Genomic DNA, 57,671 nt, shown 5'->3' with positions numbered 1-57,671 from the left:
AAGATCGGTCGAGCCAGAAATGGCTGAGCGCGGATCAATCAGGTCGGTTGGGTCCAATTGTTTGGTGCAGTTTTCACACTGATCGCCACGGGCACGGTCATAGCCACAGTTGGGGCAGGTGCCCTCGATATAGCGGTCTGGCAGAAACCGGCCATCCGCGTTGGAATAAACCTGTTTCTCGCTGACTTCACGGATCAGTCCAGCCGCATCCAGTTTGCCCGCAAAATGCTGGGTCAGTGCTTTGTTCTGATCGCTGGACGAGCGGCCAAAGTGATCAAAGCTCAGGCCAAAGCGCTTGGCGATGTCGGCCTGAACCCCATGCATTTCCGCACAATATTCGGCCACGGGTTTACCCGCTTTGGCCGCTGCCAGTTCCGCCGGGGTGCCGTGTTCATCGGTGGCGCATAGGAACATGACCTCATTCCCCCGGCCGCGCTGATAGCGCGCGTAAAGATCGGCGGGCAATTGCGAACCAATCAGATTGCCGAGATGTTTGATCCCGTTGATGTAGGGGATCGCCGAGGTGATGAGAATCCGAGCCATTTTGCGTGTCCACGTTTCTGTCTGCGCGCCCGTCTACCTTATGTCACCGGTTAGCAAAAGGGTGGGTTTCGCGCGGCTGTGCAGAAAACCGAACATCGGGCTGAAAAACCACCTTTCAAGAGATTGCAATTCCTGTCCGAATAGGGCGTCACAATACCCATAGGTTGAAACCTGGAATCACAACCTCTTGTAATTTCGTTATGACTACCCATTTAGAGTGTATACCAAAGTATACAAAAACGAGGGCATATTGCTGATGTTTGACTTTCTTCTCGACGGCGCATTTGCGCCTTTCACCATGGCGCTGGCGCTGCTGTTTGGCCTGTTGGGCCTTGAGCTGATCGCCTTGTTGCTGGGTGGAAGCTTGCTGGCGGGCGAGGGGGAAGTTGATCTGGACGTGGTAGATGCACCTGATCTGGATGTCGCGGATTTCGATCTGGACATCGATGCAGATATCGATCTGGGCGATTTCGAACTAGCCGAGATCGAGGCAGAGGCACCGGAGATGTCGACCGCTGGCCCGATGGCGTGGCTGGGTCTGGGCAAGGTGCCGTTCATGATCTGGCTGGTGGTTTTGCTGGCTGGGTTTGGCCTTTCGGGCATGGGCTTGCAACTTGCGCTGCGTGATCTGCTGGGCTTTGACCTGCCCGGTTGGATGGCCGCGATTCCGGCTGGTGCCTTTGGCCTGTGGTTTGCACGTGGCTTTGGCGCGGTCTTTGCGCGGCTCTTGCCCAAGACCGAGACCGAGGCGATGTCCGAGCGGATGCTGGCCCGCCGCCGCGGGGTGATTACGCAAGGCACTGCGTCCCGTGGCCGTCCTGCAGAAGTGCGTGTGATGGATCGGTTTGGCAATACGCATCATCTGCGCGCCGAGCCTTTGCAGGACAACGATGTGCTTGAACGCGGCACCGAAGTGCTGGTGCTGCGCGACCGACGGCGTGACCGGTTCGTTCTGGTCGGTTTGTCAGACTAACCAATTTAACCCCAACTTGGAGGATTTTGCATGGAAGGTACTTTCCTGATCATTTCGGTCGTCACGATTCTGGCCGTTCTACTGTTCATTGGCCTTGTACTGGGTCGTCTCTACAAACGCGCAACCCGCGAGATCAGTCTGGTGAAAACCGGAGCAGGTGGCAAAAAAGTCATCATGGATGGCGGTGTTGTCATCGTGCCGTTGCTGCACGAGGTCAGCCCGGTCAACATGAAAACCCTGCGCCTGGAGGTACAGCGCAGCGGTGAGGCCGCCCTGATCACCAAAGACCGGATGCGCGTAGATGTGGGCGTCGAGTTCTATGTCTCGGTCATGGCCACAGAAGAAGGCATCGCCCGCGCGGCTCAGACGCTGGGCGACCGGACCTTCGACGTCGAACAACTGCGTGAGATGATCGAAGGTAAACTGATCGATGGTTTGCGTGCTGTGGCCGCTCAGATGACCATGGACGGGCTGCACGAAAACCGCGCCGACTTTGTGCAAGAGGTGCAGAACGCCGTGTCCGAGGACCTGTTGAAGAACGGTCTGTCGCTGGAATCCGTCTCGCTGACCGCGCTGGACCAGACCCCGTTTGAGGCGCTGGATGAGAACAACGCCTTTAACGCCGTTGGAATGCGCAAGTTGGCCGAGGTAATCGCGGTGTCGAAAAAGGAACGCGCGCAGATTGATGCCGAGGCCGAGGTTGAGGTGCGCCGTGCCGCAATGGAAGCGGAACGTCAGAAGCTGCTGATCGAACAGGACGAGGCACAGGCCCGGATTGAGCAGACCCAGAAGGTCGAGACTCTGCGCGTGGCGCAAGAGGCCGAGATTGCTGCCCGGACCGAGGATTCGGTGCGTGAAACCGAGCGCGCTCGGATCGCACGCGAAGAAGCCATCCGCGCCGCCGAGATCGAACGCGAGCGCAAGATCCGCGACGCCGAGATCGCCAAAGAGCGTGAGATCGAAGTCGCCGAACAAGAGCGTCAGATCATTATTGCGCAGAAATCCGAAGAGGAAAGCCGCGCGCGTGCGTCAGCTGATCTGGCCCGTGCCGAAGCAACCAAGGCATCCGAGGCCGTTGCAACCGCCCGTGAGGTGGCCGAGGCCGAGCGTCAGAAGCAGATCGTTTTGATCGAAGCCACCCGTGAGGCCGAACGTCAGGCTACCGCGATCCGCCTGTCTGCACAGGCCGAGAAAGAGGCCGCAGCTGACCGCGCCGAAGCGCGCCGTGAGGAAGCGCAGGCCGAAGCAGATGCGTTGAACATTCGCGCCGAGGCCAAAAAGAACGACATGCTGGCCGAGGCGGAAGGTAAGCGTGCGATTGTCGAGGCCGACAACGCGCTGTCCGCGGCCCAGATCCGCATGAAGGTCGATATGGCGCGGATCGAGACGATGCCCTCGATCATCTCGGAAATGGTCAAGCCGGCTGAAAAGATCGACTCGATCAAGATCCACCAAGTGGGCGGTATCGGCAGCGCGACTGGCGGAGGCACGGCCGGTGGAGACAAGCCAGTGGTCAATCAGGCGCTCGACTCGATCATGGGCATGGCGGTGCAGATGCCCGCGCTCAAGAAGCTGGGTGATGAGCTGGGCCTGTCGATGGAAAACGGGGTCGCCGGTGTTGTGAACGGCGCGTTGGAAGCAACGCCCGATCCGGCTGATGCGGAGGTCATCGAGGACGACGCCGCTCCGACACAGCAGTAACACAGAATGGGCCGGGATTTTCCCGGCCCCTTTTATTTCTCTCTCGCGCGCTTCAGCAGACGCCCGATGGTGAAGGATGTGCGCGGGGCATAGACGTAATTCGTACGCGCCTCGGGTGTTGGGCGGGACCGCATCCGGGCCAAGCCAAACACGATCAGACCAAGATGACCCAAAGCCACAAAGGCAAACAGCGCGCCCGGGCCGAACTGCTGGATCAACGTCGATGAGATGTAGGGCGAAGCGATAGCGCCCAGCGCAAACCAGAACATCAGTGCAGCTGACAGTTCGACCCGTTCCTCGGTGGTGGCAAAGTCGTTGGCGTGGGCGGAAGAGACCGAAAAGATCGGAAATGTTGTCAGGCCAAAGAACCCAGCCGCCAACATGACACCAAGGGTTCCGGTTCCGCTCGCCCCCATGGTGATCGCACAGCTGAGCACCGCAGCCGCCGAAAGCCAAATCAGAACCCAGCGTCGATCATATTTGTCGGCGAGCCACCCGACCGGGTATTGCGCCAGCGCGCCGCCCAGAACAAATGCCGCCAGGAAAAAGGCGATTTGATCGACGCCCAATCCGACCTCTTGCCCGTAAACCGGACCGACCATGCGGAACGAGGCCGAGCTGAGCGCGGCAACAATCACACCTGCCACGGCAAGCGGCGAACTGCGCCAGGCCAGTTTGGGATGCAGGCGCGGGGCATCAGGGGTTTGGGGCTGGCTGGCTTTTGTCAGGGTCAGCGGCAACAAAGAGGCGCAGCACAGGATCGCCAGCAGGTTATAGGACACATAAGAGGCGGGTGGCAGCACGGCGATGATCAACTGCGCGCAAAGGGACGCGCCAAGATCGGCGATGCGATAACTGCCCATCACACGTCCGCGCGACGCGTTTGTGACCTTTGCATTCAGCCATGCCTCGATCACTGTATAGCATCCCGCCACGCAGGTGCCGGAGGCGATCCGAAGGAAGGCCCAGATGGTCGGGTTCTCGGTCAGCGTATGGCCCAGCAGGCCCATGGCGCCAAGTGCTGTGCAAACAGCAAAGGCACGGGAATGGCCGACGCTGCCCATCAGGCGCGGGGCCCACCAGCAACCGATGAAAAAGCCGATGAAATGCGCTGACCCCAACAGGCCGATCTGCTCTGTGGTGAAATCCAGCGTCAGCCCCGAGATCGCATCCAGCGGACCAACGCCGCCGGTCGAAAGCTGCAAGAGAATGACAGAAAGAAAGAGGGCGGCAAGGGAAATGATTAGGCGCATAACGGGCCCAGATTGATCCGATCGTCAGGTTATGCGCGCGACTATTCGACGCCTGAGCGTCGTTTTTTGTCTTTCTGTATCATTTGTCGCGAATGATCTGTGCGCGAATGTCGAGGCCAACAATGTCGTCCACCAGATCAGGATAGCCCGACGCACCATAGCTATGACGATCCAGTGCTCCTCGCAGGCGAATAGAGAGATTGTCCAGATCATCCGGTGCGCTTCCGGGGCGACGATAGAGCGCCGCATCCAGGGTCACAGGCATGGTAACACCACGCACGGTCAGGTCGCCGGTGATCTTTGCGCCCTCGGAGATCCGCCCGTTGGGCCCCAGCTGAATTTTGGTTGATCTAAAACGGATGGTGGGATGATTGCCCGCATTCAACACGCTTTCACCAAGCATCGGGGCGCGCGCAAAGGGCAGCTTGGTGCGGGCATCTGCGACGTTTAGAACGACATCCACCACGCTGTTTTGAAGGCGCTTGGTGTCCAGATGGATAAGAGCCGATTGTATGGGCATGGTGCCGGATTGCGCCACGCCAGACAGATCAAAGGTGAAGCCCACCGATGTTCCTTTGGGCGACAGCACATAGGGAATTAACGCGGTTTGCGCCAGGCCAACCACGGGCCAGGCGGCGAATGCTGCAATCAGACTGCGTCGGGTGAATGCCGTCATATCCATTCCTTCTGCCAAGTCGGTCCCTTTGGGCGCGTGGTCAAGGCCGTGTTTTGCCCCGGTCCGCACCGCCTTTGTAAGCGCAAAGGGCGTAATGTACGGTTAACACGCGATGGCGTGTTTCTATTCACCGATCATTCCGACCAGGTGGCAATTCTGCGATCAGGGAAGGGTAAGGCGCTGTGTGATTGCAGACCAATCACAAGTGATGTGATGCGGATTTTATCACTCGGTTGTGTCTTTGGTGTTGACTTTTTGCAAGGTCAACCCGGCGCGCGCCTCGGTCTGCGTGGCCTGCCAACTGACCGGCGGCAGGGCGCGGGCGCGGCGTCGGCTCAGGATCCAGCTTGGGGCTTTATCCTGATAGGTCGGGGCCATATGCCAGCGTGTCTCAACCCCTTGCGCGCCGCCCTCTTCGGGGGTCAGCACAAGCCCCAAAGGGGGGCGTGTCATTGTGCCCGCCTGTTCCGCGGCCAGATGCAGCCGCCGGATCGGGGTGAGGCCCGGCGCACCGGGTAGATCGGCGATGACCACGGGGGCGGCCCCACTGCGCAAGGCCTCTTCCATACACCACAGTAGATCCTCGGAGCGGGTGGGGCGGACCAGTAGAAACCGCGCAGGATCGGCAAAAGGCATCATCCCGATAGGGTTCAGGCGGCTGACCTCCCAGGCTGGGGATATCCACAGCACCGGCCCTTGCGCCTGACCAGCCAGCCATAGGGCAAAACTGCGCCTGGCCGGGCCGCAGGCTTCGTGTACGCGGCCCAGTTGCAGGGTGATTTGCGGATGAAGGTTGAGCCCCGGCGCAGCACGCGCGGGTTTGCGGCCCAAAAGCTGTGTCGACATGCTGTGATACTAACATGTTCTTTATTTGTTCTCAATTGTACTGATGCACAAATGCGGCCTAGCGCGACAAGGTCAGGCGCCCGTCCGAGAATTGGATGTTCGAGAACCGTTGCAGGTACTCCATCCCCAGCAGGGATTGATCCATCTGCCCTTCGTTGATCCAGGCCGAAACATTGGTATCGGTGATCGGGCCCAGCACCACGCTGTCCAGCCGCACGGGTGCAGTGCGCACCACTCCGTTTGCGGTCGAAGCCCGGCCAAAATAGTTCTGCTGATCGGGGTCGATGCCAACGCGGACTGCGTCTTCGGCGCTCAGTACGATCTGGCTGGCACCGGTGTCTACCATGAAGGTGATCGGCTCACCATTGACCACGATGGGTAGATAGTAATGCCCGTCTCGCGCGCGCGGAACCTCGATCGAATTGTCTGTGACAGCCATCTGAGGCGCAGGGCCGACGGTGTTCTGGATGTCCTCCCACAGCCCATAGACGGCGACAACGCCAATAAAGATAAACACCCAGGCCATCGCCTGTTGCAGGGTCTTGTTCAACGACTGACGGTTTTGCGAGATGAACCAGGCCACGATTGCAGCACCCAGCAATCCCAAATAGGCCAAACGTGCAATATTGTCGCCATCCATGTCGTCACCTGAACCTTGTCTACCAAACCCAATATGGGGATTTACGATGCAAATCCAAAGGCCTTGAGGCCATCCAGGATGAATTGCACCGAAAGCGCGGCCAGCAACATGCCCAGAAGCCGGGTCAGCACATTCAGACCGGTTTTGCCCAGCAGTCGACCGATCAGCCCTCCCATAAGAAAGAACAGCAAGACCACTGTCATCACCGCCAGCATTACGGCGCAGGCAGCGGCTATGCCCTGTATCCCGGGGTTTTGCCCGGCCAGTAGAATGATCGTTGCAATCGAGCCGGGGCCTGCGATCAGCGGGATGGCCAGCGGGAAAACAGACGGATCAGGGTGGTCCTCTTCCTCGGCCCGGTTTTCGCGTCGCTTGGTGCGGCGTTCAAACAGCATGTCGAGCGCGGTCAGGAACAGCAATGCACCCCCCGCCACGCGGAAAGCAGGCATCGAGATGCCGACAAAACCCAGCACTGCCTCACCAAAGGCCGCAAAGGCGATCAGGATGCAGGCGGCGGTCAGACAGCTGCGGATCGCGATTTTACGCCGGGTCGCCGCGTCCAGATCCTGGGTCAGCGCAACAAAGATCGGCGTGGTTCCAAACGGGTCGATCACCACGAACATAGTGGTAAAGGCGGTTATGAAAAAGGCGGCATCAATCATCTCGCGGCACTGCGTTGCAACTGGACAAGGACGCGTAGAGCGTCCTCTGCCTGATCCGCGGGGACGTATACGTGATCATGGTGAAACCCGGCGACCATGTTGGCAGGGATATTCGCCTGTGCCAGAGCGTTCGAAACGGCTGCGGTCAGCCCTACACCTTCCAGCGAGGAATGAACCTGCAAGGTGATGCATCGCATGGCAACGGCGTCTTCCGGCGCGGCGCTGATCGGAACAATCAGCGACAGGCCTTCCTCCTCAACACAGCTGGCCCGGGTGCCGTCCGGCCAAGCTGTGCCGTCGGGCCATTGGACAAAGGCAAACCTGTCAGGTTGAAGGGCGGGGCGCATGCCGGTGATCATGGCGCTTGTGTCTTTGACCGGTTGGCTCATGCGGTTTCGGCCGCCTCCAGGCGCTCGGCTGCGGCGACCCACAGCGCTTCTGCTTTTTGCATGGCTTCGACAACCTCGGCGAATTTGCGGTTCCAGGTCTCCAGATCATTGATCCGGTCGTCTTCGTACAAGGCCGGGTCTGCCAGTTTGGCCGACAGCTTGTCATGCATATCGGTCAGCTTTTCGATCCGGTCCTCGCATTTGCGCAAATCAGCGCGCAGGGCCAGAACCGCATCACGCGACGGGCGCTTGGGTTTGGTTGCCTGCGGTTTAGTCTTAACGGGTTTGTCCCGCGCCAATAACAGAGCGCGATAGGCCTCCAGATCCTGTTCAAACGGCTTCACCGTTGCGTCCGAGACCAGCCACAACCGGTCCGCCACCAGCGACAGCAGATGCATGTCGTGGCTGACCAGAACCACCGCACCGGAATAGGCCGTCAGCGCTTCGACCAGCGCCTCGCGGCTTTCGATGTCGAGGTGGTTCGTCGGTTCGTCCAGGATCAGCATATGCGGCGCGTCAATGGTGGCCAGCAGCAGTGACAGACGAGCCTTTTGCCCACCAGACAGCCGCCCGACCTCGGTCTCGGCCTGATCCGCATTCAGCCCGAAACCGGCCAGACGCGACCGCCATTTTCCCGGAGCCTCGTCCGGTCGTAACCGGCGCAGGTGGTCCAGGGGCGTTTCGTCCACGTAAAGCTCATCCACCTGATGTTGCGCGAAATAACCGATGCGCAGCTTGTTCGACCGGTTCATCTTGCCCGCCATCAAGGGCAGGCGGTCCGACAGCAGCTTGGACAAGGTCGATTTGCCCTGACCGTTTTTACCTAAAAGCGCGATCCGGTCATCCTGATCAATTCGCAGATTCAGGCGGCGCAGCACTTCGGTCTCGCCATAGCCTGTCACGCCACCTTCGATCTGGATGATGGGCGGCGAAAGCTCCTCGGGCTCGGGGAAGGAAAAGGCACGCAAGGCGGCCTCTTGCGGGGTTGAAACCAGTTGGATGCGTTCAATCATCTTCAGACGTGACTGGGCTTGCACGGCCTTCGACGCCTTATACCGGAAACGATCCACAAAGCTTTGCAGATGCGCAATGCGGGCCTTGGCCTTGGCGTTTTCCGATTCCGCTTGTGCCAGACGCTCGGCCCGGCGTTCGGCGAATTTGTCATAGGGCACCGCGTAATAGCTCAGTTTTCGGTCTTCCAGATGCAGGATCGAGCCAACAGCCCGGTTCAACAGCCCGCGGTCGTGGCTGATGATTATGACCGTGTGGGGATATTTGGCCAGATAACTCTCCAGCCACAGCGCGCCTTCGAGATCCAGATAGTTGGTCGGTTCGTCCAGCAGCAGCAGATCGGGCTGAGAAAACAGCACCGCCGCCAGCGCCACCCGCATTCGCCACCCGCCCGAGAAATCGGAACAGGGGCGTAGTTGATCGGCATCGTCAAAGCCCAGCCCCTTGAGGATCGAGGCCGCGCGCGCCTCCGCCGACCAAGCGTCGATATCGGCCAGACGGGTCTGGATCTCGGCAATGCGGGTGGGATCCTGGGCGGTCTCGGCCTCGGCCATCAACGCGCTGCGCTCGGTATCGGCGGCCAGCACAGTGTTGATCAGCGAGGTGTCGGATGAGGGCACCTCTTGCGCGACGCCACCAATCCGCGCGCGTTTGGGGATCGAGATCGAGCCCGATTCCAGCGCCAGCTCACCCCGGATCAGCCGGAACAGGGTGGTTTTCCCGGTGCCGTTGCGGCCCACTAGACCCACCTTGTGCCCATCTGGGATGGTTGCACTGGCAGCTTCAAAAAGCGGGCGGCCTTCAACCGCATAGGTGATGTTTTCGATCCGTAACATGAGGCGCTCATAGCAGAGCCGTGATGCCGCCGCCAGCGGCTTGGCATGGCCCTTGCCTGGGCAATGTGTTAGCGCGGTGTCGTTTGCATTTCAAAGACGGTAAAGACATGCGCGCGGCCCAGACGCCCCCACATTTGATCACGCTTATCTTTGCCACAGGGCTGTCCGTTCTGACGCTGAACATGTTCCTGCCGTCGCTTGCGCATATGAGCGAAGATTTCGCGGTGGAGTATGGTTTGGTGAACCTGGCCGTTGCCGGGTATCTGGCGGTCTCGGCTGTAATGCAATTGATATTGGGGCCGCTGTCGGACCGGTTCGGTCGCAGGCCTGTCTTGCTGATTTGCATGATGATTTTTGTGATCGCATCCGTTGGCTGTGTGCTGGCCGAGTCGATCTGGCTGTTTCTCGCGTTCCGTTTGGTGCAGGCGGTTGTCGTGGCCGGGTCGGTCCTGTCCAGCGCGTCGATCCGCGATCGGTTTCCACCAAACGAAGCCGCCAGCAAGCTGGGCTATATCGCGATGGCCATGGCGCTGGCCCCGATGTTGGGGCCAATGTTGGGCGGCGCACTGGACATGCTGTTCGGATGGCGCGCGGGGTTCGTTCTCTATGCGCTGCTGGGGGCAGGGGTGCTGACCCTGCTTTGGCTTGATATGGGCGAGACGAATATCAACCGTGCCTCTACCTTTTCCGCGCAGATGCGAGAATACCCACACTTGTTTCGCGCCAGACGGTTTTGGGGCTATGCCCTGTGCGCTGCGTTTTCGATTGGCGGGTTCTTCAGCTTTATCACCGGCGCGCCATTGGTTGCGGCGGCCTGGTTCGATCTGAGTCCGGCGATGTTGGGCCTTGGCATCGGCATCATCACCGGCGGGTTCATGGTGGGCAACTTTGTCACCGGAAAGATTGCCGCGCGCACCCGCCTGACCACGATGATCCTGATCGGGCGGATCGTCGCCTCGACCGGGCCGCTTTGCGGCTTGCTTCTGTTCCTGGCTGGGATGGGCTCGGTCTGGGTGTTCTTTGGGTCCGCCATATGCGTCGGTTTCGGCAACGGGCTGACCAATGCCAATGCCTCGGCCGGGGTGATGTCAGTGCGCCCAAAACTCGCAGGCAGCGCCGCCGGTCTTTCGGGTGCGATGGTTGTGGCATTGGGGGCGATCCTGACCTCGGTGACGGGGGCTTTTGTCAGCCCTGAAAACGGCCCCTATCTGGTGCTTGGCATGATGTGCGGCTGCAGTTTTGCTGGCCTTCTGGCGGTGCTTTATGTGCGCCATGTCGACCATGTGGACCCGTTGCCTGACGCGATCTGAGTGCAAAGGCATCATTCTACTTTTCTTGACGCACAGACCATGTTAGGCGGCGCGCGATGGATTTCGGCGCGGGTGGCGCGCCACATTGTAAGGAGAGGCCGACATGGCACTGGAACGCACATTCTCGATCATCAAACCCGATGCAACCCGCCGCAACCTGACCGGCAAGATCAACGCCAAGTTCGAAGAGGCCGGCCTGCGCATTGTCGCGCAAAAGCGCATCCACATGACCAAAGCGCAAGCGGGCAAGTTCTACGAAGTACATGCCGAGCGTCCGTTCTATGACGAACTGTGCGAATTCATGTGCTCGGCCCCGGTTGTGGTTCAGGTTCTGGAAGGCGAAGGCGCCATTGCCAAGAACCGCGAAGTGATGGGCGCAACCAACCCTGCAGACGCAGCCCCCGGCACCATCCGCGCCGAGTTTGCGGAATCGGTTGGCGAAAACTCGGTCCACGGTTCGGACGCACCTGAAACCGCTGCGGTTGAAATCGCGTATTTCTTCTCGGGCATCGAATTGGTTGGCTAAGCCACCGTTCAACTGAATTCAAAGCCGCGTCTCATCTCAGGCGCGGCTTTTTTGTGGGTCAAACCGATTTCAGGTCACCTGCTGTAACGCGCACGCCGACCGCATCCAGATCCGCGATCATCTGGCTTTCCGGTGCGCGGCTGGTATTGGCCTTGATTGCATCAAACCTTTGCCGCAGCGCTTTTTTCTCTTCGCCTTTGCAGTCGTTCCACGGACGTCCCTGGAGCCCCATGACAAGCACGTAGTAGCCGATGAAATGCGGCTTGGTTCCGGCCTGCAGCAGACGCGCATAAGCCGCGTCCGGGCCGATCTCGCGCAATTGCTCGGCCGAGTGAATGCCCGCACGCGCACAGGCCTGTTCGACGGCCGGGCCTAGATTGCGGATCGAAGAGACTGGCTCGCTCATGCCTTTGTCTTAGCGATGCAGTCACCCCCTGTCACCCGGCAAAGTTGGTTCAGCGTGCGCTTGATCGGCAGCAGGTTTCGCTTGTGTCGAGACCTCAAGAGTGTTCCGATGACCTCAAGCTGTCAGTACTGGGGTGTGTGGGTGACAAAATGGTTGTGGAAAGAAAGACAGCAAAAACTGCTTCAGGTACGAAGGGCAAGACTCAGGAAATTAATATAATTCGAGCTTTCGGAGAGGGTAACTGCGTTCAGAGGAATGTCGAATTCTACGCGCATGATGAGTTCGAAACATCGAAAAAAGGCTGGTCATGAAGAAGGGCGCGCCGTCGTTCTTTGTTCTGCCCGGCGGAGCGGTCGAACAGGCGCTTTCTGGAACCCTGACTGGGTTGGAGCTTATTGACCAGACGCCCGAGCGCAGATTTGTTCTTCTGGATTGCCACGATCAGTCCTTGCGTCGCTCAGGTCGGTTGTTGATCGAAACCGAAGGTCGCCTGCTTTTCTTTGACAACACCGGCCGGTCCTGCGCGCAAAATGCAAAAGGCCAGGGGCGGTTCGTTCAAGACTTGCCTGATGGTGAAGTGGCCCAAGCCTTGGTTGGGTTTCCACAGTTACGTGCGCTCATACCGATTACCGAAGGCCGAATGCGCCAGAGCGATTTCGTGTTGCGGGATGACCTGCAAAAAACCAGGCTGCGCGGCAAGGTTCTGACGCTGTCGACCGGTGAGCTTCAGGTTACGGCGCTCTATCTGCAAAGGCTCAAAGGAAATCACCGCGCGTTTGCAGAAACCCGAAACGCCCTGTTCGCGGATGCAGGTGCGGTCACAGGTGTCAAAGCATTATTTGATGCCCTTATGCCCGGACAGCTGCCATATATGGCGAAACCCGTGGTGGAATTGACTTGCAATGAACCAGCCGCGCAGGCCGCCACAGAGATCATCCGCACCTTTCTGAAGGTCGCCCGCGCCAACGAAACTGGTGTGATCGCTGATCTCGACACTGAATTTCTGCACGATTATCGCGTCGCGTTAAGGCGCATTCGTTCTGTGATCAGCCTGTTCAAAGGTGCTTACTCCGAAGCTCAGACCACAGAGCTAAAGACGTGTTTTTCTGATCTTATGGCCCCGACCGGTCGGTTGCGGGATTTGGATGTCTACTTGTTGGAAAAAGACCTGTTTTACAATCTTCTACCGATTTCTCTTCATGCAGGACTTGATGAGATGTTTTCCCGGTTTCAAGCCGAACGCAAGGCAGAGCTTACACGGCTTAGACGCAGGCTCCGTGGTGCCTCATACGCGAACCATATGGCGCATCTGGAACATTTATTCGAAGATGCAAACCACCTTGAGCCTGGCCCAAATGCGGGTCTTGGGGCTTATGGCTATGCTTGCGCGCTGATCTGGAAACGCTATCGAAAGCTGTGCAAACTGGCGCGCTCCATCACGCCCGAAACCCCGGATGCGCAGATCCACGAGCTGCGCATTCGTTGCAAGAAACTGCGTTACCTGATGGAGTTCTTCGCTCCGCTTTTCCACAAAAGTGCGTTCAAGACGATCATCAAGCCTTTGAAGAAACTTCAAGATAACCTGGGAGATTTCAATGACTGCTCGGTACAGCAAGTCAGTTTGCTGGCCTTTGCTGCGCAGCAGGATGACGTCCAGCTTAGCTTGGCCGCAGGTGGGTTGATCACTGTCTTGAACCAAAAACAGCAGGCCGAACGCAACCGCATCATGGCGAACTTTCAACACTTTGACAGTGCTGAGATCCGCGATCTTTTCCGGTCCCTCTTTCATCACAAAAAGGGTTGAGGGCGAATTATGGCTGCTGGGTATAGCTTTTGGGTCGACGCGGACGGGGTCAAGTGGCCGCATCGCGGTTTGCCGACCTGCTGGCAGATACTCAAGGTGCTGGAAACTGTGGAAAGTGTTGGTAAATGAGTACCGAGATCGAACGAAAGTTTCTTGTGCGTGCGCTGCCAGACCTGACCAAGGCAAGCAAAGCCATTGTGCGTCAGGGTTATCTCACGGCACCCGAGGACTCCGCCGAACTGCGTTTGCGGCAAAAGATCGACCGCTTTTACCTGACCCTGAAAGGGCTCGGCGGTCTGGTGCGCGTGGAGCGTGAGGCGGAAATCACTGCGGAACAGTTCGAGGTATTCTGGCCCGAAACCGAAGGTCGGCGTGTTGAAAAGCACCGGTTCACCGGCAGGTTGCCGAGCGGGCATATTTTTGAGTTGGACATTTTTCACGGCGCCCTGTCTCCGCTGCGTCTCGTCGAGGTCGAATTTCCGTCAGAAGTTGCGGCGCGCGCCTTTGACCCGCCTGATTGGTTTGGCACCGAAGTGACAGAAGATCCGCGCTATCGGAACAAGACCTTGGCCAGCAAGGGCCTTCCGCGTTAGGGCGACTTAGCCAACTGCAGCGTGGTTTCCAGGCCGGGGTCACAGTTGCGGGCGACGAATTTGCCGCCGTGCATACGGGCGATGGCCGAGACAAGGGCCAGGCCAAGTCCCGCGTTCCGCTCGGTCCGGGCCGGATCCAGAGTGACAAAGGGCATATGCAGCCGGGGCAGGTCCTGTTCGGGTACGCCCGGCCCCTGATCGCGCACGCTGAGGCGGGCAAAGGCGCTATCTTCGGCAATCTCGATTGTGATCTGCGACCCGGCGGGTGAATAACGCATGGCGTTTTCCAGAAGGTTCGACAGCGCCTGCGACAGCAGCGGGCGGTGCCCCTGAATGGGCGCGGCTGTACCGGTGACCGCCAGCCGGATGCCCTGATCGGCGGCCACAGGTTCATAGAGCTCGACCGCATCCGCAACCAGTTGCAGCAGGTTGACCGCTTCAAACTGCTCGCGGCCCAGCCCGGCCTCTGCCCGAGAGATTTCGGTCAACTGGCTAAGGACTCGCAGAAGATGGTCGATCTCGACCGAGGCACGGGCGATATCAACCTCGCGCTCTTCATCTGTTTTGCCTGGCCCACCCAGCGACGCAATCCGTTGCCGCAAGCGCGACAGTGGTGAACGCAAATCATGGGCGATTGAATTGGAGGTTGTACGCAGGTTGCTGATCAGTTCTTCGATCCGGTCCAGCATGGTGTTCAGCGTGCCGGCGACCTGATCGAACTCATCCCCGGTTCCACGCAGGTGCATCCTTTGGCTGAGATCGCCCGAAACAATGGTCTCGGCTGTGTCGGCGATGTCCTTGAGACGCGAAAAGACCAAGCGGGTCAGCAACCACCCGGTCAGCAGGCTGAGCGCCAAGGCCGCCCCCAAGGCCAGAACCACCGAGCGCAGCAGCACCCGGTCAAACTGTTGCCGCGCCAAGGCGTCACGGCCTACCAGCAGCCGTTCGCCTCCAGTCAACCGGACCGAGGCGGCGGATATCGGCACCAGCTGATCGGTATCCAGTTTACGCAGTTGCAGCTCAACCCAGCCGCTACCGGCCGATATGGTGTCGGGCCAGCGAAAAAGGTTTCCAGCCAGCCGGTTGCCGTTTCTGTCGGCCAGAAGATACACCGCGTCGCGTTCAGAGGCGCTTGGCAGGCGGCGTTCGATGGCGGCCATCAACCCTATCAGCCCGCGGCGTTCATATTCGTCGGCCAGCCCGGTCAATTCCGCCGTCACGACCGAGCGGGTCTCACCGGTAATCGTACGGTTCGCGGTCACATAGGCCACCGCCAGAACAGTCGCTGTCAGCAAGGTGCTTAGCACCATGCTGGCCAGTACCAGCCTTGTGCGGGAATTCCTCAGCGACCTGCGCAGATCAGTCATCCGAAACCATATACCCCGCGCCGCGGACGGTTTCGATGATCGGGTCTTCGCCACCTTCATCCAATTGGCGGCGCAGTTTCGAGATATGGACGTCCACCACATTGGTATTGGGGTCAAAGTGATAGTCCCAAACGCCTTCCAGCAGCATCGTGCGCGACACCACACGGTTCTTGCGACGCAGGAAATATTCCAGGATCTGGAATTCGCGCGGCGTCAAAGTGATCTCACGCTGCCCGCGCGTGACTTTGCGGGTCAGCAGATCCATTTCCAGATCGCGGCAGGTGAGAACCGCCGTTTCCTCGGATTCCTGTGGCCTGCGCAAAAGAGCCTCGATCCGGGCGTGCAATTCCTGGAATGAGAATGGCTTTACCAGATAATCATCCGCGCCCGAATGCAGACCCTTGACCCGTTCTTCAACCGCGCTCATCGCGGTCAGCATCAGAACGGGCGTCTTCAGACCCGCCGCGCGTAAGGATTTGATCAAGGATAACCCGTCCAAACCGGGCAGCATACGATCCAATACAATAGCGTCAAAGCCACCATCGGTCGCGTGATACAGCCCCTCGCGGCCATCAACGGCGGTTTCAACCGCATAGCCTTCTTCGCTGAACCCCTTGGCAATGAAGTCGCGCGATTCAGCATCATCTTCGACAATCAACAGGCGTCTGCTCATGGGTGGGGTTCCTTTCACTCGTGATATAAACATAGTTATCCTTTGAAAAAAACAGCCGGGTGCCGCTGCGGCACCCGGCTGCCCCGGGGGACACGTGGACAATCCGTGCGCCCCCGGGTAGGCGCGCCAGATCTCCCCATCACGTGGCGCGCTCTGGGCGTGGGTCAGGCAAGCTCGACGGCGACGAAAATCTGATTGCCGCCCCGATTGATCAGCATCAAGGCCGGGTCGGTCTTTTCGCTGTCCAAAGCCGTCTGCAGTGCGTCCGGCGTCAAAGTGTCCTGATTGCCGATCCGCACGATGACATCACCGCGTTGCAGGCCAGCTTTTGCAGCAGGGCTGTCAGGCTTCAGATTGGTTACCACCACTCCATCCACCGTTTCGGCTACACCCATCTCGGCACGCGCGGCCTCGGTCAACGGCGCCACAGTCACACCCAGAGCGCTATCAGCCAGTTTGTCTTCGGCCACGGCAGCCGGGGTTGCCTCAGCCGATTGGTGCTTGCCGATGGTCAGGTTCAAATCCTCCTCCTGACCATTGCGCAACACTGTGATCGTGCTGTCGGTACCGACCTTGGTGGTCCCCACCAGGATTGGCAGATCACTGCTGGTGCCAACGGTTTCATCGTTGAAAGAGACGATCACGTCACCTTGCTGCAGAACACCATCGGCGGGGCTGCCGGGGACCACATCCGAAACCAAAGCGCCCGAGGCCGTGTCGATTCCGATTGCAGCCGCCAGTTGCGGGCTGACATTCTGGATCGAAACGCCCAACCATCCGCGGCTGACCTCGCCATCATCGCGCAGATCGGCTGCGATATGGTCGACGATGTTCGATGTCACCGCAAAGCCAAGTCCCACGGATCCTCCGCTGGGCGAATAGATGGCCGAGTTCACGCCAATCACTTCACCGTCCATGTTGAACAGCGGACCGCCCGAATTGCCTTTGTTAATGGCCGCGTCGGTCTGAATGAATTCGGCATAGGGCCCTTCGGAAATGTTGCGGCCCTTGGCCGAAACGATGCCAGTGGTCACGGTTGAACTCAGGCCAAACGGGTTGCCAATGGCCACCACGTCCTCACCGACGCGGATCTCATCGCTGTCGCCCAGCTTGACAGCAGGCAGAGTTTCGCCCGCATCAATTTTCAAGATGGCGATGTCGGTCAGCGGGTCTGTACCCACGATCTCAGCCTCGAACTCGCGGTCGTCGTTCAGGCGCACGGTGACCGTGCTGGCATTGTCGACAACGTGGTGATTGGTGACGATATAACCGTCCTGATCCAGCACGAAGCCAGATCCCAGGCCTTGACCCGGACCGCGGTCGGGCATGTTGAACCCTTCGGGTCCACCAAACCGCTTGAAGAACTCTCCAAACGGGTGGCCTTCGAAATTGAATTCCTGTCCTTGCGCCGGGGTGGGCGCGGTCTTTTGCTCGGCCAGAATGGTCACGACCGAAGGCTGTACGGTCTCGACCAGATCTGCCAGCGCCTCGTCAGCCAGGGCGGGGATCGCCGTGCTGGCCAGCAAACTGGCACCGAGCGCACTGGCGCCTACCCATCCGGTTGTGCGCGGGAAAAGCAAAGAGGATTTGCGGATGCTCATAATGACTCCTGTTTCGTGTTTGGCGGTTGGGTCCGCACTTGCAGCAGGAGATGGCATCGCTTTGTTGGGGATTTCTGGAAAAATTGTTAAGAAATCTTAATTTTGCCAAATTTGTCAGGTCGCGCTGACGCTTTGAGCACGCTTCAGACAAGAATCACGATGAAAAGCGATGCTCGAATCGCCTAATTGTTGATCATTTGAGTGTCTATGCGGCAAAAACTTCCTTTTGGTGCGGGATAAGCAACAAAGAGACAACGATTCAGCGCGTCTCGAAAAAAATCAACTCAAAGTTGTGCTCGCTATGGTGTTTCTCGGTGTCAAATTCAAATTACACAATTCAACCAAAGAAATAAGGAGCTGATCTTGATGCCTGATCAAGGGCAGGTGGCGTTTGATTTGGGCCTGCACAACTTTAACGGTAATCAGCGAAAATCTGTTGTTGCTCAAAAACCATCCGGAAGTCCTTAAAAAAATCGATTTAGAGCATTTTTGCATTGTCTGCATAGGTCGGATCAGAGACGATAGGGATGCCCAATCGAGGGGGGCCTTAGACACTAGGGGGTGTCGACGGCATTATTTAGTTACCCAGGGCGCTGAGCTGCTTGTTAACGAGGGGGTCTTGTTTAGTTTCGGCAGTGTTCGTTCGGAGAGCTGTGGCTGCTTTCTGACGGCGCTTTTGGAATAGGTGAAAGTGGTAGTCTTGCTTTGGGCGACGGCCCGGTCAGTTTTGACCGGGTCGTTTTAGTTTTGAGCTAAGCCTGCCTATCCTCCCGCCAAGCGACCCAGTCTTCGGGTGTGTCCAGATCCAACGTGGCGTGCCGTCCGGGCAGGGGTTCAAGGTGCAAGCGGTCTTTGTGGTTTTCCAGAACACTGCGCGCGCCTGTGTCACCCGTCAGGGTCAAAAGCTCGGGCAAAAGGTCTTGGTGGAAAACAACCGGATGACCCGGCGCACCGTGCTGGTCGGCACCGCGCCAGATCAGCTTGTCGGGGTGGGGCTTTACGCAGTCGCGAATTCTTTGGATATCGGTGGTGGTCAGATCGGGCAGATCTGCCAGCAGGATCATCACAGCGGGTGCGTCAGGACCTACATGCTCTAACGCGCCGCGAAGGCTGGCATTCATGCCCTCAGCCGCGTTGGGGATTTCGACGGTCTGCACATCCAGCCCGTCTAGCGCGGCGTAACGTGGGTGCGGTTGCGGAGGCAGGGCGGCGATCACCGGCCCAACGGTCAAAGCTCGCTGTGCGGTTCGACGCAACAGAGGTATGCCATCGACCTGTTGCATCAGCTTGTCCTCACCACGCATGCGGCTGGAGCGCCCTGCCGCCAGAAGGATGATGGGAATTGAGGTCATACCCGGACCATGCCGCCAAGAGCGCGGGATGTCATCCCCGCATACGCGCGCCATCCGCATCAAACAACGGATCTGAGATTACCTTGGCCGGGCGCATCTGCCCCAAAATCTCGATCTCGACCTTGGTGTCGTCCATGGCGCGTTCGGTCGGAAGGAAACCCATGGCGATCGACTTGCGGGCATAGTGAGAGTATCCACCCGAAGTGCAGAACCCAACGACCGCTCCGTCCAGCCAGATGGGTTCATAGGCGTTCACATCTGCATCTGCGGCGTCGACCTCAAAGGCGACCAGCTTGCGGGCCACTCCGTTGTCCCGCTCTGCTTCGGCCACTGCGCGCCCAATGAAGGGGGCGTCTTTGCCGAAGGCGATAAAGCGATCCAACCCGGTTTCAGCGGCTGTGTAATCGGGCGAAAACTCGCGCATCCAGGACCCAAAGAACTTGTCCAGGCGCAAGCTCATCATTGCGCGCATGCCGAACGGGGCGAGGCCAAACGGTTGGCCTGCTTGCCACAAGGTCCACCAGAGCTGACGTTGCGCCATCGGGTCGCAATAGATTTCATATCCCAGATCACCAGTGTAGCTGACGCGCTGCACGATACAGTCGGTCATGCCCACCGTCATCCGGCGCACGTCCAGAAACTTGAAGTCACTCAAGTCATCCCGCGTGCAGGCTGCCAGAACGTCAGTTGCCTTGGGCCCAGCAATCTGAAACCCGTTCAGTCGGTCACTGATGTTTTCGACATCCACACCTTCTCTCAGATTCTGCAGGAACCAGCGCATGTGAAAGGCTTGACTGCCGTAGGAGGCGGTCAGCCGAAACTCGGTCTCTGACAGGCAAGAAACGGTGAAATCTCCGATCAGCTTGCCCTTATGCGACAGCATTGGTGTCAGCGACAGGCGACCGGGTTTGGGAATGCGTCCGGCCATGATTTGATCAAGCCACGCACGGGCCGCAGGGCCAGAGACCCGGTATTTTCCGAAATTGTGGACCTCGTTGATGCCAACGCCGTCTCGCACAGCGCGCACCTCGCGCCCCGTGGCATCAAAGGCATCCGAGCGGCGGAATGAGGGTGTTTCATATCCCGGCTCATCCCCTTGGGCGAAGTAGTTGGGTACCTCCAGCCCGTATTGCTGGCCCCAGACCGCGCCCGTGTCGCTGAAAATGTCATACATCGGCGTGGTGCGGTTGGGCCGTGCGGCAGGAAGTTCTTCGTTCGGATAGGCGACGCTGAAGCGCTTTTGATAGTTTTCGATCACTTTGGGGCGCGTATAGCCGGGGCTGATCCAATCGCCAAACCGCGCCACATCCATGGCAAAGACATCGCGTTCCGGTTCGCCTTCGATCATCCACTGCGCCAGCGTCAAACCAACGCCGCCACCCTGGCTGAACCCGGCCATCACGCCGCAGGCTGACCAATAGTTGCGCACGCCTGGAACCGGACCAACCAGAGGGTTCCCGTCCGGTGCAAAGGTAAATGGCCCGTGAATCACCGATTTGACTCCGGCCTCGGCCAGTACAGGAAAGCGGCGATAGGCGAATTCGATACTGTCGGTGATTTTGTCATAGTCATCGGGCAGCAGTTCGTGTCCAAACTCCCAAGGAGTTCCATCAACCGCCCAGGGTTTGCAGGGCTGTTCGTAAAAGCCGATACACAGCCCGCGTCCTTCCTGCCGCAAATAGCTTTCACCGGCCGGGTCCATCACATGCGGATGCTCGCCGCCCGCGTCGATGATGGCCTCAATCTCGGGGATCGAGTCAGTGACCAGATATTGATGTTCCATCGGGTGCAGAGGGAAATAGATACTTGCCATGGCGCCCACTTCACGCGCCCAAAGACCACCGGCATTAACTACGTGCTCGGCATGGATCGTGCCCTTGTTGGTCACCACATCCCATGTCCCATCGGGGCGCTGATTGGTTTCGTGCACCATGCAGTGCGTCTCGATCGCAGCACCACCCATCCGGGCTGCTTTGGCATAGGCGTGCGTCGTGCCCGACGGATCCAGATGCCCGTCCAGCGGATCATAGAGCGCGCCCAGGATGCCATCGGTGTTGGTGATCGGGGCGATTTTCTTGATCTCATCGGGGCCAACGATCTCGGTTTCCAACCCCATGAACCGGTGCTTGGCCCGTTCGGCCAGCAGCATGTCGAACCGGTCCTGATTGTCGGCCAGCGTCACACCCCCCACATGGTGCAGGCCGCAGGACATGCCGGTGATTTCTTCCAGTTCTTTATAGAGACGAATGGTATAGCCTTGCAGCGCGGCCATGTTGGTGTCGCCATTGAGCGTATGAAACCCGCCCGCCGCGTGCCAGGTCGAGCCGCTGGTCAACTCGGACCGTTCCAGCAACATAACATCCGACCAACCCAGCTTGGTCAGGTGATAGAGGACCGAACAACCAACGACTCCACCGCCGATGACCGCCACGCGGGTTTGAAGTTTCATGCAACTCTCCGATATTGTTGGCGTCAGTCTGCGCGGCGGCGGTCAGAGCGCAAGACGAAAAACGACAAAACATGTCGTAGATCGCTGTGGGCGAATTGGGGCCACGAGCGGCGCGGCAGGTAACTCCGGGCCGCGCATGGCTTGCCGCAGTTCAACGTGAGTTTACAAAGGACGGATTTTCAGCCCGGTGATCCGGTTGCCTTCGCGCGCGGTGACCTCGAACCGGAAGCCGTGGAACGAGAAAACCTGACCAATGATCGGGATCATCTGAGCTTCGTGAATGACCAGCCCCGCCAAAGTATTTGCTTCGTCGTCGGGCAAAGACCAGTCCATCGCGCGGTTGATATCCCGAATGGTCATGGCGCCCTCGGCCAAGAACTGTCCGTCTTCGGTGCGGGTGATGGGCAGGTCTTCGTCGATATCGAATTCGTCGGCGATCTCACCCACGATCTCTTCCAAAATATCCTCAAGCGTGATCAGGCCCCGTAGCGAGCCATATTCGTCGACCACAAGCGCAAAATGGCTGTGCATGCGCAGGAATTCACGCATCTGATCGTCAAGCGTGGTTGTTTCCGGTACGAAATAGGGATCGTTGGCGACCTTGGCGATGTCAAAGCCGGTGAGACGATCGGTATTGCCGTCACTGCCACCAACCTGCGCATACATGGCGCGGAACAAGTCCTTGGCGTGAACGACACCCACGATGTTTTCCGGCTCGTCCCGAAACACGGGCAGGCGCGTATGTGGGCTTTCCAGACACTGTTTCAGGATTGCCTCGGGCGCGGCGTCGGCATCGATCATCTCGATATTCGAGCGGTGCAGCATTATTTCTTCGACCGCACGATCGCCAAGATCCAAAGCACCCAGGATACGGTCGCGGTCTTCCTTTTCGACCACGCCTTCGGAATGGCCCAGTTGCAGAGCACCCGCAATTTCTTCGCGCACGGCCAGAATGTTGCTATCGGGGTCGATCTGAACGCCAAACAGGCGAAGCACGCCGCGCACCAACAGCCGCACTGCGGCTACGATGGGCGAAAAGACAGTGACCACAACGCTGATGATCGGGGCCACGGCTGCGGCGGCTTTTTCCGAATTGGTGATGGCATAGGTCTTGGGCAGAACCTCGGCAAAGATCAACACCAGCAGGGTCATCACCAGTGTCGCCAGCGCCACGCCGCTTTCACCGAACAACCGGGTGAATAAGGCCGTGGCAAGCGAAGCCGCCAGAATGTTCACGAGGTTATTGCCCAGAAGGACCGAGCCGATCAGACGTTCATTATCGTCGGTGATTTCCAGCGCTTTCTTTGCCCCGCGCGAACCTTTGTCGGCCTGGGCGCGCAATTTCCCGCGAGATGAAGCTGTCAGCGCGGTTTCCGATCCCGAGAAAAAGCCGGACAGAAAAAGCAAAAGCAAGATAGCGCCTGAGGTAAACCAGAATGCGCCGTCGATCAGAGAGGATGTGGGTTCCATCGGTCCTTGGTTGTTGGTGTTTCTGCATCCGTTATGGGGATGCGTCCCCCTTGGATCAAGGGGTTAGCCCTTGTTGTCTGGGTCTTTCGCCAGCGGGTGATGTTCCAAAACCAGTTCCGCCAGCCGTTCGTCCAGAACATGCGTGTAAATCTCGGTCGTGGCGACATCTGCATGTCCCAACAGGGTCTGGATCGAACGCAAATCCGCACCATTGGCCAGAAGATGCGTAGCAAAGGCGTGGCGCAGGGTATGTGGGGTGACCTTTTCTGTTGGTACACCACCGCTGATGGCCAGTTCCTTGACCAGCAGAAAAAACCTGTGCCGGGTCAGATGCCCTGACTTGCCACGGGAGGGAAATAGAAACCGAGACCGCTGCTTGCCTTTCGCAACGGCTTCGTCTTCAGCCTCATCCCGGGCGCGCAGCCAATCAGCCAGTGCATCCCGCGCGGGTGGCGACAGAGGCACCATCCGCTCCTTGCCGCCTTTGCCCAAGACAAGCAACATGCGCGGATCACCCCGCGCAGACGAGACCGGCAGCGAAACCAGTTCGGTCACGCGCATTCCGGTGGCATAGAGCAGTTCCATCAAGCAGGTGTTGCGGACCCGATCAGCGGGGCTGCGTCCGGTTTGGCGAGCGGCGTCCAGCAATTTGTCGACCTCGGCCACGTCCAGCGTTTTGGGCAAGCGTTTCTGGCGACCAGGCCCTTTGATCTGGATCGCGGGGTTGGTGTCGCGCCAGCCTTCCTCAAAAGCAAAGCGATAGATCTGTTTGATCGCCGACAACCGCCGCGCCCGTGTTGATTGCGACAAACCCTGAGCGTCGCAATCGATCAGGTAACCTTCGATCTGGTCGCGGTCGGCTCTGGCAAAGTCGGACCCTTGTTTATCCAACCAGTCGGCAAAGTCCTTCAGGTCACGACCATAAGCCAGCAACGTATTGGTCGCGGCCCCAAGCTCGGCGGCCTGTGCCTCTAGGAAAGTCGAAATCCATTGATGCTGTGCGGCCGGTGCTGCCATGGTCAGGCCCCGCCCAGGATCAGAACCTGAAGAGAGGCGCGGCGCGCGATGTCTTCGAGCCCAACGCGGCGGAAGGTGGCAATAGCGGCGGTGAGGTCAACCAGATTGCCTCGCGCTCCATGGCCAAACAGCATCATGGCTTCCAAAATGGCTTCGCCCAGTTGGTCATTGCTCAGCATGGCGTCGATGTCGGACGGTATTGGCGCAGACCAGGCAAAGCCTTCGGCGATGGCGTCCGCCATGGGCGAGGGGGAAGGCGCGCGGCCCGGTGCACCCTGCGCCAATGCCGCCAGGAACGGGTTCGATGTGGGGCCAGAGGGTGCGACCTTAGCGGCGTCCTCGTAAAGCTCTGACAGCAAAAGAACGCGCCACCTCAAGTTTTCCACATCGCGGTCGTCCAATCGGTATGCGCTCAGACGTTGGGCAAATAGCTCAGCAAAGGGAACCTGCAGACCAACTCGGCTGAGTTGTTCCCAAACCTCGGGCAAGGCCTGCTCGATGGCTTGCGTATCACCCGATTGCAGCGCTTTCTCGAACCGTTGGACGGCAGCAACGCGATCCCAAACCGCGCCCGAGGCCGCGGGAGATCGGTCGGTATAAAGCCCCAGCAGGCGATTGGGTGTCAGCGCGCCGATCCGGGTCAGTCGCTCGGCGGCTTCGATCTGTGCTTTCCATCCCGCGACATCCCTCAAATCCGCGTTTGCAAAGGCGCGCGGCAACGGGGCCGAGGGCAGACGTTCTCCAATCGCCTCAAACAGGCGGAAGGTCAGCGGATCCGGATCTTCAGGCTGTGGCAGATAACCGGCCTCTTCGAACAATTCAGGGCTGAGAAACCGATCCAGCAAGTCCAGTTCCTCTGCTGGCAGAAGCTCAAGCGCATGCGCGGCCTCAAGTGTCAGCGCTGCCGATGGCCAATCGCCACGCCTGGCTTTGCAAAAGATCTGCGCGGCATAGTCCCGCGACAGCCCGGGTTGCGCGATCAGGGCCGAGCAGCTGCGATCTTCGTCCCCGGTCAGAAGCGTGGCATCGAACCAGCGTTGAAACCTGTCCAAACTATCGGTCGGTCCAGCCAGTTGAACCAGCGATTGCGCCGGATCGGCCGCACCCAATTGCATCAAGCGATCCAGCCGCGCCAACAGCAGCTTATCTGGGCTGTCGCTGTTCGATGGAGGGCGTGCCTCGGTCAATAACAGCGTGAACAGTAACCGTTGCATAGCCGGATGCTCGCGTACGCGGACGCGCTGCAACAGCTCGGCCAGCCGTTCCGCGTCACTATTCTTCCAAAGGTTAACGGGCAGCCCGGTGACCGAAGATGATACCAGCCCCACGGGGGGTGAAAGCGTTTCCAGTGGCACGACCTCGATGGAAGGCTGCCCACCTTCAAGCGCGACAGGCGGTTCTAACAACACTGTGCCGGGCAGGTTCTCGGGCTGGGCAGTCAGCCAGTCAATCGCCGAAAGCGGTTGCTGTGCCTGCGCCGGTCCGGCCAAAACAATCGCCAGAAAGGCAGGTTTAATCTGCATCCAGGGTGACCGGCTCTCGTATTTCAGTTTGCGGTGCTGAAAAGTCGACACCGAAAAAGGGACCAACATAGGCATAGCCCACCAGCCCAATGAACCCCAGACATATGACGTAGAGCAGAAATTTTAACAAACGGCCCATTGTTCGACGCTGCCTCTATTTTTGGTTTTGACCAAGTTATAACTGGCATTTTCCTCAAGATCACGTCATTCACGATGAAATGAGCGAATTTAAGCATAATACGTCCAGTGTCGAGTTGGCGCCGTCTTATAGCCTGCACAAAACCGTTGTTTTGGTGGGCATGATGGGGGCTGGTAAAACCGCTGTGGGGCGCGCTTTGGCGGCTCGGTTGGGCGTTCCGTTTCTTGACAGCGATGCCGAGATCGAATCGGCGGCCAATATGACGATCCCCGAGATCTTTGCGCGGGATGGTGAGGCGTTTTTTCGTGCCAAGGAAAGCCAGGTGATCAGCCGTTTGCTGAGCGAAAAGAAGGGCATTCTGTCCACCGGTGGCGGCGCTTTCCTGACGGAAAAGAACCGACATATGATCACCGAGCGTGGCGTGTCCGTCTGGTTGCGCGCGGATCTGGAGGTATTGTGGAACAGGGTGCGCCACAAGGATACGCGCCCATTGCTGCGTACTGAAAACCCCTATGCCACCCTGCGTGCGCTGTACGAGGCCCGCGTGCCGATTTATGAGCAGGCCGATCTGATCGCCGAATCTGACGGAGATACGGCAATCGAAGACATGGTTGACCGGGTCCTGAGATCTCTGCTTACGCGCCCGGACGTATTGGAACGAACCTAAATGCATCAAACCGTACATGTAGACCTGGGCGCGCGCTCCTATGACGTTGAGATCGGCCCGGACCTTCTGGCGCAGGCCGGTACCTGGATCGCGCCCTTGCTGCCGCGCCCGCGAGTTGCTGTGTTGACGGATGAAACTGTCGCAAGCCTGCATCTGGAGGCGCTGCGCGACGGCTTGGCCTCAGCAGGGATCGAGATGAACTCTTTGGCTTTGCCTGCGGGGGAAAGTACCAAAAGCTGGCCACATTTCGAACGCGCGGTCGAATGGTTGCTGGCCGAAAAGATCGAGCGCCGCGACGTGGTTGTCGCTTTTGGCGGCGGTGTCATCGGCGATCTGGCGGGTTTTGCTGCGGCAGTGTTGCGGCGCGGTGTGCGTTTTGTTCAGATCCCGACCTCTCTGCTGGCGCAGGTCGACAGTTCGGTCGGTGGCAAGACAGGGATCAACGCGCCGCAAGGTAAGAACCTGATTGGCGCATTCCATCAACCGTCGCTGGTGTTGGCGGACACTTCGGTTCTGGGCACACTTACGGCCCGCGATTTTCTGGCGGGCTATGGCGAAGTGGTGAAATACGGACTGCTGGGCGATTCCGATTTCTTTGAGTGGCTCGAACGAAACGGCCCCGCGCTCTCGGCCGGAGATATGGCCACACGTGTTCAGGCAGTCACACGCTCTGTCCAGATGAAGGCCGACATCGTTGCTCGGGACGAGACCGAACAGGGTGACCGCGCGCTTTTAAACCTGGGGCACACCTTCTGTCATGCGCTTGAGGCCGCGACCGGGTATTCTGACCGGCTGCTGCATGGTGAAGGCGTGGCGGTGGGCTGTGCGCTGGCCTTTGAGCTTTCGGCGCAGCTTGGCCTGTGTTCTCAGGAAGACCCAAGCCGAGTCCGGGCGCATCTGAAGACCATGGGTATGAAGACCGACCTGGCCGATATCCCCGGCGATCTTCCGGGTGCCGAGGCGCTTGTTGACCTGATGGCGCAGGACAAAAAGGTGATCGATGGGCAGTTGCGCTTTATCCTGGCACGCGGGATCGGGCAGGCCTTTGTGACAGCGGATGTACCGCGCGAGACGGTTCTGAAAGTTCTCGAAGACGCCTTGGCTGTGCGCTGAGGATCCTCTCTAACGCCCTTGGATCACCATGAACTCGCCGATGTTTTCGAGGGTGATATAGCCGACCATATGCCCGGCTTTGGTGCACACAGCGATGGCCGCAGCACCCCTGTGCAGCTTGTCCAATACTGTGTCGAGTTCTGTTGTTAACGCGACTCTCGGGATGTCGGTCTCCATAATTGACGTCGCCGGGGCCGACCGTGGGCTTTCCTCCGCCAGCGCGGCAAACAGGCGGTTGCGGGTGACGAACCCCAACAGGTCTCCGTTGTGATCCAGAACCGGAAATTCGTGCTGTGTGGTGTGGATGACTGCCTGGGCAGCTGTTGTCAAAGTGTCTTCGGGGGTCAGCGCATGATAGCTGCTGATCATCGCGTCACGGGCCATGACACGGCGGGCGATGGTCCGCATGGCGACATCCTGGCTTTCGGAACCTGCTGCGATAAAGACAAAAACGGCGATCAGGACCAAAACCGGATTGGCCGTTGTCAGACCCAGAAAACCCAAGCCGACGGCCACCATCTGACCACCAAAAGCGGCGATGCGCGTGGCTTTCACACGGTCCATCTTCAGGCATAACAGCGCGCGAAACACCCGCCCGCCATCCATCGGAAAGGCCGGGATCAGGTTGAACAGCGCGAGGACCAGATTGACATAGGCCAGCCGGTTCAACAAAGCGACATGGGGCTGGTCGATCTGGGACAGGGTTTCGGGCTGCATGCGCGCGCCCAGCACAATCAATACAAGCCAGATGGCAACGTTCACGGCAGGGCCGGCCAGCGCCACCAGAACCTCTTGTACGGGCTTTTCCGGCAATCGTTCCAAACGGGCCAGGCCGCCAATAGGCAGAAGCGTGATGTCAGGGGTGCGGATACCGTATCTGCGCGCCATCAGCGCATGGCCAAATTCATGCGCTACAACGCAAGCGAACAAGGCCAGTACAAAAATTAGATTATTGATTGTCGCCGATATCCCACCGCTGGAATAAGCAGCGAAACCAACCCAGGCCAGCAGCAGAAAGAAAGTGACATGGACCCTCAGCTCTGAGCCGAGCACGCGGCCGAGTGAGAAGGACCATGCCATTGATCGTCTCCGTTTGGGTTAGAACGGGATCTCGTCGTCATCAATCCCGCCCGACGCGGGTGCAGGGGCGCTGGACGGCGCGCCGTAAGGGTCGCCATAGCCACCACCGGCCTGTCCGCCGCCGCCATAGCCGCCCGACGCGCCGCCACCTTCGCCACCTCGACTGTCAAGCAAGGTCAGCTCTCCACGATAGGGGCGCAGAACCACTTCGGTCGAATAGCGATCCTGGCCGGACTGGTCTTGCCATTTGCGGGTTTCCAACTGGCCTTCGATATAAACCTTGCTGCCCTTGCGCAGATATTGCTCGGCGATGCGGGCCAGCGGTTCCGAGAAGATTGCAACCGAATGCCATTCCGTGCGTTCGCGCCGTTCACCGGTATTGCGGTCTTTCCAGTTCTCGGATGTGGCAATGCGCAGGTTGCATACTTTGCCGCCATTCTGGAAAGACCGAACCTCTGGGTCTCGGCCGAGATTTCCAACCAAAATGACTTTATTGACTGAGCCCGCCATAACTTCCCTCGTTCTGTTTTGTCTCATCGCGCCCGAATCTGGCGCGTTTTTCCGCCCTGACCCTATACGGCCTGAAGCGCTGTTGAAACACTGGTTCATCAGGCAACTGTGAACCGCAAAATCTTAGCGATCGCTTAACCATGCTTTCATTTTCAGCCGCGATACCTATAATCCACGAAGTTTTTGAGCGAGCAGGAATAGCTTTGATGCGGTATCTGGTTGGCGGGTTCTCTGTCCTGGCCCTGTGCATGACAACGGTCATTGCGCACGCGCAAACCTTGTCCAGCAAAAGCCGCAAGGACATATTTCTGAAACAGTCCAAAGTGCTCGATGGTCGGGCCGCAAGCCAATATCGCGACTCTGAACGGCTGAAGCCGAAAACGCAACGCAGCGCCTTGGTTCAAAGATACAACGGCAACTACAAAGGCCAATATCTTGAACACGCGCGCAAATTCGCCCGCCAGCACAATGTTCCTGAAGAGCTGTTTTTACGCCTGGTTCAGCAGGAAAGCGGCTGGAACCCGCAAGCCGTATCGCACAAGGGTGCGCTAGGGTTGGCGCAACTGATGCCGCAAACCGCTCGGCTTTTGGGTGTGAACCCTCATGATCCGCTTGAGAACCTTGAAGGCGGGGCGCGGTATCTGTCCTGGCAATATCGCAAGTTCAAATCCTGGCCACTGGCATTGGCCGCCTATAACGCAGGCCCGAAAGCGGTCGAGAAATATGGTGGCATTCCACCATATAAAGAAACCCAGAACTATGTGCGAGTGATCTGGGGCAGCTAACCGCGCCAGACCAATGCGATTTTCACGCAGTTTTGGATTTTTGTGGGAAAAGGCCGGTCTGAAGACCGGCCTTATTTGCCCTTACTCTGCCGCGATTTTGATCACCGGTTCCATGCGCGTCAGGATGTCCTCAGAGAGGTGACATTTGACCTGATGGCCATCCGCTAGGGTCTGTACCGGAGGGACATGAGATTCGCAGCGCCCGTCCGGTACTTCGGATTTCCAGCGGCAGCGTGTCTGGAACGGGCAACCCGGCGGCGGGTTCATGGCCGACGGGATATCGCCCTCAAGCACGATATGCTGTTTCTCGACAGAGGTATCGGCAATTGGAACCGCGCTCAGCAACGCTTCGGTATAGGGGTGATAGGGCGGGGCAAAGACCTGATCGGTTGTGCCCAACTCGACCACATGGCCCAGATACATGACCATCACCCGGTCGCTGAGATAGCGTACAATGGACAGGTCATGGCTGATGAAGAGCAGCGTGGTTTTCTGCTCACGCTGAATTTCCATCAACAGATCTGTCACAGCGGCCTGCACCGATACGTCGAGGGCCGAGACCGGTTCGTCAGCCACCACAATCCGCGCGTCTCCGGCAAAGGCTCGGGCGATGCCCACACGTTGTTTTTGCCCACCCGACAACTGACGTGGCATGCGATCAGCGAAGGCGCGGGGCAGCTTGACCAGATCCAACAGTTCAAGCATCCGTTTCTTTCGGTCCGCCTCCGACTCTCCGACGCCAAAGATTTCCAACGCCCGGATGATCTGACGGCCCACCGTCATCGACGGGTTCAGCGTGTCAAAGGGGTTCTGAAACACCATTTGCACTTCGCCCACGGTTTTGGCGTCGCGCTCCTCTATGGGCACCGCTTCGATATTGCGATTGTCCAGCAGGATCTGGCCATCGGTGGCCGTCTCCAACCCCATCAACACCTTGGCAAAGGTCGACTTGCCACAACCGGATTCGCCCACAATGGCCAGTGTCTCGGATTCATGCGCCTCAAAGCTAAGGGTCTCATTGGCCTTGACCACCTTGGTCGCACCCCCACCGAACAGCGCGTTCGCAGCCACCTCATAATATTTCTTGAGGTTGTCCATCTTCAGAACTGTCCGGCCGATCTCGGCCTTTTCTTTCTGCTCGCCCACGGTGATCGGCGCGTTCCAATCAATCTCCTGGAACTTCAGACAGCGCGTGTGGTGGCGATCATTGCCCGGCACGGCCTCCATCAGAATGTCCTTGGCGTCGCAGCGCCCTTCTTCGAAATAGTCGCAGCGCGGACCAAAATTGCATCCCGGCGGGCGCTCATGGGGCAGGGGGAAGTTGCCCGGAATTGCCACCAGAGGACGCGCGTTCTTGTCTGCCCCAGGCAACGGGATCGACCGGAACAGCGCCTGAGTATAGGGGTGCTGCATATCGTCAAACACATCCTTGATCGAGCCGCGCTCGACCGCTTCACCCGAATACATCACGCACAGCCGGTCACAGGTTTCCAGAACCAGACCCAGGTTGTGCGAGATAAACAGCATCGAGGTGCCGTATTTCTTGCCCAGATCCTTGACCAGTTCGACCACGGCGGCCTCGACCGTCACGTCCAGCGCGGTTGTCGGCTCATCCAGGATCAAAAGCGCAGGCTTTGACATCAGCGCCATCGCGATTACGATCCGCTGCTGCTGACCACCAGATAATTGATGCGGGAACGAGTTCAGCATCCGCTCGGGGTCGGGCAGGCGCACATCGGTGACAACCTCCAACGCGCGGGCATAGGCTTCTTCCGCTCCGACACCCTCGTGGATCATCGGCACTTCCATCAATTGCTTGCCGATCTTCATCGCCGGGTTCAGCGAGGCCATCGGCTCCTGATAGATCATGGCGATCTCATTGCCGCGAATGTCGCGCAGCTCTTCGGTGGTCATCTCGCCCAGATCGCGGCCTTTGAACTTGATTGATCCACCAACAATGCGACCGTTCTTGCCCAGGTCCTGCATGACGCCCAGAGCCACGGTGGATTTGCCGCACCCCGATTCCCCGACCAGGCCAACAGCCTCACCGGGCTGCACGCTTACCGAGAAATCCATAACAGCGGGAATTTCTCTCAGCCGGGTGAAAAACGAAATCGAAAGCTTATCGATCTCCAAGATCGGGCCATCATAATCCGCCATTTTGTTCATCTTGCCGTCTCCTCACCAGATGCGGGGATCCCATTCATCTGGCTAAAAAATATCCCGGGGTCTGGGGGCAGAACCCCCAGCACAGATCACATCAATCCTTCAGACTTTCCTCGCGCAGGCCATCGGCCAGCAGGTTCAAACCCAGAACCAGCGACAACAAGGCAAGAGCAGGTGGAAGGGCAGGGTGCAGGTAGATCGACAAGAGCTTGCGCCCTTCGTTGATCGTTGACCCCCAATCAGGGCTCTCGGGTGGCAGGCCAAGCCCAAAGAACCCCAATGTGCCCAGAAGGATCGTGGTATAGCCAATGCGCAGGCAGAAATCGACGATCAGCGGGCCGCGCGCGTTGGGCAGAATCTCCCACAGCATGATGTACCACGGCCCTTCACCCCGGGTCTGTGCCGCGGCCACATAGTCGCGGGTTTTGATGTCCAGCGCCAGGCCGCGCACGATGCGGAACACGGTGGGTGAGTTCACAAAGACCACCGACACAAAGACCACAAGTATACCACCGGGAATATCGAACAGATCCAGAGGCGTCGGCAAACCCCAAATGCGGTAGTCATCCGTGTCGATGACATAGCCCCCCGTCGAGATCAGCGACAAATAAAGCCATCCCGCAACGCCCAGAACTCCGATCAGCAAAGGCGTTCGGAATTTCGGGCGTGTGTAATAGCGTGAATTCAGCAGAACACCCAGGAAGATGATCGGGAACACGAACAAAATGGCCGCCATATAGTTCGGCACACCTGTTGCCACGATTTCGGGCGTGACCAGCAGATAGAACAGCAAGATCACCGGAAAGGCCAGGATCAGGTTGGCCAGGAAGGACAGAAGCGTATCCAGACGCCCTCCGTAATACCCTGCGGGCAAACCCAGCGTAATCCCGACCATGAAGGCAAACATGGTCGCCAGCGGTGCGATTTGCACCACAATCCAGGCACCTTTGACCATCCGGCTGAATACATCGCGCGCCAGGTTGTCGCCACCCAGAAGGTACCACGCATAAGCCCCGTCCTCGGATGCGGGCAGCGGTGTGCCAGGCACCTTGTTCTTCATACCCGAGACCTGCGACAGCGGGTCATGGGTGACGATCAGATCCATCGCCCCGAAGATGCCGGTGAAGACCCAGAACATCACAAGGCCAAACCCGATCATGCCGATGGGGCTGTCAAAGAGCTTGCCGTAAAGGCCCAGCCTGCGCTTATAGGCGATCGACATGGCGTAGAGGATGATCAGTGACACCCAAACGGGCAGGAATTGCTGTGACATCGCACCGATGATGCCCGCGCCGGTGCCCAACAAAACACCCAGCACGATATAGGCAACTCCCAATCCGACGCTGGCCAGGAAGCTGAGCCGCATCATCGATTGGATAAAGTTTCGCACCCCCGAGCCCGACGTAAGCGTGCCATCCGGATTCACCGTCATCTGTGGCTCTGGCAGCACGATGCTGGCCAGGATCCAAACCAGAATGGACAGAACCATGATGGCAAGAGCGATCCCCAGCAGGGGGTTCAGAAAGGCGATTGAGCCGGTCCAGGTCAATGGGTCCATAATCTCACCCTCCTTATGAAATGCGGATACGTGGGTTCAGATAGACATAGCCGATATCCGAGATCAGCTGCGTCACCAGAACCACAAAGACCGACACGACCGAAATCGCCAGCAGAAGCTGAATGTCGTTGTTGCCCGCCGCTTGCACCAGAGCCCATCCAAACCCCTTGTAGTTAAACAGGGTCTCGACGATCACCACACCATTCAGCAGCCATGGGAACTGCAGCATGATAACGGTGAAGGGGGCGATCAGCGCGTTGCGCAGCGCGTGTTTCATGACGATATTGGGAAAAGACACGCCCTTCAGCCGCGCGGTGCGGATATATTGCGCGGTCATCACCTCGGTCATCGAAGCGCGGGTCATTCGGGCGATGTAGCCCATCCCGTAAAGCGCAATGGTGAGCACGGGTAAGAAGAAATTCTCGAAAGTCGGATTTTCCATCGCCTGCGTGGCGGTCCCCTTGAACCATTTCAAACCCACGGCCGATGATGTGAAGATCGCGATAAAGATCACGCCTGAGACATATTCCGGCGTCGCCGTCGTTGTGATGGCAAAGGTCGACAGCGTGCGGTCGGTGGCCGAGCCTTCTTTCATACCTGCCAAAATGCCCAGGATCAGCGCAGACGGAACCATCAGTAGCATGACCCAGAACATCAGCCGCCCGGTCAGGGCCAGGCGGTTGCCAACAACGGTCGAGACCTCTTCTTTGAAGACAGTGGAGTAGCCCCAGTATCCTTGCAGGATGCCACAGAAATTCGGAGATTCTTCCGCCGTTTGGCCAGGCAGAATACAACGTCCCTGAACCGTTCCATCCTCGTTCGTATGCCGATACGAGGGCAGAACGCCCAGCCATTCGCCGTATTTCACAGGTGTCGATTGCAGATAGCCGCCTTTTTCAAGAAAGCTTTCAACCTGTTCATCCGACATGCGGAAGTTGCCTTGCGTCTTCGCAAGCTTTTCCAGGTTGGGATATAGATTGGTCAGGTAAAATACCAGGAATGTCAGGCACAATGCTGTCAGCAGCATGATCCCGACCCGCCTTAATATAAAAAGTCCCATGTTAGCCCCTGTTGGTAGGCTGGCGCAGGTTTGATGTTACCTGTCGCGTCGCTGTCTGTTTTTGGTCGCTGTCGTCAGGACAAAAAAGCCGCGCCCGGGTTTGGGCGCGGCTAAGAAGTTTCGGCTTAGGACGTCAGGCCGAACTTATAAAGTTGCGGCAGATCCGCGATGTGCTTTTCGACACCCACCATATTGTCACGGTGGTGGCGGATCGCGGTGCGCCAATACGGCTGGATGGTTACACCTTCGTCGATCATGATCGCCTGTAGCTTGGCCATGACCTCGCGACGCATATCCACGTCAGCCAGAGAGTTGGCCTCGGCCAGCAGCGTGTCGAACTCTTCGTTGGCAAAGCCGGACTCGTTCCAGGCAACACCCGACTTATAGGCCAGCGCCAGAACCTGCGTGCCCAGCGGGCGGTGGTTCCAGTTGGTCGACGAGAACGCGTATTTCGTCCAATCGTTCCAGAAGGTCGAGCCGGGCAGGACCGTGTGCTTGGCCTTGATCCCTGCGTCGTTCAACTGAGCAACAACAGCGGCGGTCGTATTACGGCGCCAGTCATCGTCGATCGACTGAACTTCATGCTCGAAATCACCCATGCCCGCTTCGTCCATCAGCGCTTTGGCGCCTGCCGGGTCATAGGGTATGCGCGTTACAGCCGAGTCAAACTCGGGGTGCATCGGGCCCACATGGCAGTTCTCGGCCGGGATGCCATAGCCGGACATGCCCAGTTCCAGACAGACTTCGTTGTCCACCGCCATGGCCAGAGCCTGACGCACGCGTTTATCGCCATAGATCTTGTTGCCATCTGCATCTTCGGCCAACTGGTTTGGACGAATGACGATGGTGAAGCCAGACGGGATTTCCGAGCGTACAAGGCCGATACCGTCGAAGATGTCGACAAATTCACCAACCGATTCCCAGTTCATGTCGATCTCTTCGGCCTCATAGGCCGCCAGGAACGCTGCGGGATCGGTGCCGTAATCGATGAACTCGATCCGGTCGATATAGCCGCCTTTGCCGGCCTCATAGCCCCACCAGTCGAAATCTTCGTTGCGAACGAGAACGCCTTTCACGCCAACTTCGTGGCTTTCGGGCTTCATAAAGCCGGTGCCGATCGGGTTGCCCAGCATGTCATTTGCATCAAAGCTGCTGTGCACAATCGCCGCCGGATAGTCGGCCATGCCCGGAATGATGGTGATGTCCGGTGCGTTGCACTTCAGCTTGACAGTGTGCGAGTCGACGACGGTTATCGCCCCGTCCGCAGCTTGCTGTGTGCTTTCGTCCATCAACGACGCCATGCGCGAAGCCATCGAGTTGCCTTCGAGCGCGCCGTCACACCAGCCGGTGATGTTACGAGCCACGTCTTCGGCGGTGAAATCATCACCGTTGTTCCACTTTACGCCTTTGCGAACGTTCAAAGTGTACTCGGTGGCGTCCTCATTGGCTTCCCAGCTTTCCAGCAGCATTGGCTTAAAGCTACCGTCGTTGTTGTATTCAACAAGATACTCCAGCCAGCCCGCCGTGTAGGTCGCGATCTGCGTCCAGTCGTAGGTACGCGGATCTTTCAGCGCGCGTACTTCCATCTGATAGCGGATGGTGCCTCCACGCTGCGGCTCTTGCGCGGCAGCGGGTGTCTGCAGGCCGATCAGGCCATAGGCGGTTGGTACCGCAACGCCCAAAGCAGTAACACGCGCCATGAATTCACGGCGGCTCAGGTTGCCGTCCCGATATTCCTTGGCATGCATTTCTGCGGCCCAATGGACCGGGCTTTCAACTTGTGTCTGATTAGTCATCGATGTCTCCCTGTGACACGGTAGTTCTTGGCGGAATCCGGCGCTATGCACACCCTTGGGTGAGCAACAGCAGCGCCAACAGTTCTGTTTTTCGGATTCCACGCGTCCCCATGGCCGTATTCCGCACCAGAAAATCCGTGAGGTCAATGTGAGAAATCGACATCAATGATACAAAAACGACATCCTCAGTTTTTGTTAGCGCCATAGCGCGAAATCTATGTCGGTGTCTGGTTTTGAGGGGCGTGTCGACAAGATGTGCTGCCCGTATTTTCAGGTGTTGGTCTGACGGGCTGGTAACAGTTTGATTTATTAACCGGTTTTGGTGGCCCTCAACCCAATGGGTTTATCCGGTGCCAGTGCTTCATCCGCGCGCGAAACCATGTGCGCTGCCGTTTGGCGAATTGCCGTGTGGCTATCGTCGCTCTTTCCCTTGCGTCATCCAGCGACATGGTGCCCTCAAGGTAAGCCATAAGCTCGGGAACGCCGATCGCCTTGCAAGCCGGGCGCGACGGGTCATACCGGCTACGCATGGCGGCGACTTCGTCTAACGCACCCATATCAAGCATTTTGTCAAAACGCTGTCGGATCCGATGCTCAAGCCAGTCTTTTTCGACGTCAAAAACGATTGGCACTGTGTGGGTTAGCGCCAGTGTCGGCGGTGGGGTATCGGCCTGCCAGTCCGACAAAGAACGTCCGGTGGCAGCCTGAACTTCCCAGGCACGTTGAACCCGCGCACGGTTGTTGCTGTCCAGGCCTTGCAGCGTCTTGAGGTCCACTCCGACAATCAGCGCCGACAAGGAAAGCTGATCGGCTTTGGCCCGGATTTCTGGCGGAATTGGTGGAATGTCGGCCATGCCTTCGGTCAGAGCGGTGAAATACAAGCCAGTACCGCCAACGATTATGGGGCGCGGTCCACCTTGAAGCAAAGGCGTGACCTCGCGCAGCCAATGACCGGTTGAATAGCTTTGATCAAACGCAACATGACCATAGAGCTTATGTGGCGCGCGGGCCTCATCCTCGACTGAAGGGCGGGCTGAAATGACGCGCCAGCATTCATAGACCTGACTGGCATCCGCATTCACAATCACACCGCCAAACTGTTCTGCAATCTCAAGCGCCAGATCCGATTTTCCCGAAGCGGTCGGGCCCGCGATCAGCACAGGTTTGTCCTTTGGGATCGTTGGCAATTGCTCCCACAGCCGGGTCATGCTGCTATCGGCCATTGGTGGTCGCCTTACTTCGGTTGCAACCGCATTGAACCTGCGGGTGTTTTGCTTCATTTTGCGCGCAAAATAACCCCGTGCCAGCCCGGAGCGCAATATGAGCCTTTCCCCCACAGAACCCACAGAGACGCCAAAAACAACTTATAAACGCGTAATGCTGAAAATATCCGGTGAAGCGCTGATGGGGGATCAGGGATTCGGCCTGCATCCGCCAACCGTGCAACGTATCGCGCAAGAGGTGAAGTCGGTGCACGATATGGGCGTCGAGATCTGCATGGTGATCGGGGGCGGCAACATCTTTCGCGGACTAAGCGGTTCGGCACAGGGGATGGAGCGGACGACAGCCGATTACATGGGCATGCTGGCCACCGTGATGAATGCGCTGGGGATGCAGTCGGCACTGGAAGAGGTCGGCGTTTTCACCCGGGTGATCTCGGCCATCCGCATGGATGAGGTCTGCGAGCCCTATATTCGTCGCCGCGCCGTGCGCCACCTGGAAAAACAACGTGTGTGCATCTTTGCCGCCGGAACCGGCAATCCCTATTTCACCACTGACACCGCCGCGACGCTGCGCGCTAACGAAATGGCCTGTGAGGCGATCTTTATGGGTAAGAACGGGGTGGATGGTGTCTATGACAAGGACCCCAAGGTTCATGCGGATGCTGTACGCTATGACACGGTGACCTATGACGATGTTCTGGCCAAACGTCTGCGGGTCATGGACGCCTCGGCTATCGCTTTGGCGCGCGACAACAATCTGCCATTGATCGTCTTTGGTCTGGATGAGCCTGGCGGTTTCCGTGGCATCCTGGCAGGTGAGGGGACCTATACCAAGGTTCAGGGCTAAGCCTGCCTGACCTCACGGGTTGACGGAGTGACCGTCGCTGGGCTTATTTGTGTCGTCTGCGCTTTGGATTGAGGTGCGGGCTGCCGTGCATCTGGCACGGCTGGCTGGAAGACCTGCCTTGTTTTCGGTGCAGCCCCGAAGAACAGGCGGGCTGCCCTTCGATGGACATGAAGATGACGAAGGAGCGATGTGTGATGAGCACCTTGGATATTGAATTCGTTCGGGCACAGTTTCCGGCCTTTTCCGAACCCAGCCTGCAAGGTCAGGCGTTTTTTGAAAACGCGGGCGGGTCTTATACCTGCAAGCCCGTGATCGACCGGTTGCAGCGGTTCTATACGCAACGCAAAGTCCAACCCTATTCGCCGTTCGAGGCCAGCACGCTGGGCGGTGCTGAAATGGACGAAGCACGGACGCGCCTGGCGGCGATGCTGGGTGTCGACACCGATGAGCTAAGCTTTGGACCGTCGACAACTCAGAACACCTATGTTCTGGCCAATGCGTTCCGTCAGTGGATGAAACCCGGCGAGGCGATTGTCGTCACCAATCAGGACCACGAGGCGAATTCGGGTCCGTGGCGTCGTCTGGCCGAGGACGGGATCGAGATCCGCGAATGGAAGATTGACCCCAATACCGGGTCTTTGAACCCCAATGATCTGGAAACCTTGCTGGATGACTCGGTTCGTCTGGTCTGTTTTCCCCATTGTTCAAACGTGGTGGCCGAGATCAACCCGGTCACTCAGATCACGGCGATTGCGCACGCGGCCGGGGCTTTCGTTTGCGTGGATGGCGTGTCTTATGCACCGCATGGTCTGCCCAATGTCGGCGATCTTGGTCCCGATATCTATCTGTTCTCGGCCTATAAAACCTATGGACCGCATCAGGGCTGCATGGTCATCCGGCGCAATCTGGGGCAATTGCTGCCCAATCAGGCGCATTTTTTCAACGGTGATGTGCTCTACAAACGCTTCACCCCAGCAGGGCCAGATCATGCGCAAGTCGCTGCCAGTGCGGGCATGGCGGATTACTTCGATCAACTGTGTGATCACCACGGTGGACCCGCAGAAGGTGCGGCCAAGCGCGGCGCGTTTGTGCATGACCTGATGCGCGCGCATGAGGTCGAGCTGTTGCAACCGGTTCTGGACGCGGTCAAATCGCGCAATGCCGTTCGCTTGATCGGCCCGTCCGACGCCACGTGTCGCGCACCGACGGTTGCATTGGCCCTGAATACCGAAGCGGAACCCGTGGCGGCTCAGCTGGCTGAGCATGGTATCATGGCCGGAGGCAGCGACTTCTATGCGGTTCGGCCTTTGCAGGCGATGGGGGTTGATCTGGAAAAAGGTGTGCTGCGGCTGAGTTTCACGCATTATACCTCTAAACAGGAAATAGATCAGCTTTTAGAGGCGCTTGATCGCGTTTTGTGATCCGATATCCGGCCTGTTTCGTAACACTAGAAAAACGGCGGGGCGGATAAGGTGACAGGACAGAAACCCATCATCATGTGGTTCAGGCGCGATCTGCGCCTGACCGATCATCAGGCCCTGCACGCTGCGATGCAAAGCGGGCGACCCATTGTTCCTCTGTTTATCTGCGACGACCTCGCCCAGGCACTGGGCGCCGCACCCAAATGGCGGCTGGGGCTTGGGCTTGAGGCTTTCGATGCCGCTTTGCGCAAACGCGGCAGTCGGTTGATCTTGCGCAAGGGCAAGGCCCGGGATGTGCTGCAAGACGTGGTACGCGAGACAGGAGCGACTGGCATTTATTGGTCGCGCGCCTATGAACCCGGTTCGATCACGCGGGACAAAGACGTCAAAGCATTTTTCTCTGAGGCTGGGCTGAACGCGCGGTCTTTTCCGGGCCACTTGTTGTTCGAGCCCTGGGATGTCGCCACAAAGGCGGGCCAGCCCTTCCGTGTCTTCACGCCGATGTGGCGCGCGGTTCAGGGGCGTGAAGTGTCTTCCACGGTTGCGGCGCCACCCCAATTGCCAGCGCCGGAAAGCTGGCCGAGGTCGGACGATCTGGGCGCATGGGCGTTGGGCGCAGCCATGCGGCGGGGCGCATCTGTTGTGCGGCCTCACGTGAACCCAGGTGAAGACAGCGCGCTGGATCAGTTGGAGCGTTTTCTAACGCATGTCAGTGACTACTCCGATCAGCGCGATCAGCTGGCCGTCAACGGGACCTCTGATATGGCGGAGTATCTGTCACTGGGCGAAATCAGCCCGCGCGTGATCTGGCACCGGGTCAAACAGGCAGGTCTTTTGGGCGCAAGCCGCACGGATGCATATCTGCGGCAGTTGGTCTGGCGCGAGTTTGCCTATCACCTGATGTTTCACACGCCCCACATGCTGACCGAGAACTGGAAACGTGAATGGAACAGTTTTGACTGGCAAACAGACCCGGACGCGCCCGAGGTTGTGGCGTGGAAGCAGGCCCGCACCGGCGTACCACTGGTCGATGCGGGGATGAGACAGATGTATGTCACCGGGCGAATGCACAACCGCGCCCGTATGATTGTGGCGAGCTACCTGACCAAGCATCTTATCACACATTGGCGCATCGGGATGGATTGGTTTGCGGACTGCCTGACCGACTGGGACCCCGCAGCAAACGCCATGGGTTGGCAATGGGTCGCGGGGTCGGGCCCGGATGCCGCGCCTTTCTTTCGCATTTTCAATCCCGAAACACAGCGCGAACGGTTTGATCAGACCAAGGCCTATCTGCACCGCTGGATTGCTGAAGGCCAACCGGATCCGGGAGCCGAGGCTCTGTCCTATTTCGAAGCGGTTCCGCGCGCGTGGGGGCTGAAGTCGGACGCGCCGTATCCCAACCCTGTGGTTGATCTGCAAGACGGCAGGCGGCGCGCATTGATGCGTTATGAGAACACAAAATCCAAGTAAGGAACTGAAAACTTGCCAGAAACGGAATCCCGCCATAGCCTGACGCAACGACCGCAAAGGGGAGAGCGGATGATACTGACCACCACGGAAGGGCAAAAAGACCTGCCTAGGTATTTCACGCAAGTCTTCAAAATGATCAGCCTGCTTGAAGCTGGCCGATTGGACATAACATTGCCGGATGGGCGCGTTTTCCGGGTCGAAGGGCCCAAACCGGGGCCGGTTGCCGAGGCCCACATTCACGACCCCGAAGTGTTTTCGCGATTGGTGCGGGAAGGTGAATTGGGGTTTTCGGACGGGTATCTGGAAGGCCAGTGGAGCACGCCGGACCTGCGCGCTTTCATGGATCTGGTGCATCTGGGGTCAGATGCGTTCTACGACGATTTCAACGGTCAGTTTCTTGTGCGCGCCTATGAACGCCTGCGGTTCTGGCTACAGCGCAACCATCGTGCGCAAGCCAAGAAAAACATCTCGTACCACTATGATCTGGGCAATGACTTCTACGCCTTGTGGCTGGACGAGACGATGACCTATTCCAGCGCCATATTCGAGACGGGTCAGGAGAGCCTAGAAAAGGCGCAAACGGCCAAATATGCCAGTATGGTCGACGAAATGGGTGCAAAACCTGGCGATCATATCCTTGAGATCGGATGTGGATGGGGTGGTTTCGCCGAATATGCCGCGAAAGAGCGCGGCTTGCAGGTCACAGGTTTGACCATCAGCGAAGAACAGTTGAAGTTCGCTCGACAGCGCATTGAAAAAGCGGGACTTTCTGACAAAGTGAACTTCAAGCTTCAAGATTACCGCGACGAACAGGGCCAATATGACGGCATCGCCTCGATCGAGATGTTCGAAGCGGTGGGTGAGAAATACTGGCCCTCCTATTTTGATACGGTCCGGGAACGGTTGAAACCGGGGGCTCAGGCAACTCTGCAGATCATCACGGTGGCAGATCATCGCTGGGACATCTATCGCAACAGCGTTGATTTCATTCAGAAATATATCTTTCCAGGCGGTATGCTTCCGGCCCCGTCAGTCCTGCGAGCGCAGGTTCAGCAAGCAGGTCTGGACGTTGTGAAATCGAAAGAGTTCGGCAAAAGCTATGACCTGACCCTGCGGCGTTGGTACGACACGTTCAACGACAAATGGGATCAGATCGCCGATATGGGCTTTGATGAGCGTTTTCGCCGCATGTGGAATTATTATTTGACCGCTTGCGGCGCGGCCTTTGACACGGGCAATTGCGATGTGACACAGATCACAATAGCCAAGCCGAACTAACAGATGGACACAGCAAAATGCCCACTGCCCATAGACTTGTCGCCGGTATTTGCCTTCTGGTGATCGCCTTCATCGTTTCGACAATGATCATTGCGAATGGGGAAGAAGGCAAAGACTATGGCTATTTCACATATGTGAATATGGGCCTTGGTTTGGCCTGTGGTTGGAAGGTCATGGGCAAACGTGCAGGTCGCGGTTGGGTCGCGGCAGTAAACAACGGTTTGACAGGGGTGGCGGCTCTGGTGTTTTGGGGGCTGTTTGTTCAGGGCGTCTATGAGATGTTCCGCCTGGCCATGCGCCATCGCTATGACGGACCATTCGACGCGGTGTTGGCGATATTCACTCTTAGCGTTGAATATGGTCGACAGCTGATAACCCCAGAAATCCTGTTGACGCTCGCAATTGGTGCCGTCATCACAGGCTTGCTGACCGAAGTCGCGTATCGACGCTGGCGATAGTGGCTGTTCCAATTCACAGGATCTAATTCATTGTCCGATTTGTTTTTCTATGGCACGCTGCAATACGTGCCGTTGCTTGAACGCGTTTTGAACCGCGAACCCGGCGATCTTCAAACAGAAGCTGCTGTTTTGTCTGATCATGCGGTCTTTGCCGTGAAGGATCAGCCCTTTCCAATGATCATGGCCAAGCCGGGCGGCGCGGCGCAGGGGCTTTTGGTCCGCGGCTTGAGCCAGGAAGATCGCGACAGGTTGGACTTTTACGAAGGTGGTTTCGACTATGCTTTGGATACGCGAACCATAGCATTGGCCGATGGAGAGACCGCGCAGGCCTTGGTGTTTTTTCCCGCGCCGGGCCTTTGGACGCCGGACAAACCTTGGAGTTTGCAAATTTGGGCGGATGAATGGGGCGCATTGACGGTTCTGGCGGCCGAAGACGTCATGGCGCAATACGGTATCCTTTCTCCGGCCGAGATTGCCAAAGCTTTCCCGGCAGCTCGAATGCGCGCCTGGGCCAAGCTTGAGGCGCGCAAACGGCTGACCGATGATCCGCGCTCTGTTGCGAAGGACGTTATCGTACACAGCCACAAACGCGCCTATCTGGGCTATTTCGGGATGGAAGAGATCGAGTTCCAACATCGTCAACACGATGGAACTATGGGGCCGGTACTTCATCGCAGTGCTTTGATGCAGGGCAGCGCAGTGGTTCTGCTGCCCTATGATCCGGTGCGCGATCTGGTGTTGTTGGTCGAACAGTTTCGCACGCCGGCTTTTTTGATCGATGATCCCGAGCCCTGGTTGTGGGAACCGGTTGCAGGCATGATCGATCCGGGCGAGACCCCCGAGCAAGCGGTGCATCGCGAATCCATGGAAGAAGCACAGACCGAGCTGACATCACTGCATTATGTCGGGGGGGCCTATTCCTCGACCGGATCATCCACCGAATTTGCCCATCTCTATGTCGGTCTGGGAGATCTGACCGAAACAACCGAAAGCGGCGGCTTGCAGTCAGAGGGCGAAGATATCCGCAGCAAAATCCTGCCTTATGAAGAGTTTATGCAAATGGTTGATACCCATGTCTTCAAGGATATGCCTTTGCTGACGTTGGCCCATTGGTTGGCACGTCATCGTGATCAATTGCGGCAACCATGATCGCAGCTTGTGGTCACGGCAGGTGGCCTGTAAATCTTTCGCACTACCAATAGACAAGAGGGCGCCATGCGCATTGCACGAGACCTGGCCGACGCCGTTGGCAACACCCCACTGATCCGTCTGCGTCGTATCAGCGAGGAAACCGGCTGTGAAATTCTCGGCAAGGCCGAGTTCCTGAACCCGGGCCAATCCGTCAAAGACCGCGCGGCACTGTTCATCATCAAGGACGCCATCGCACGCGGAGAGCTGAAGCCCGGTGGCACCATTGTCGAAGGAACGGCGGGCAATACCGGTATTGGTCTGGCGCTGGTCGGGGCCTCGATGGGGTTCAAAACCGTGATCGTGATCCCTGAAACCCAGTCGGAAGAAAAGAAAGATATGTTGCGTCTGGCCGGCGCGCAGCTGGTGCAGGTACCGGCGGCTCCGTATCGCAATCCGAATAACTTCGTGCACTATTCGCGCCGTCTGGCCGAAGAACTGGCGCAAACCGAGCCGAACGGGGCGATCTGGGCGAACCAATTCGACAATGTGGCCAACCGGCAGGCACATGTGGAAACCACAGGGCCCGAGATTTGGGAGCAGACCGGAGGCAAGGTTGATGGCTTTGTCTGCGCTGTCGGCTCCGGGGGCACATTGGCCGGTGTCGCCGAAGTTCTGCAGCCCAAAGGCGTCAAGATCGGCATTGCCGATCCGATGGGCGCGGGGCTCTATTCCTATTACACCACTGGTGAAATCGCGATGGAGGGTGGCTCGATTGCCGAAGGTATCGGACAGGTTCGGATCACCAAAAACCTCGAAGGGTTCACACCGGATTACTCTTATCAGGTCACGGATAACGAGGCTCTGCCCTATATCTTTGCCCTTCTGCGCGAGGAAGGCCTGGTGATGGGTGGCTCGACCGCGATCAACATGGCGGGCGCTGTGCGCTTGGCCAGAGATCTGGGTCCGGGCCATACGATTGTGACGATCCTGTGCGACTATGGCACGCGTTACCAGTCCAAGCTGTTTAACCCCGAATTCCTGCGGGAAAAAGAACTGCCTGTGCCGGACTGGATGACCGAGGCACCGCGCAGCATTCCCGGCGTTTTCGAGGACGTATGATGCCACGGCGATTTCGCCTGCTTGCTGGTTTATTTACGCTTTGGTTGATCTGTCTGAGCAGCATGGCCGCTGCTCAGCTGTCGGATCGACAAAGCGAGTATTATCAAAAATGGCTGAGCACGGCGGATCGCGCAGAAGAAGTGATCGAGGCCAACAGGGCCTCGGAAGCAGCGCTTGAAAACCTGCGGCTAGAACTGGACGGGTACCGCGAGGATTTCAACAGGGCGCGTGGGGCCAATACCGAGCGTATCGCAACGCTTCAAAACCAGATTGAGGCGTTGGGACCGAAACCCGAAGGTGACGCGACCGAGCCTGAGGAAATAGCCACACTCCGCGAACATCTTGAAAGCCAACTCAACAGCTTGCGTGTTCCGCGCATTGTGTCGGAGGAGGCGTTTACGCGGGCCAATGGTCTGATCAATGAAATCGACCAAATCCTGCGCGAACGCCAGGCCAAGGAATTGCTGGAACGCGGCCCATCCCCCTTGAATCCAGCCAATTGGCGCCCGGCATGGGTCGACTTCACCGAAGCGACCAAAGGTCTGTGGAACGAGACGATCAGAAATCTCTCGTCCGATGTCGTGCATGAACAACTTCGCAACCGTGGGTTGGGAATATTCCTGCTTGTGGCGTTGGCGGTGGTGCTTGTCAGCTATGGGCGGCGCTGGTCCGAGCAGGGCGGCGCGTATATCCGCCATTGGGGTGGACGTGGAAGCGGTGTCGGAACCTTTGTCGTCTCGCTGCTGCGTGTCCTTCTGCCCTGGCTTGGGGTCGTCGCGTTTGTGAACGCAGTCAAGATGACGGGCATCCCGGGTCTGCGCGGCGCTTTGTTGCTAGAACAAATTCCGTACTGGGCCTGGTTGATCTTTTACTATGACTGGATCGGGCGTCAGGCCTATGTGCTGGGCGCGGCGCAAGGGTTCAAAAGGTTCTCGGAAGCGCGAACCAAAGAGCTTCGGGTCTACCTCGATCTGCTTGCGATAATGCTGATCTTGCACGAGATGGCCGTTCTGTTTGAGCAGATCGAGAATATCTCGGATGCAACCCGGGCCGTTGTTTCTTTCCCCGTGATTGTGGGAACCGCAATTCTACTGCTGAGAATCCGGCGGATACGGCGGCCCAATGCCCAGGACAGTGATGGGAAACCGGTCACCTTGGCCGGGTTCAGCCAATTGGTCGAGATCATACGACGGGCCTTGTTTCTGCTGGGCATCGCTGCGCCGATACTGGCCGTATTCGGTTACACGAACGCAGCCGAAGGCATCGTGTTTCCAACGGTCAAAACGCTTATACTGATTGGCGCGCTGGTGATCTTTCAGCGCTTCTTCAGCATGCTTTATGGCTGGATTACGGGGCAGGGCGACGCCGCGCGGGATTCTTTGTTCTCTGTCCTTATCGGTTTTGCGCTGGCACTGTTTTCTCTGCCTCTGATCGCGCTTTATTGGGGTGCGCGCGAGACTGACTTGCGCGAGATTTGGACGCGTATTCTGCAAGGGTTCGATATTGGCGGCGTCACTATCTCGCCCAGCAATTTCCTGACCTTTGTTGCGATCTTTATCATCGGCTATACGCTGACGCGATTGCTGCAGGGCGGGCTGCGCAGTTCTTTGTTGCCCAAGACCAAAATAGATCCCGGTGGGCAGAATGCGATTGTGGCCGGGACCGGCTATGTGGGTATCTTCCTGGCAGCGCTGGTCGCAATCATGGTGGCCGGGTTCGATCTGTCTTCACTGGCTATCGTGGCCGGTGCGCTGTCGGTAGGCATCGGGTTTGGCCTGCAAACGATCGTGTCGAACTTCGTCTCAGGCATCATCCTGCTGGTCGAGCGCCCGATCTCGAAAGGGGATTGGATCGATGTGAACGGGATGATGGGCTATGTCCGCGACATATCGGTGCGGTCAACGCGCATCGAGACCTTCGACCGGTCGGATGTCATTGTACCCAACTCGGATCTGATCAGCGGTGTCGTTACCAACTATACCCGCGGCAACACAATCGGACGTGTGATCGTTCCCGTGGGCGTGGCCTACGGCACGGATACGCGCAAGGTCGAGGCCATATTGGGTGAGATCGCCAATGCCCATCCCATGGTGCTGGCCAATCCGGCACCGAGTGTTGTGTTCCAGGGGTTTGGTGCGGATTCGCTGGATTTTGAAATTCGTGCGATCCTGCGCGACGTGAACTGGATGCTCTCGGTCAAGTCGGACATCAACCACGAGATCAACCGTCGCTTTACAGAAGAAGAGATCGAGATCCCGTTCGCACAGCGCGATGTCTGGCTGCGTAACGCCGAAGTACTGCGCGCGGCTTCTGAGCCACCCGCAACCAAGGATCCAGAGGCCCCGAAAGAACCCTCGAAGTCGCCGGTCGAACTGAGCGAGTCGGATATGGATTCCGGCACCGGTGACGAGACCTGACCGCGGCGGCAGGCCCCGCAAAAGGCTGTACTTTTGGCGACATTCTGGCCTTGCAAATCCTTTTGTGATGGTTCACATACCGTCGATACGGAGAGGTGGCCGAGTGGTCGAAGGCGCACGCCTGGAAAGTGTGTAGGCGGGAAACCGTCTCCAGGGTTCGAATCCCTGTCTCTCCGCCATATCCCCTTTCAAATGTTCGGAGATCGCCGCATTTGAACGTGCATGACAGGGCTGTTCGAGGGGAAATTGCCACGCTTTCATGAGAATATGCACTGACTTTGGCTCATGTTCCGTCGCTTTGCTGGACGTCGCCGGTCAATCGCCGTTAGATTTCTGAAAACGAGAAAAACGGGTCAGAGCAGAACAATGACTGTCAATTCTTCCGAAATGCGGGCTTTTCCGCAGTGTTTTCGTGTGATGTGCCATGCGCGCTGATATTCTCTTGTCCATTATTATCCCGGCCCATCATGAGGCTGAAGGGCTGCAAGAGAGCTTGACGGTCATTCGCGGCCATACCGAAGATCTGTGTGCTGTTGAGTTCATTGTGGTCGATGACGGCTCGTCGGACGGTACGTGGCAGGTCATTCAACAACTGTCCACACAGCACAGTGATATTCACGGCGTGCGCCTGTCGCGCAATTTTGGAAAAGAAGCTGCTATCGCGGCGGGGCTTGAGGCAGCGCGCGGGGATGCGGTCGTAACCATTGACGCTGATCTGCAGCACCCGCCCGAACTGATCCGTGAGATGTTCAGGAAATGGCAGGCGGGCGCCAAGGTGGTGAACACGGTCAAGGAAAACCGTGAAGAGGAAGGTCCGATCAAGGCCTTTCTGACACGATGCTACTTCAAATTGTTCTTTGCTTTGGCCGGGATGGATGTAGGCAATGCGGCGGATTTCAAACTGCTCGATCGCGAGATTGTCGATTGCCTTATCGCCTTACCCGAGCGCGAGCGGTTCTATCGCGGGCTGGTTGCCTGGGTCGGGTTCGAGCAGGACACGATCCTGTTCACCGTTGCGCCGCGCAATGCAGGTGAAGGCAAGTGGTCGATGACCAAATTGCTGCGGTTGGCGCTCGACTCGATCGTGTCGTTCAGCACCACGCCGATGCATTTGATGACGTTTCTGGGCGGTGCGTTTGGCCTTTTGGCTGTCGCGCTCAGCCTTCGAACTTTGTGGCTGTGGATCACAGGCGCCGCCGTTCCGGGTTTCACCACGGTTATCTTGCTGCAGATCATCGTTGCCTCAATCTTGATGATCGGGTTGGGCATCATTGGGATTTACATCGCCAAGATCTATGAAGAGGTAAAGCGCCGACCCGACTTTATTGTTCGAGAGCGGACGTCGATGCGGCCTCTGGCGCATAGCGATAGACGTCAAACGGACCAACCTGAAACGGAGCTTCGGAGTGTGCCTTCACGTGATCCAGAAGCTGCGCGCTGAGCGGGGTCAGGTATTTGTCAAACCTTCGGTTCACCACGTTTAGCGGAGCGGCCTCGTCCAGCGCGGTGATCGTGTTGGTGACATCGGCGTCACTTAGCAATCCCATGGCTGTCGAGAAATAGCGCACGGGCGGTGTGCGATTTGTCATGAAGTACAACTGTGGCTCGACCGGAATGGTCATCAGGTGCGCGTCATCTGAGCCTGTGCGTTCAAGTTCTTTCAGCAGGGTTTCGAAATCCGCTATGTCATCGGGCATCAGCCGTAGGCTGACACCGGGTAGTTCTGCCCGGACCGGTGGGCCGCGCCGTTCACCTGCAACGATACCGGTCAAACCACGCTCGACCGGTTGACCGGCCTGAAACGCAATCGCCCAAAGCGCGACGGCCAGCACGATCACCGACAGCGCAAAGGTGCCGCGCAAGATCAGCAGCGCGCACAACACCGCGGGCAGGACAAACATCAGGTAGATCGGGATCTGATAGTGCAAAGCGCCGATGGCCCAAAACACGGCCAAAATGGCGGTGGGTGAGCAGCGTTGAACATGCGTCACATCGCGGTTCACTATAATCCCAAGGGCCGGAACGGTCAGGATCAGAAAGATCCAAGCCAGACCGGATAGCGATGCCACCAGACCAGCACCCGAAAGCATACCCTGCCACGCCATTTGCAGCAGGTTCCAAAAGCTGGCCTGTGCGATGAAATCCTGCCCGTGGATCGACAGCGCCGAAAACAACATGTCGTTGAGCCAGAATCCAAAAGCGTCCTTTGAAAGGTTTGATATCGCCAGCGGAAGCCCGGCGATCAGAAACCCGGCTAGAACCAACACCACGGTGCGTCCGGCATATCGCCAAGAAAACCGTGCAGTCAGCGTTGCCGTGATCAGCAGGCCCAGAGGCCAGATACCCGCCCAGAGAAAGGCCGAAAGCTGATCTTTGGTCGCTACATAGAGGATCAGCCCAAGGCTTGCGATGGCCCCGATCAGCAAGGCCGGACCTCGTGGATTGTCCTGTTCCTTTGGGGCCTCAACCAGCAAGACGCAGATCAGTCCCAAAGCCAGGAAAACACCGCTAAGCTGGCGGGTAAAGAAACACATGCCGACCAGAAGGCCTGCCAGAAACAGCCGCAGCATGGACCCCGGCCGCAGCTTTTCCAGGCACAAGGCCAGAACGAAGAACCAGCCCAAGGCGTGCCAATTTGCGCTAGGGTTCGGGAATTGCACAAAGGAAAAGGCCGCAACGGCAATACCGCCCACACAGGCGACGAAAGGACCCCGCGATGCGAGAAGGATGTAGGCGATGATGCTCTGCACCAGCGTGATTGCGATCAAAGGATAGCGCAGGCTCAGCAGGTCTTCACCAAACAGGTGAAAGGCCCAGGCGTTCAGCAGGTTGCCGTAACCGGCATGCAGATCGATGATATCCTTGTGGATAATGTCCCCGGCATTCATGCGCTGCGCGATGTAGGCGTAAACGCCTTCATCCACCGGCCACCAGAACAGATCATGGTAGAAAAACAACAGCAACGCGACCGACATCAGGCTCAGGAGTACCCCTGCCATATGAGGGTGTCGCGCGATCACCGGGCTGCGTCAGTCTGAGAAAACAGGGTTGTTGCAGCCGAGCCGATAGCTGCGGCCACGGCCTGCGACAGGCCAAAGATCACCGCCATTGCAATGGCGGTTGGGGCCTCGACCCCAATGGTGGCAAAGGCTGCGGCGGCAGCGAATTCCCGTGTTCCCCAGCCTCCAACTGAAATCGGTAGCGTCGCGGCCAGCAAGACTGCGGGAAACAGCACCAGAACCCCGAAGAACCCAACCGGAGCCCCTTGTTCCAGAAAAAACAGGTAAGCGATCAGGATGGAGGCGAGATGAGCAAAGATGGACAGGGCCGCGGACAGCCCTGCCACAGATAGGAACGCCGGGCCCAGAGCCGCTTTGTTTTTCGCACTACGTTGCCACCAGATAAGGATCGCGACCGTTATCGTTGTCGGCAGGACAAAGGCGGCAAAGGCCACATAGATGGGAAGGATGGATGCGGCGGCGATGGCTCCAACAAGAACGATGGCACCCAAGGCAGCAAGTCCGATGATGCGATCAAAAACGCCAACCGCCATGGCGGTGCTCAGGCTCAACCCATATTTGCGCACCAAAAGCACACGCCCGGCATCGCCTGCCAAGCCGGTGGGCAGCAGCAGGTTGCCCAACGTGGTCAAAAAGGTCAGCCGCGTGGCTTCCGTCAGGCGCAGATGAGCACCAACAGAGCGGGCCAGGATGGCAAAGCGCCAGGACAGGATCAAAACGATGCCGGCCTGAATGGCAACCATCACCGCAAAGATCCAAAGCGGTATAGCGCGCAGGCGTACCCAGACCTCGGACAGATCGATCAGGCTGGCGGCGATCCCCAGCAAGAGGATCAGGCTGAGTACCCTCAGAAGGGCGCGTTTGCGGGCGTGACGCGGGTCTGTCACTGATGACCCCGACGCGCCGGATGGAGATCCGAAAATTGCGCCAGGAAAGCGCGACCCCTCGGGGGACGCGCTGTCCTTGGACGGCAGCTGGACGGTTTCCACCGGATCAGCCTTGCGTGTTCAGATCCAGCGTTTCGCGGATTTTCGGCTTGCGCATTTTCCACAGCTTGCTGTCCACGATGTAGTGATGGAAATTCACGATCTGATAGAGAACGATGGTGGCCGACAGACCGGCAAAGAACACCCAGTCGATGGCGCGCAGAACGCCCCAATACACCACGCCGGTGATCACGATGCAGGTCAGAAGATAGAGCCACAACCGCTGTGGTTGCGAGATATAGGACAGGAACTTGGCATCGGGATCCACGCCGTCCTTGAAGCGTTTGACGTTGAACATCCAGACGAACAGGATGTACTGCGCGTTGTGCCAGATGTTGATCATCAGCCAGCCGATCGTGATGTCACTGGTGCCAACATAGGCCAGATAGAAGATCGCAAAATGCGACAGCATGTACATCGAATGAACGATGGCCAGACGCCCTTCGCGCGCGGCCATGACGCGGGCAACGACCCAATAGGCCAGAAGGGCAAGAGTGATATATCCGGCGATTGCAGCAACTTGCGGTGGAACCGGCGCTGACCACAGCTCTAGCCCAATAAATGTTGGCTGCTGCTCGGCAGAGCGACTGAGGATGCCAAAGATCGGCAGCGCGTAGAAAATCGCCTGATCCAGCCAACCATCTTCGTATTTCGCCTGCGGATCCTTGCCGCGATAGGCGCGCGAAATGCCCCAGCTTTGACGGGCATAGTGCCACCACTGCCAATAGAAATAGATCGTTACGATGACCCAGAGGCCAAAGACCCACGCAACGCCCAAAGTGCCGACGACCACGAGTGGCAACAGGATGAACAACATATTCTTGTTCTCGGCATAGCTTTGCTTGTCAAAGCAGATGCGCGTGTAGGTGGCGATCACGTGGTGATAGCCCAGGAACCACAGATCGATAACCAGGATCGGATAGAACAATGACGGCTCGATCAGTACCACGGCGCCTGTGATACAGGACAGGGCCAGCAGCCCGATAATGAAGCCGGTATCAAAGCGTGCGTTTCTGAGCCACGGAAGCTCGGCATAGGTGCGGGTCGGAAGCGATGCGTCGGTCACTGCGTAAATCCTCGAAAGCTTTTTGTTTTTTGTGAGATGGGTACCACTTGGTCATGATCTTAACCAAGAAGAATGGCGCAAATTGGGCCTTGCAATGACATTGGTGTAGCGCCGTAATCACAGGTAAAAACATGTATTTCAGAGCTTTGTTTCGAAAATGTATACAGTTTAAGTGCGTTGAAAACGGTCGAGAAGCCGCGCCAGGCGGGAGGGTAAAGCGATTTGACCCAAAGGGCAGAGACTGTCACACAAGGGGCAGATATCCGCGCTTTCTCAAGGGGTAGTCCGTGCAGCATGTCATCGAAGAACCTGGGAACTTTGTGCACTATATCAATCTTGATCGCGTCCCGGCGCGCAAACGTTTCATGGAGACGCAATTCGCTCGGGCAGGGTTAAACAGCGCCCATCGGGTCAGAGCGATTGATGCGGGTCAAGACGCTGCGTTGGATCGAAACGGCTATGTCCCCGGAACCGGCACCCGCTGGGGCTTGAAACGCAGCGAAATAGCCTGTTTCGAAAGTCACCGCCTGGTTTGGCGGCAAGCGCTCGAGCGCGATGCACCGGCTGTTGCCGTTTTCGAAGATGACGTGGAAATGTCAGCAGGCGCGGGCGCTGTGATAACAGAACTTCTGCGCAATCCTTCTGAATTCGATTTTGTAAAGCTTGACTATTCGCCGCGGTCCTTGCGGTTCGGTGCTGAGACAACCATCGGATCGGTTGTAGTGCGCCCCATGCTGGAAATGGCGCCCAGCGCGGCAGCCTATGTGCTGTCGCAAGAGGCGTGTCGAAAACTGCTGGCTTGGTCGGAATGCTATTCGGACCATTTGGATGATTTCGTCTCGCTGCCGCGTCCGGGTTGGTGCATGTATCAGTGCTTTCCCGCAGTTGGCGTTCAAATGATCTGGTCGGCCAGCCAAACCGAAGTCGAAGCACCCGTCGCCGCCAGTGAGCGAACACAGGATATCAAGACCAACAGCGGATTGGACAAGGGCCCAGCCTGGTTTCGTGTGCGCCGGGAACTTCGGGCTGCAACTCGCAAGCTCTACTGGCGTCTGGGGGCGCAAACCCGGCTATTAGATCAGGGGGGATATGTGGGGTACATTCCTTGTGCAGATGACTTGAAAGTCTGAACAAATTCGCGTTTCGGACAAGTGTTTACGCGTTAATCGTTAACAAAAGGCCCAAACTGATATAGCGTGGTTGTGTTGACCACTTGAATTCAGATTGGTGCGAGTTGTGAGTCAGACGATCTATGAAAAATACGGCGGGTTCAAAACCATCAGCCGTATCGTAATGACCTTCTATGAATGGGCTTTGGATTCCGACGAAATTGGTGACTATTTCGACGACATCGACATGCCGCGTCTGATCGACCATCAAACCAAGTTTGTGTCATCTCTGGTCGGTGGTCCGGCGTCCTTCAGCGACGAACGGATCGAAGCCGTGCATCGCCACCTGAACATCTCACATAGCGATTTTGATGAGATGAGTGCGTTGTTTGCGCAAGCGCTGGAGCATCACGGGATGGCGCCTCGTGATATCGAGATTGCCTTGGCTGCGATCGAAGAAAAGCGTGGGATTATCGTCGTTCGGACCCCTGCATGAGCATTCTGGCCATCAATGAACATCTGCTGCGCGCCATTGGTGTGGGCGTCGCGGTGCTGCGCGCGTCTGACCTGACCTTTGTGTTCCACAATGGTCCCTTTGCGGAATGGTTCGGCACGCCTGAACCTGGCCAAACGCTGCCTGAGTTCTTCCCGGATCTGGATCTGCGCGAGTTAGAAGACGTCAAGCAATCGGGTCTTCAATACTCGGCCGAGCTTCAGATCAAGCCCAAACGCCGCACATTGATTTTTGCAACGACGGTTTCTCTGGCCAATGGATTGGAAGAACAAGTGCTGGTGGTTGAATTCCAGAACATCACGCGTATCCGCGAGTTGGAAAGCATGATCGACAGCTATTCGACCATGGTTGAACGCAACACCCGAGAGTTGGAGCGCGAGAAAGAGCGCGTCGAGCGCCTGTTGCTGAACCTGATGCCGCGCGCGGTCTATGAAGAGTTCAAGACCTTTGGCGTCGTGACCCCGCAGCTTTACAAAGAAGTCTCGGTTGTGATGCTGGATTTCGTCGGGTTCACGGATTTTGCCGCCAAAACTGACCCGACTGTCACGCTCAGCGAGTTGAACGATATTTTCACGGCCTTTGACCGCATCGTCGAACAGTTCGGGTGCGAGCGTATCAAGACGATTGGCGACGCGTATCTGGCGGTTTCCGGGATGCCGGATGAAACCCCCGATCATGCCACCGCCGTGGCCCATTGCGCAGTGCGTTTCCTGCGCTATCTGGAACGGCGCAACGAAAGCCATCCGCATAAGTGGCAGGCACGTGTAGGGCTGGCCACTGGGCCTGCCGTTGGTTCGGTGGTTGGGGTGCAGAAATATGTTTATGACGTGTTTGGTCCGGCGGTGAATACCGCGTCACGTCTTCAGGTTTTTGCAAAACCTATGCATATCGCGGCGCCGGCCGATATGACCTATGCTTTGATTGACGAATTTCAGATCACCGAAATTGGTCCGGTAGACATCAAAGGCATGGGTGTCATGGATCTGGTCAACGTCACCTCGCGCCTGAGCACGCCGCAAAGAACGCGCTCGTTCTAAGGTTAGTCGTCTTGGGGCACGAGGCCGAGGCCGCGTAAATAAATACCTATGCCGGTCTCCAGCAGGTCTTCGGGAGGGTAGGGTGAAGTGGCGCCTGTGTTGCGGGCAAACAGTTCGACCACCCCATGGCTCATCGCCCAGATATGGGCACTGAACATCGAAGCGGGTGGACGTTTCTCCGGTGGGATGTGACGCGACAGATCTTCGGCAGCCTTTTCGAGAACCCCTTTGGCACGGTTTGCGGCCATCGCCAGTTCGGGGGTGCGGTTGACCGAAATGCCACTTTCGAACATGGCGATGTAATGGCCTGGATGTTTGCGCGCAAAGGCCAGATAGGCGCGACCGGTTGCCTCGAACGCTGCCAGAGCGGACGGCTGACCCTTGTCATAGGCAAATTGCATCAAGTCAGCGAATATTTCAAACCCCTGGCGCGCGGCCTCGGCAATTAGATCCTCGCGCCCCTGGTAATGGCGATAGACTGCCGCTGGGGTCACACCAGCGGTCTTGGCCGCCTCAGACAGGGTGAATCCGGTTGGACCCTTGGCTTCGATCAGCGACAGCGCGGCCTCGATCAAGGCTTGTTTGAGGTTACCGTGATGATAGCCGCGTTTGCTCATGCCCGGGTCATCTTTTTCTGACTGCTTGCCGTCTGGATGCATAGACATAGAGCACACAGCCAGTAGCGTCCAACGGTGATCGGCGTTTGAGGGTCACGCATCCCAAAGTTCCGGTCCACCGCAAATCTTGGGATCGGGTGAGCCTACAGCGCCGGGGTCTTTCTGGTCATAGTTCAGCGCGCTCAGAACAGTGCGGATCGCAGCAAGGCGGGCACGCTTTTTGTCATCTGACCGGACGATAGTCCAGGGAGACCGATCCGTGTGGGACCGGGTCAGTGTTTCCTCGATCGAATTGCTGTACTCGTCCCATTTGTCCAGACCTGCGATATCGATCGGGCTGAGTTTCCATTGCTTTAGCGGGTCTTCCTCACGCGCAAGAAACCGATTCAGCTGTTCTGCGCGACCGACGTTCAGCCAGAACTTAAAAAGTGTAATGCCGTCATTCACAAACCCGGTTTCCAGTGGCAAAACTTGTCGGAAGAAACGCTCGCGTTCTTCGGGCGTGCAAAAGCCAAAGACGTTTTCGACCACGCCACGATTGTACCAACTGCGGTCGAAAAACACGATTTCCCCGGCCGAGGGCAGATGCTGCACGTAACGCTGGAAATACCATTGGCTCCGCTCAGCGTCCGAGGGTTTGCTCAGCGCGACATTTCGCGCACCACGAGGGTTAAGGTTTTCCCTGAACCGTTTGATTGTTCCGCCTTTTCCAGCGGCATCCCGGCCCTCGAATATCAAGGCAATCCGTTGTCCGGTTTCTTTGGCCCAGGCCTGCATCTTAACCAGTTCGATCTGGAGCGCGTCCATCTGATCGAAATACTCATTGGATTTCATCTTCTCTGAGTAGGGATAGCTGGGCGTCAGAATCTCGCCTTTCTTGGCGGTCTCAATCGCTTTGCGAACGTCCTTGGGAGCGTCTTTCTTGAAATACTTTTTGATTGCCCCTTGTGTGGTATGGGTCATCCGCACCTCGCCATAAAATCCATAACTTACTATGGATTACACAAGAGATTAACGCAAACCCGCACGTTCAGCGGCCCGGTCAATTGCTTCAGCAACGGCGTCGGCTGCCACGATCTGTGGCATGTGGCCTATGCCGTCCAACTCCACCAACTCTGCCCCGGGAATCTGCGCCAAAAGGCCCGGGCCGTGCCAATCTAGGCTTACGGTCGTGTCAGCGGTGCCATGCACGATCTCGGTGGGAACGGAAATATCCCCATACCGTGGCTGCAATTCGGTTACTTCATCCAGAAGGTTGGCCATTTGACGGGCGTTGGTGTGCATCGAGTCGCGTCGAATCGTCAGATCGGGGCCAAAATGGTCCGCATATCCTTCAGGGGCGGTTTGCGGTGCAAAAACCTGATCCAATGCATTGTCCACGAACCATTGCGGCACAAAACTGGACACAAAGGGCAAGACAAGCGCATCGCCGACCTTCGTAGACGCCATCTGGTTGAACC

General features: G+C 57.8%; 52 protein-coding genes and 1 tRNA gene (2 of these 53 cut by a window edge). 22 read left to right on the top strand and 31 right to left on the bottom strand.

Features of this window, described 5'->3' with window-relative positions:
- Positions 1-543, bottom strand: the start of a protein-coding gene (metG, locus tag GOV38_RS03610) for a methionine--tRNA ligase (protein ID WP_171207648.1). Its footprint begins 1,176 nt before the window's first position; 543 of the gene's 1,719 nt are visible here — the first part of the coding sequence; it begins with the start codon at positions 541-543; its stop codon lies beyond the left edge, outside the window.
- Positions 544-799: 256 nt separating this feature from the next.
- Between metG and GOV38_RS03605 the strand changes: the two genes are divergently transcribed.
- Both GOV38_RS03605 and GOV38_RS03600 read left to right on the top strand, forming a co-directional pair.
- A complete protein-coding gene (locus GOV38_RS03605) occupies positions 800-1,516 on the top strand; it encodes an OB-fold-containig protein (protein WP_171207647.1) in 717 nt (238 codons plus the stop codon).
- Between the two features lie 30 nt (positions 1,517-1,546).
- The gene (locus tag GOV38_RS03600; RefSeq protein WP_171207646.1) at positions 1,547-3,217 is read left to right on the top strand and encodes a flotillin family protein; all 1,671 of its coding nucleotides are present in this window, start codon (positions 1,547-1,549) and stop codon (positions 3,215-3,217) included.
- Positions 3,218-3,249: 32 nt separating this feature from the next.
- Here GOV38_RS03600 and GOV38_RS03595 read toward each other — a convergent pair whose 3' ends face one another.
- The 7 genes from GOV38_RS03595 to GOV38_RS03565 all read right to left on the bottom strand — a co-directional run bounded on the left by GOV38_RS03595 (position 3,250) and on the right by GOV38_RS03565 (position 9,530).
- Positions 3,250-4,470: an MFS transporter gene (locus tag GOV38_RS03595; RefSeq protein ID WP_171207645.1), complete on the bottom strand. Its 1,221-nt coding sequence runs from the start codon at positions 4,468-4,470 to the stop codon at positions 3,250-3,252.
- Between the two features lie 79 nt (positions 4,471-4,549).
- A complete protein-coding gene (locus tag GOV38_RS03590; protein WP_171207644.1) occupies positions 4,550-5,146 on the bottom strand; it encodes a YceI family protein in 597 nt (198 codons plus the stop codon).
- Between the two features lie 225 nt (positions 5,147-5,371).
- Positions 5,372-5,992, bottom strand: a complete 621-nt coding sequence (locus GOV38_RS03585) for an ImuA family protein (RefSeq protein ID WP_171207643.1) — start codon at positions 5,990-5,992, stop codon at positions 5,372-5,374.
- Between the two features lie 58 nt (positions 5,993-6,050).
- The gene (locus GOV38_RS03580) at positions 6,051-6,632 is read right to left on the bottom strand and encodes a TIGR02281 family clan AA aspartic protease (RefSeq protein ID WP_171098588.1); all 582 of its coding nucleotides are present in this window, start codon (positions 6,630-6,632) and stop codon (positions 6,051-6,053) included.
- Between the two features lie 41 nt (positions 6,633-6,673).
- Complete coding sequence (locus tag GOV38_RS03575; protein ID WP_171098590.1) at positions 6,674-7,294, bottom strand: MarC family protein; 621 nt, start codon at positions 7,292-7,294, stop codon at positions 6,674-6,676.
- The gene (locus GOV38_RS03570; RefSeq protein WP_171207642.1) at positions 7,291-7,683 is read right to left on the bottom strand and encodes an ACT domain-containing protein; all 393 of its coding nucleotides are present in this window, start codon (positions 7,681-7,683) and stop codon (positions 7,291-7,293) included. Before GOV38_RS03570 ends, GOV38_RS03575 begins: the two co-directional genes overlap by 4 nt.
- Positions 7,680-9,530: an ABC-F family ATP-binding cassette domain-containing protein gene (locus tag GOV38_RS03565; RefSeq protein WP_171207641.1), complete on the bottom strand. Its 1,851-nt coding sequence runs from the start codon at positions 9,528-9,530 to the stop codon at positions 7,680-7,682. Before GOV38_RS03565 ends, GOV38_RS03570 begins: the two co-directional genes overlap by 4 nt.
- Before the next feature lie 107 nt (positions 9,531-9,637).
- Here GOV38_RS03565 and GOV38_RS03560 point away from each other — a divergent pair, with 107 nt between their 5' ends.
- Together GOV38_RS03560 and ndk are read left to right on the top strand one after the other, a co-directional pair.
- Positions 9,638-10,840: a multidrug effflux MFS transporter gene (locus GOV38_RS03560; RefSeq protein WP_171207640.1), complete on the top strand. Its 1,203-nt coding sequence runs from the start codon at positions 9,638-9,640 to the stop codon at positions 10,838-10,840.
- A gap of 103 nt (positions 10,841-10,943) precedes the next feature.
- Positions 10,944-11,366: a nucleoside-diphosphate kinase gene (gene ndk, locus GOV38_RS03555; RefSeq protein WP_171207639.1), complete on the top strand. Its 423-nt coding sequence runs from the start codon at positions 10,944-10,946 to the stop codon at positions 11,364-11,366.
- 58 nt (positions 11,367-11,424) lie between these two features.
- On the opposite strand, the gene GOV38_RS03550 is transcribed toward ndk, so the two are convergent.
- The gene (locus GOV38_RS03550; RefSeq protein ID WP_171207638.1) at positions 11,425-11,772 is read right to left on the bottom strand and encodes a TfoX/Sxy family protein; all 348 of its coding nucleotides are present in this window, start codon (positions 11,770-11,772) and stop codon (positions 11,425-11,427) included.
- 307 nt (positions 11,773-12,079) lie between these two features.
- On the opposite strand from GOV38_RS03550, the gene GOV38_RS03545 reads away from it, so the two are divergent.
- Together GOV38_RS03545 and GOV38_RS03540 are read left to right on the top strand one after the other, a co-directional pair.
- Positions 12,080-13,576 carry a CHAD domain-containing protein gene (locus GOV38_RS03545; protein WP_171207637.1) on the top strand — a complete coding sequence of 499 codons (1,497 nt, stop codon included), beginning with the start codon at positions 12,080-12,082 and terminating at the stop codon, positions 13,574-13,576.
- A gap of 125 nt (positions 13,577-13,701) precedes the next feature.
- On the top strand, positions 13,702-14,169 hold the full coding sequence (locus GOV38_RS03540; protein ID WP_171207636.1) for a CYTH domain-containing protein: 468 nt from the start codon (positions 13,702-13,704) through the stop codon (positions 14,167-14,169).
- Here GOV38_RS03540 and GOV38_RS03535 read toward each other — a convergent pair.
- The 9 genes from GOV38_RS03535 to GOV38_RS03495 all read right to left on the bottom strand — a co-directional run bounded on the left by GOV38_RS03535 (position 14,166) and on the right by GOV38_RS03495 (position 25,760).
- Complete coding sequence (locus tag GOV38_RS03535) at positions 14,166-15,536, bottom strand: ATP-binding protein (protein WP_171207635.1); 1,371 nt, start codon at positions 15,534-15,536, stop codon at positions 14,166-14,168. The two genes, GOV38_RS03540 and GOV38_RS03535, sit on opposite strands and share 4 nt — an antisense overlap.
- Entirely contained in the window at positions 15,529-16,209 is a 681-nt protein-coding gene (locus GOV38_RS03530) for a response regulator transcription factor (protein ID WP_171098608.1), read from the bottom strand. The genes GOV38_RS03535 and GOV38_RS03530 overlap by 8 nt, the downstream gene beginning before the upstream one ends.
- 164 nt (positions 16,210-16,373) lie before the next feature.
- A complete protein-coding gene (locus GOV38_RS03525; RefSeq protein ID WP_171207634.1) occupies positions 16,374-17,810 on the bottom strand; it encodes a Do family serine endopeptidase in 1,437 nt (478 codons plus the stop codon).
- 752 nt (positions 17,811-18,562) lie between these two features.
- The gene (locus GOV38_RS03520) at positions 18,563-19,162 is read right to left on the bottom strand and encodes an NTP transferase domain-containing protein (RefSeq protein ID WP_171207633.1); all 600 of its coding nucleotides are present in this window, start codon (positions 19,160-19,162) and stop codon (positions 18,563-18,565) included.
- Between the two features lie 31 nt (positions 19,163-19,193).
- The gene (locus GOV38_RS03515) at positions 19,194-21,611 is read right to left on the bottom strand and encodes an FAD-dependent oxidoreductase (protein WP_171207632.1); all 2,418 of its coding nucleotides are present in this window, start codon (positions 21,609-21,611) and stop codon (positions 19,194-19,196) included.
- A 162-nt stretch (positions 21,612-21,773) separates the two neighbouring features.
- Positions 21,774-23,081, bottom strand: coding sequence for an HlyC/CorC family transporter (locus tag GOV38_RS03510; protein WP_171098616.1), 1,308 nt, complete (start codon positions 23,079-23,081; stop codon positions 21,774-21,776).
- A 63-nt stretch (positions 23,082-23,144) separates the two neighbouring features.
- A complete protein-coding gene (locus GOV38_RS03505; protein ID WP_171207631.1) occupies positions 23,145-24,098 on the bottom strand; it encodes a site-specific tyrosine recombinase XerD in 954 nt (317 codons plus the stop codon).
- A gap of 2 nt (positions 24,099-24,100) precedes the next feature.
- Positions 24,101-25,621, bottom strand: coding sequence for a hypothetical protein (locus GOV38_RS03500; RefSeq protein ID WP_171207630.1), 1,521 nt, complete (start codon positions 25,619-25,621; stop codon positions 24,101-24,103).
- A complete protein-coding gene (locus tag GOV38_RS03495; RefSeq protein ID WP_171098621.1) occupies positions 25,611-25,760 on the bottom strand; it encodes a hypothetical protein in 150 nt (49 codons plus the stop codon). Before GOV38_RS03495 ends, GOV38_RS03500 begins: the two co-directional genes overlap by 11 nt.
- 79 nt (positions 25,761-25,839) lie before the next feature.
- Here GOV38_RS03495 and GOV38_RS03490 point away from each other — a divergent pair, with 79 nt between their 5' ends.
- Positions 25,840-26,427 carry a shikimate kinase gene (locus GOV38_RS03490; RefSeq protein ID WP_171207629.1) on the top strand — a complete coding sequence of 196 codons (588 nt, stop codon included), beginning with the start codon at positions 25,840-25,842 and terminating at the stop codon, positions 26,425-26,427.
- Entirely contained in the window at positions 26,428-27,540 is a 1,113-nt protein-coding gene (gene aroB, locus GOV38_RS03485; protein ID WP_171207628.1) for a 3-dehydroquinate synthase, read from the top strand. It begins immediately after the preceding gene.
- 9 nt (positions 27,541-27,549) lie between these two features.
- On the opposite strand, the gene GOV38_RS03480 is transcribed toward aroB, so the two are convergent.
- Positions 27,550-28,620, bottom strand: a complete 1,071-nt coding sequence (locus tag GOV38_RS03480) for a site-2 protease family protein (RefSeq protein ID WP_171207627.1) — start codon at positions 28,618-28,620, stop codon at positions 27,550-27,552.
- Positions 28,621-28,638: 18 nt separating this feature from the next.
- Positions 28,639-29,130, bottom strand: a complete 492-nt coding sequence (gene ssb, locus GOV38_RS03475; protein ID WP_171098629.1) for a single-stranded DNA-binding protein — start codon at positions 29,128-29,130, stop codon at positions 28,639-28,641.
- A 206-nt stretch (positions 29,131-29,336) separates the two neighbouring features.
- Here ssb and GOV38_RS03470 point away from each other — a divergent pair, with 206 nt between their 5' ends.
- Entirely contained in the window at positions 29,337-29,915 is a 579-nt protein-coding gene (locus GOV38_RS03470; protein ID WP_171098630.1) for a lytic transglycosylase domain-containing protein, read from the top strand.
- Between the two features lie 81 nt (positions 29,916-29,996).
- Here GOV38_RS03470 and GOV38_RS03465 read toward each other — a convergent pair whose 3' ends face one another.
- The 5 genes from GOV38_RS03465 to miaA all read right to left on the bottom strand — a co-directional run bounded on the left by GOV38_RS03465 (position 29,997) and on the right by miaA (position 37,718).
- Positions 29,997-32,084 (bottom strand): ABC transporter ATP-binding protein, encoded by a 2,088-nt coding sequence (locus tag GOV38_RS03465; protein ID WP_171207626.1) that lies wholly within the window; start codon positions 32,082-32,084, stop codon positions 29,997-29,999.
- A 91-nt stretch (positions 32,085-32,175) separates the two neighbouring features.
- A complete protein-coding gene (locus GOV38_RS03460; protein WP_171207625.1) occupies positions 32,176-33,639 on the bottom strand; it encodes an ABC transporter permease in 1,464 nt (487 codons plus the stop codon).
- Positions 33,640-33,652: 13 nt separating this feature from the next.
- The gene (locus GOV38_RS03455) at positions 33,653-34,699 is read right to left on the bottom strand and encodes an ABC transporter permease (protein ID WP_171098637.1); all 1,047 of its coding nucleotides are present in this window, start codon (positions 34,697-34,699) and stop codon (positions 33,653-33,655) included.
- Between the two features lie 125 nt (positions 34,700-34,824).
- A complete protein-coding gene (locus tag GOV38_RS03450) occupies positions 34,825-36,495 on the bottom strand; it encodes an ABC transporter substrate-binding protein (protein ID WP_171129158.1) in 1,671 nt (556 codons plus the stop codon).
- A gap of 329 nt (positions 36,496-36,824) precedes the next feature.
- On the bottom strand, positions 36,825-37,718 hold the full coding sequence (gene miaA, locus GOV38_RS03445; RefSeq protein WP_171207624.1) for a tRNA (adenosine(37)-N6)-dimethylallyltransferase MiaA: 894 nt from the start codon (positions 37,716-37,718) through the stop codon (positions 36,825-36,827).
- A 97-nt stretch (positions 37,719-37,815) separates the two neighbouring features.
- Here miaA and pyrH point away from each other — a divergent pair, with 97 nt between their 5' ends.
- From pyrH to GOV38_RS03395, 10 genes are all read left to right on the top strand, one after another.
- On the top strand, positions 37,816-38,565 hold the full coding sequence (gene pyrH, locus GOV38_RS03440) for a UMP kinase (RefSeq protein ID WP_171098640.1): 750 nt from the start codon (positions 37,816-37,818) through the stop codon (positions 38,563-38,565).
- A 194-nt stretch (positions 38,566-38,759) separates the two neighbouring features.
- Positions 38,760-39,986, top strand: a complete 1,227-nt coding sequence (locus GOV38_RS03435) for an aminotransferase class V-fold PLP-dependent enzyme (protein WP_171207623.1) — start codon at positions 38,760-38,762, stop codon at positions 39,984-39,986.
- A gap of 51 nt (positions 39,987-40,037) precedes the next feature.
- On the top strand, positions 40,038-41,459 hold the full coding sequence (locus tag GOV38_RS03430) for a deoxyribodipyrimidine photo-lyase (protein WP_371808491.1): 1,422 nt from the start codon (positions 40,038-40,040) through the stop codon (positions 41,457-41,459).
- A gap of 69 nt (positions 41,460-41,528) precedes the next feature.
- Complete coding sequence (locus GOV38_RS03425) at positions 41,529-42,737, top strand: cyclopropane-fatty-acyl-phospholipid synthase family protein (RefSeq protein WP_171207622.1); 1,209 nt, start codon at positions 41,529-41,531, stop codon at positions 42,735-42,737.
- A gap of 17 nt (positions 42,738-42,754) precedes the next feature.
- Positions 42,755-43,195, top strand: a complete 441-nt coding sequence (locus GOV38_RS03420; protein WP_171129169.1) for a TrgA family protein — start codon at positions 42,755-42,757, stop codon at positions 43,193-43,195.
- 30 nt (positions 43,196-43,225) lie between these two features.
- Positions 43,226-44,344, top strand: a complete 1,119-nt coding sequence (locus tag GOV38_RS03415) for an NUDIX domain-containing protein (RefSeq protein ID WP_171207621.1) — start codon at positions 43,226-43,228, stop codon at positions 44,342-44,344.
- 66 nt (positions 44,345-44,410) lie between these two features.
- Positions 44,411-45,445, top strand: coding sequence for a cysteine synthase A (locus tag GOV38_RS03410; RefSeq protein WP_171098648.1), 1,035 nt, complete (start codon positions 44,411-44,413; stop codon positions 45,443-45,445).
- Positions 45,445-47,862: a DUF3772 domain-containing protein gene (locus GOV38_RS03405; protein WP_171207620.1), complete on the top strand. Its 2,418-nt coding sequence runs from the start codon at positions 45,445-45,447 to the stop codon at positions 47,860-47,862. The genes GOV38_RS03410 and GOV38_RS03405 overlap by 1 nt, the downstream gene beginning before the upstream one ends.
- Positions 47,863-47,951: 89 nt before the next feature.
- A tRNA-Ser gene (locus GOV38_RS03400) sits at positions 47,952-48,041 on the top strand.
- Positions 48,042-48,286: 245 nt separating this feature from the next.
- Positions 48,287-49,303, top strand: a complete 1,017-nt coding sequence (locus GOV38_RS03395) for a glycosyltransferase family 2 protein (protein WP_171098652.1) — start codon at positions 48,287-48,289, stop codon at positions 49,301-49,303.
- Here GOV38_RS03395 and GOV38_RS03390 read toward each other — a convergent pair.
- The 3 genes from GOV38_RS03390 to GOV38_RS03380 all read right to left on the bottom strand — a co-directional run bounded on the left by GOV38_RS03390 (position 49,185) and on the right by GOV38_RS03380 (position 52,934).
- The gene (locus GOV38_RS03390; RefSeq protein ID WP_171207619.1) at positions 49,185-50,861 is read right to left on the bottom strand and encodes a hypothetical protein; all 1,677 of its coding nucleotides are present in this window, start codon (positions 50,859-50,861) and stop codon (positions 49,185-49,187) included. The genes GOV38_RS03395 and GOV38_RS03390 overlap by 119 nt on opposite strands.
- 17 nt (positions 50,862-50,878) lie before the next feature.
- The gene (locus GOV38_RS03385) at positions 50,879-51,769 is read right to left on the bottom strand and encodes a lysylphosphatidylglycerol synthase transmembrane domain-containing protein (RefSeq protein ID WP_171212968.1); all 891 of its coding nucleotides are present in this window, start codon (positions 51,767-51,769) and stop codon (positions 50,879-50,881) included.
- A gap of 106 nt (positions 51,770-51,875) precedes the next feature.
- Complete coding sequence (locus GOV38_RS03380) at positions 51,876-52,934, bottom strand: hypothetical protein (RefSeq protein ID WP_171098657.1); 1,059 nt, start codon at positions 52,932-52,934, stop codon at positions 51,876-51,878.
- A gap of 287 nt (positions 52,935-53,221) precedes the next feature.
- Here GOV38_RS03380 and GOV38_RS03375 point away from each other — a divergent pair, with 287 nt between their 5' ends.
- The 3 genes from GOV38_RS03375 to GOV38_RS03365 all read left to right on the top strand — a co-directional run bounded on the left by GOV38_RS03375 (position 53,222) and on the right by GOV38_RS03365 (position 55,594).
- Positions 53,222-54,064: a glycosyltransferase family 25 protein gene (locus tag GOV38_RS03375; RefSeq protein WP_171207617.1), complete on the top strand. Its 843-nt coding sequence runs from the start codon at positions 53,222-53,224 to the stop codon at positions 54,062-54,064.
- A 106-nt stretch (positions 54,065-54,170) separates the two neighbouring features.
- Positions 54,171-54,539, top strand: a complete 369-nt coding sequence (locus tag GOV38_RS03370; protein ID WP_171099253.1) for a group 1 truncated hemoglobin — start codon at positions 54,171-54,173, stop codon at positions 54,537-54,539.
- Positions 54,536-55,594, top strand: a complete 1,059-nt coding sequence (locus GOV38_RS03365; protein WP_171098661.1) for an adenylate/guanylate cyclase domain-containing protein — start codon at positions 54,536-54,538, stop codon at positions 55,592-55,594. The genes GOV38_RS03370 and GOV38_RS03365 overlap by 4 nt, the downstream gene beginning before the upstream one ends.
- Positions 55,595-55,596: 2 nt before the next feature.
- On the opposite strand, the gene GOV38_RS03360 is transcribed toward GOV38_RS03365, so the two are convergent.
- The 3 genes from GOV38_RS03360 to GOV38_RS03350 form a co-directional block, all read right to left on the bottom strand.
- Positions 55,597-56,211: a TetR/AcrR family transcriptional regulator gene (locus GOV38_RS03360; RefSeq protein ID WP_171207616.1), complete on the bottom strand. Its 615-nt coding sequence runs from the start codon at positions 56,209-56,211 to the stop codon at positions 55,597-55,599.
- A 93-nt stretch (positions 56,212-56,304) separates the two neighbouring features.
- Positions 56,305-57,174 (bottom strand): polyphosphate kinase 2, encoded by an 870-nt coding sequence (gene ppk2 / locus GOV38_RS03355; protein WP_171207615.1) that lies wholly within the window; start codon positions 57,172-57,174, stop codon positions 56,305-56,307.
- Positions 57,175-57,222: 48 nt separating this feature from the next.
- Positions 57,223-57,671 carry the final stretch of an alpha/beta fold hydrolase gene (locus GOV38_RS03350; RefSeq protein WP_171207614.1) on the bottom strand. The gene runs 499 nt beyond the window's last position, so the window shows 449 of its 948 coding nt (coding positions 500-948); its start codon lies off the right edge, out of view; its stop codon occupies positions 57,223-57,225.

It is taken from the genome of Ruegeria sp. HKCCA5839 (genome assembly GCF_013035585.1).
GTDB lineage: Bacteria > Pseudomonadota > Alphaproteobacteria > Rhodobacterales > Rhodobacteraceae > Ruegeria.
This window is presented reverse-complemented; position numbering and strand designations above follow the sequence as displayed.

Coding starts and splice junctions, on each gene's coding strand:
- GOV38_RS03580 (WP_171098588.1), bottom strand. CDS start 6,632: ATGGATGGCGACAATATTGCACGTTTGGCCTATTTGGGATTGCTGGGT.
- GOV38_RS03565 (WP_171207641.1), bottom strand. CDS start 9,530: ATGTTACGGATCGAAAACATCACCTATGCGGTTGAAGGCCGCCCGCTT.
- GOV38_RS03570 (WP_171207642.1), bottom strand. CDS start 7,683: ATGAGCCAACCGGTCAAAGACACAAGCGCCATGATCACCGGCATGCGC.
- GOV38_RS03405 (WP_171207620.1), top strand. CDS start 45,445: ATGCCACGGCGATTTCGCCTGCTTGCTGGTTTATTTACGCTTTGGTTG.
- ssb (WP_171098629.1), bottom strand. CDS start 29,130: ATGGCGGGCTCAGTCAATAAAGTCATTTTGGTTGGAAATCTCGGCCGA.
- GOV38_RS03520 (WP_171207633.1), bottom strand. CDS start 19,162: ATGACCTCAATTCCCATCATCCTTCTGGCGGCAGGGCGCTCCAGCCGC.
- GOV38_RS03600 (WP_171207646.1), top strand. CDS start 1,547: ATGGAAGGTACTTTCCTGATCATTTCGGTCGTCACGATTCTGGCCGTT.
- GOV38_RS03590 (WP_171207644.1), bottom strand. CDS start 5,146: ATGACGGCATTCACCCGACGCAGTCTGATTGCAGCATTCGCCGCCTGG.
- GOV38_RS03575 (WP_171098590.1), bottom strand. CDS start 7,294: ATGATTGATGCCGCCTTTTTCATAACCGCCTTTACCACTATGTTCGTG.
- GOV38_RS03535 (WP_171207635.1), bottom strand. CDS start 15,536: ATGACTGATCTGCGCAGGTCGCTGAGGAATTCCCGCACAAGGCTGGTA.
- GOV38_RS03465 (WP_171207626.1), bottom strand. CDS start 32,084: ATGAACAAAATGGCGGATTATGATGGCCCGATCTTGGAGATCGATAAG.
- GOV38_RS03560 (WP_171207640.1), top strand. CDS start 9,638: ATGCGCGCGGCCCAGACGCCCCCACATTTGATCACGCTTATCTTTGCC.
- GOV38_RS03480 (WP_171207627.1), bottom strand. CDS start 28,620: ATGGCATGGTCCTTCTCACTCGGCCGCGTGCTCGGCTCAGAGCTGAGG.
- GOV38_RS03515 (WP_171207632.1), bottom strand. CDS start 21,611: ATGAAACTTCAAACCCGCGTGGCGGTCATCGGCGGTGGAGTCGTTGGT.
- GOV38_RS03510 (WP_171098616.1), bottom strand. CDS start 23,081: ATGGAACCCACATCCTCTCTGATCGACGGCGCATTCTGGTTTACCTCA.
- aroB (WP_171207628.1), top strand. CDS start 26,428: ATGCATCAAACCGTACATGTAGACCTGGGCGCGCGCTCCTATGACGTT.
- ppk2 (WP_171207615.1), bottom strand. CDS start 57,174: ATGACCCATACCACACAAGGGGCAATCAAAAAGTATTTCAAGAAAGAC.
- GOV38_RS03505 (WP_171207631.1), bottom strand. CDS start 24,098: ATGGCAGCACCGGCCGCACAGCATCAATGGATTTCGACTTTCCTAGAG.
- GOV38_RS03425 (WP_171207622.1), top strand. CDS start 41,529: ATGATACTGACCACCACGGAAGGGCAAAAAGACCTGCCTAGGTATTTC.
- pyrH (WP_171098640.1), top strand. CDS start 37,816: ATGAGCCTTTCCCCCACAGAACCCACAGAGACGCCAAAAACAACTTAT.
- GOV38_RS03545 (WP_171207637.1), top strand. CDS start 12,080: ATGAAGAAGGGCGCGCCGTCGTTCTTTGTTCTGCCCGGCGGAGCGGTC.
- GOV38_RS03550 (WP_171207638.1), bottom strand. CDS start 11,772: ATGAGCGAGCCAGTCTCTTCGATCCGCAATCTAGGCCCGGCCGTCGAA.
- GOV38_RS03390 (WP_171207619.1), bottom strand. CDS start 50,861: ATGGCAGGGGTACTCCTGAGCCTGATGTCGGTCGCGTTGCTGTTGTTT.
- GOV38_RS03540 (WP_171207636.1), top strand. CDS start 13,702: ATGAGTACCGAGATCGAACGAAAGTTTCTTGTGCGTGCGCTGCCAGAC.
- GOV38_RS03360 (WP_171207616.1), bottom strand. CDS start 56,211: ATGAGCAAACGCGGCTATCATCACGGTAACCTCAAACAAGCCTTGATC.
- GOV38_RS03500 (WP_171207630.1), bottom strand. CDS start 25,621: ATGCAGATTAAACCTGCCTTTCTGGCGATTGTTTTGGCCGGACCGGCG.
- GOV38_RS03460 (WP_171207625.1), bottom strand. CDS start 33,639: ATGGACCCATTGACCTGGACCGGCTCAATCGCCTTTCTGAACCCCCTG.
- GOV38_RS03530 (WP_171098608.1), bottom strand. CDS start 16,209: ATGAGCAGACGCCTGTTGATTGTCGAAGATGATGCTGAATCGCGCGAC.
- GOV38_RS03605 (WP_171207647.1), top strand. CDS start 800: ATGTTTGACTTTCTTCTCGACGGCGCATTTGCGCCTTTCACCATGGCG.
- GOV38_RS03490 (WP_171207629.1), top strand. CDS start 25,840: ATGAGCGAATTTAAGCATAATACGTCCAGTGTCGAGTTGGCGCCGTCT.
- GOV38_RS03395 (WP_171098652.1), top strand. CDS start 48,287: ATGCGCGCTGATATTCTCTTGTCCATTATTATCCCGGCCCATCATGAG.
- GOV38_RS03410 (WP_171098648.1), top strand. CDS start 44,411: ATGCGCATTGCACGAGACCTGGCCGACGCCGTTGGCAACACCCCACTG.
- GOV38_RS03495 (WP_171098621.1), bottom strand. CDS start 25,760: ATGGGCCGTTTGTTAAAATTTCTGCTCTACGTCATATGTCTGGGGTTC.
- ndk (WP_171207639.1), top strand. CDS start 10,944: ATGGCACTGGAACGCACATTCTCGATCATCAAACCCGATGCAACCCGC.
- GOV38_RS03435 (WP_171207623.1), top strand. CDS start 38,760: ATGAGCACCTTGGATATTGAATTCGTTCGGGCACAGTTTCCGGCCTTT.
- GOV38_RS03450 (WP_171129158.1), bottom strand. CDS start 36,495: ATGACTAATCAGACACAAGTTGAAAGCCCGGTCCATTGGGCCGCAGAA.
- GOV38_RS03420 (WP_171129169.1), top strand. CDS start 42,755: ATGCCCACTGCCCATAGACTTGTCGCCGGTATTTGCCTTCTGGTGATC.
- GOV38_RS03470 (WP_171098630.1), top strand. CDS start 29,337: ATGCGGTATCTGGTTGGCGGGTTCTCTGTCCTGGCCCTGTGCATGACA.
- GOV38_RS03585 (WP_171207643.1), bottom strand. CDS start 5,992: ATGTCGACACAGCTTTTGGGCCGCAAACCCGCGCGTGCTGCGCCGGGG.
- miaA (WP_171207624.1), bottom strand. CDS start 37,718: ATGGCCGATAGCAGCATGACCCGGCTGTGGGAGCAATTGCCAACGATC.
- GOV38_RS03455 (WP_171098637.1), bottom strand. CDS start 34,699: ATGGGACTTTTTATATTAAGGCGGGTCGGGATCATGCTGCTGACAGCA.
- GOV38_RS03525 (WP_171207634.1), bottom strand. CDS start 17,810: ATGAGCATCCGCAAATCCTCTTTGCTTTTCCCGCGCACAACCGGATGG.
- GOV38_RS03595 (WP_171207645.1), bottom strand. CDS start 4,470: ATGCGCCTAATCATTTCCCTTGCCGCCCTCTTTCTTTCTGTCATTCTC.
- GOV38_RS03365 (WP_171098661.1), top strand. CDS start 54,536: ATGAGCATTCTGGCCATCAATGAACATCTGCTGCGCGCCATTGGTGTG.